The sequence below is a fragment of the Streptomyces sp. NPDC005423 genome (assembly GCF_040606415.1).
GTDB lineage: Bacteria > Actinomycetota > Actinomycetes > Streptomycetales > Streptomycetaceae > Streptomyces.
The window spans coordinates 112,572-169,891 of the sequence record NZ_JBEXET010000007.1; the positions used below are offsets into that span (position 1 = coordinate 112,572).

Here is a 57,320-nt window from a genome sequence, read left to right on the forward strand (position 1 = left end):
CGTTCGCGCGACGCGCCCGCGCTGCGGGTGCCGCCCGAGCGGACATGGTGCTCATGAAGGGCAGCGGCCACGCGATGCTCCGGCACGGCGCCGCCTGGCACCACCTCACGGGAACCACGGTCGCCGATCTCCTCGCTACGTCCACGCAGTCCGCGACGCCGCCCGAAACCCCCCGCGCTCCCGGCGCCGAGGCGAGCTAAAGGGGCCGCTGCCCAGCCCCGGCATCCCCGTTCGCCACCCCGTTGGACAGGACGGCCCGCGTCACCGGCATCGCCCTGGATGCCGGCTCCTGCTGCGCCCGCTCCGGTCCCGACTTGGGTTGCGACTGCGACTGCGCCTGCGACTGCGCCTGCGACTGAGGCCAGTACGGAGCCGTCCGACCCCAGTCCATAGCGTGCCGCAACTGCCGCAGCACCCCCTCCGCCGCCGCCCGCACCTCGGCGGGTACGTCTCCCCGCTCGGCGGTCAACTGACGGAATATCGGCTCGTCCTGAAACATGGTCCCCCCTCTGCCGCCCGCACCGGGTCGGGTGGCAGCGCATCCTACGGGCCCCACCGAGGCGACCCGAACGCTGTCCAGAACGTGAGCACTTGAGAACACTTAGGACCGATCTGAGCCATCTGATTTCCCCCCACCACCGTAGGCAAGGGCTTTCTCCGCCGGCATGAAGCGGAAGGCTTTCGTTCCATGCCGGCGACGACCTGGGGCGGTGTGGGTGGTGCACCAGGAGGGCCTGCCTTCATGCCCATGAACGTCGTACGGGTGATGCACGTAGTCCTCTGGTAAGGCAGGGCGCACAGACACCACCGAGCACGGCAGTCACCGCGCTGAGGTGCGCGCCAGCAGGTAACTTTCTGGAGGTCAGGGAATTGAGCCAGCGACGACTTCACCGAGGGGCCGGCCTCGCCATCGGCGCGGCCGTGGCCGCGGTAGCGGCAGCCGCCGTCGTGTTGCCGAACGCCCACACCAACTCGAACGCCGGGGGATCGCCGGATGCCCAGCAGTTCGTCTTCTTCGCAGCCGCAGAAGCGGCCGGCCCGGGAATCGTTGACCCGGGCAATGGTGGCGGACTCATCAGTGGCTAGCCTCGCGCTTCATGCAGCGTGCTGTCCCTCAATGCTCAGGCAAGCAGGAAGTGCCTCCAGCGGTTGACCCGCTCGAAGGGCCGCCAAGATCATCACGCCGTCATTGAGTGATCACTGACGAAACGGTTGCTTCCGGCGGCATTCGCCTGCACACACGCGAAGACCCCGTCCCCAGCTGACGCGCTGATGGCGGGGTCTTTAGGCACCTCGGACAAGGCGCCCCCGGCACCGACTGCTGAAGAAGCCCACTGCTCGGCGCTGCTGCACAGGACGCGCCCGGGTGAGACCCCCTGCCCGCAGCCCGCAGCCCGCAGCCCGCAGCCCGCAGCCCGCGGCCCGCAGCACAGGCACCTCGCATCGCGTCCGGGGCCTCGTCAGCGCTGGCCCTTCTCACCGCAAACGAATAGCCGATCTCCGCAATGTCCGTCACGAATCCGCCAAGACGGTCCCGGAGTTCAAAGCGCTGACCACTTCCTCGGTCAGAGGACGTGAAGAGAAGACGCGACGAACAGCTTCCAGGTCGACCGGGACCAGGACGCCCCGGGTCTGTTCAGTGCTTCGGCGCGGCAGGATGCACGCCTGGGCGCACGCCCCTGGGCGGCGGTATGCCCGGAGCATGACGGAACATCGCGTATCCAAGTGATCTGTCCGATGCCCGCTGGGAGTTGATCGAGCTGGTGCTGTCCGCCCGGCGCTTCGAACACCGCGGCCGGGCCCTGGACTTCGGCCCACCACCCCGGCATGACCTGCGCGAGATCATGAACGCGATCCTGTACGTGGGCCGCACCGGCGTGCAGTGGGCCTACCTCCCGCACGCCTTCCCACCGCATCAGAGCGTCTACGGCTACTGCGCCAAGTGGCAGAAGGACGGTGTCTTCGCCCACCTCCACGGCCTCCTGCGAGAGCTGGTCCGCCTGCAGGAGTGGACCGCAGCTAGCGCAGTTCCTGTCCCGCCGCCCAGCCCGGAGCGTCGAGGTTGATGGGCGAGTCGCCGACGAATTGGGCGAGCTGCGTTTCCAGCTCGGCGAGTTCGGCGGCGCCCAGACGCACTTCCCAGCGGGCCCGCACCTCGTCGAAGATCGCCGTGCCCTCGGTGATCAGCCCGATCCCGTGATCGGTGATCCGGATGTTCTTGCGGCGGCTGTCGGCGGGGTCGGTCTCGGTGGTGACGTACCCGCGTGCGACGAGCGCGGCGATCGTCTTCGCCGCGGCCTGCTTGGTGATGGCGAGTCTGCGGGCCAAGTCCGAGGCGCTGTCGGCGCCGGCTCGGATGGCCCGGATCGCGTACTCGTGCGACGGCCGGGCGTCGGGGTATCCCCGGGTCGCCAGCTCCCGGACCACTTCGTCCACCAGATTGCGATAGCTGCCCAGGAGCAGCAGGGCGAGATCGGCGCCGGATCGTGAGGACATGACCACAGTCTAGATCTTCCCCTGACCTGGACAACCAGGTTGACCAACAGTACAGTCAACCTGATTGTCTATCTTGGGAGTCATCGCATGACCAGCTCTTTCGTGACCGCCTCGCCCGCCGTGGCGGGCGTCACGCACCACACCGCCGAGGTCAACGGCACCACGTTGCACTACGTCTCGGCGGGCGACACCGGCTCCCCGATCCTGTTGGTGCACGGGTGGCCGGAGTCCTGGTGGGCCTTCCACGACGTCATCCCGCTGCTCGCCGCCACCCACCGGGTGTTCGCTGTCGACCTGCGCGGCTTCGGCGACTCCGGCATCGCCGACGGTGACCACGACTTGGCCACCATGGCGGAGGACCTGCACCGGCTGGTCGCCCACCTCGGCGTCGGGCCCGTGCACGTGACCTGCCAGGACATCAGCGGCGGGCCGGTCTTCGCGTTCGCGGCCACGCACCCCGGCGACGTCCTCAGCTTCACAGGCGCCGAGACCACCCTTCCGGGGTACGGCTGGGAGATGCTGGCCGACGTGAGGAACGGCGGCTCCTGGCACGTGGGATTCCTGGCCGCCCCGGGAATTCCGGAGCTGTTCCTGGCCGGCCGCGAGCGAGTGATGCTCGACTGGGCCGTCTCGGTGATGACGATGGTGCCGGGCGGGGTCACCGAGGCCGACCTCGACGAGTTCGCCCGCACCTACGCGCGGCCGGGCGGCTGGCGCGGCACCGAGGGGCTCTACCGTTCAGCCCTGACCGGCGGCGACCGGATGCGGGCACTGGCCGAGTCGCGGCCGCTGACCGTTCCCGTGCTCGCCGTCGACGGCATCAACGCCCCCTTCACCGAGCGGACGATGCGTCAGGTCGCCGGCGACGTCACCGCGGTCACGATCCCGGACGTCGGGCATTTCGTCGCGCAGGAGGCGCCCGCCGCCTTCGCCACCGCGGTCGGCGACTTCGTCGACCGCGTCGACCGGAGCCGCTGAACGGCCGAGTCCCTGCACCGCCACCCTCCGTGCCCTCTCCGGCCTGCCGCTGACGCGGCCTCGAGCCGGGGCAGCGCCGTTGGGCTCTTGCGCGGTGGTGGACCGACGCGTCCTCGTGAACGCCGTGCAGGGGTGCCAGTTGCTCACCGCGGTCTCCTACGTCGGTTCGTGGGACCGCAACCGGGGGCGACGCCTGGCGGCCTTCTACGCGGTCCTGTACTACGCGGGGCTCCCACCTGAAGGAGTTCGGGACCGCCAAGGAAGGGCGGGTGTTCGGCAACGAGCCCGGGGGGCGACGTACTGGCGCGTGTGGGAGGAAGCGCGGGCGTTAGCCCTCCCACCGGAGCGCGTCGATTCGCCGTTGGCCGGACGGCCCTACGACCTGAGTCACGCGTGCATCACGCGATGGCTCAACGCGGTGGTCCCGATTGCTGAATTGGCCCGGTGTGTCGGTAATTCGCCGGAGGCGATCCACCGCCGGTACCACGGCTGCATCGACGGACACGAGGAAGCGGCCAACGAGAAGATCGCAAAGGCATTGGAGGAAGAGGGCGACGCAGGCTGAGGGGCGTATCGCGTGTATCGCTGATGGTGCGTGAACAGTGAGAGACAACGAGAGAGAGCGGGAGTCAGTGAGACTGACTCCCGCTCTCTCCTTTCGGCATCCGCCCAGCTCAGCGCTTGATTCAGCCTGGCTGTGTGGCGAGTGCCCCCGGCAGGATTCGAACCTGCGCACACGGCTCCGGAGGCCGTTGCTCTATCCCCTGAGCTACGGGGGCGTGTCTCGCGTGGTGCGCGGCGACGGGTAGAACACTACCAGTAGCTTCGGGGTGGTCAGGAACGGGTTTTGGGGGGTCGGGCGGGGGGTCGTTCGCTCGCACGGGGTGGAAGTGGGGAAAACCCGGACGCGGTGGCCGGTCCCGACCTACTCTCGAGTTGTGCCAGGCGCGTCGGGCCGGGTGCTTGTTGTGGACGACAACAAGGTCATCCGGCAGCTGATCAGGGTCAATCTCGAGCTGGAGGGCATCGAGGTCGTGACCGCCGCTGACGGTGCCGAGTGTCTGGATATCGTTCATCAGGTGCGGCCCGACGTGGTCACCCTCGACGTGGTCATGCCTCGGCTCGACGGGCTGCGGACCGCCGCTCTGCTCCGGGCCGATCCCCGTACTCGTGATGTTCCCGTCGCCATCGTCAGCGCCTGCACCCAGTTCGAGGTCGAGAACGGACTCGACGTCGGCGTCGACGCCTTTCTCGCCAAGCCCTTCGAACCCACTGAACTCGTCGCGCTCGTACAGCAGTTGATCGAGCGTGGGCAGCGCGGGCGTGAACCGGGGAGCGCGGTGTCTTTCGGGGGCGGTCAGGTCGAGGGGGAGGGTGAGCGGGAGCCTGCCGAGGACCCCGAGCCCGTTGCGGACGTGGAGCACGTGCAGCGGGCCGAGGATGTCGAGCGGGCGGCCGGACGTACGGGGAGCTGAGCCCCAGCGCGGTCGGAGCGGTTTGCTCCGGTTCCGGTCTGCCGTCCTCGGCTCATATCAGCGGTGGAGCAGCCGTGACCCGGTCGAGCAGAGCCCAGTCCGCTCCCTCTCACCCGCACTGCTGTCCACATCCCGGACCCCCGTCAAATCGGCTCGCATACCCACCCCCCTCCTCCCATACCCTGGTCTCGTGACCCCCGTCGAGCTCTCCCGTACCGTGCTGCGCGCGGTGCGTCGTGCTGTCGACGGCGGGGAGCTGGCGGTGGCGGTGCCCGAGCGGGTCCTGGTCGACGTGCCGGGGCCGGGTGGGTGCGGGGACTACGCCACCACCATCGCGCTCCAGCTGGCCCGTCCGGCCGGGATGCCCCCGCGCCGGGTCGCCGAGGTGCTGCGGCCGTATCTCGCCGATGCGCGCGGTGTCGCCGGTGTCGAGATCACCGGGCCCGGGTTCCTCAACATCAGCCTCGACGCCGGTCTGCGCGGTACCGCCTCCGCCGCGCTCGTCGAGGAGATCCTGCGCCAGGGACCCCGCTACGGGTTCGCCCCCCGGCCCCTCGGGCAGACCACCGCCTCGGCCCCCACCGGCCAAGCCGGCACCCCTACCCCCACCCCCCGGCCGATCCACCTCCGCGCCCCCCACGACCTCCGCGCTCTCGTCGTCACGGATGTCATCGCGCGCCTCCTCCGTTCTCAGGGCGCCCTCGTCCGTACCGGTTGCGTCGCCCGGCCGGAGCCGGAGTGGGTCGACGTTCTCGGGGTCGGCGTCGACGCGTACGGCACCGTGGACGACCCCGCCCCGCTCGATGTCGACGTGCGGCCCGTGCCGGCGGCCGAGGCCCGTGACGTACTCGCCCTCGGTCGTGACGCCGGCCGCTGGGCGCTTCTGTGCTCCGCCCCGCACGACCGGCCGCACGTCACCGCCGAGCTCCTCGTCCAGCGGGAGTCCAACCCGCTCTTCCGGGTCCGTTACGCCCACGCCCGCACCCGCGCCGCCCTGCGCAACGCCTCCGACCTCGGTTTCACCCCCGAACCCGGCGACGTGGAGAACGTAGAGGACGGGCACCCAGCACAAGCGGCACGCCCGGTGCACCCCGCACCCGTAGAACATGCCCTTCTCGTCCTTCTCGGCGAGCATCCCCGGGTTCTCGCCCGGGCCGCGGGTCGGCGGGCTCCTGATCGGCTGGTGCGTCAGCTTGTCGCCGTCGCCGATGTGACGCTTCCGGTGCTCTCCTCGGTGCTGCCGCTCGGCGGGGAGAAACCCTCGGCCGCCCACCGTGCCCGGCTGGCGCTTGCCGAAGCCGCCGGGGCGGTGCTCGCCGGTGGCCTGGCCCTGCTCGGCATCGACGCGCCCGAATGTCTCTGAGCGCCGTTCAAAAAAGAAGAGACAAGAAAAGTCAAGAAGAGCCAAGAGTTAAGAAGAGATAGGCGATATGAGTCGTTCCGCACACCCCGCCGGGCCCCGTCACGCCGATGTGCTGGCCGAGGGGCACTACTCCGCGCCGCCCGCCGACCTCAACGCGCTCGACCCCAAGGTCTGGGCGCAGACCGTCGGCCGGGACGGTGACGGGGTCGCCACCGTCGGCGGGATCGATGTGAAGACCCTCGCCGAGGAGTTCGGCACGCCCGCCTACGTGCTCGACGAGACCGACTTCCGGGCGCGGGCGGCGGCGTGGCGTACCGCGTTCGGGGAGGACGCCGACGTGTTCTACGCCGGCAAGGCGTTCCTGTCCCGGGCCGTCGTGCGGTGGCTGGACGAGGAGGGGCTCAACCTCGACGTGTGTTCCGGCGGGGAGCTGGCCACCGCGCTCTCGGCCGGTATGCCCGCCGACCGCATCGCGCTGCACGGCAACAACAAGTCCACGCAGGAGATCGAGCGGGCGGTGCGCGCCGGGGTCGGGCGGATCGTGCTCGACTCCTTCCAGGAGATCGTGCGGGTCGCGCACATCGCGCACTCCCTGGGGAAGCGGCAGCGGGTGCAGATCCGGGTCACGGTCGGGGTCGAGGCGCACACGCACGAGTTCATCGCCACCGCCCACGAGGACCAGAAGTTCGGGATTCCGCTCGCCGGGGGGCAGGCCGCCGAGGCGGTGCGGCGGGCGTTGCAGCTCGACGGGCTGGAGCTGATCGGGATCCACTCGCACATCGGGTCGCAGATCTTCGACATGTCCGGCTTCGAGGTCGCCGCCCACCGGGTCGTCGGGCTGCTCAAGGACATCCGGGACGAGCACGGTGTCGAGCTGCCCGAGATCGACCTGGGCGGCGGCCTCGGCATCGCGTACACCAGCGACGACGACCCGCGCGAGCCGCACGACATCGCCAAGGCGCTCACCGAGATCGTCACCCGTGAGTGCGACGCCGCCCGGCTGCGGACCCCGCGGATCTCCGTCGAGCCCGGACGCGCCATCGTCGGGCCGACCGCGTTCACGCTCTACGAGGTCGGCACGGTCAAGGTCCTCGACGGGCTGCGGACGTACGTCTCCGTGGACGGCGGCATGTCCGACAACATCCGGACCGCGCTCTACGACGCCGAGTACAGCGTGGCGCTGGTGTCGCGGAGTTCGGACGCCGAGCCCATGCTCGTGCGGGTGGTGGGCAAGCACTGCGAGAGCGGGGACATCGTGGTCAAGGACGCGTTCCTGCCGGCTGACCTGGCGCCGGGTGACCTGATCGCCGTGCCCGCGACGGGTGCCTACTGCCGTTCGATGGCCAGCAACTACAACCATGTGCTCCGGCCGCCGGTCGTCGCCGTGCGGGACGGCGAGGCCCGGGTGATCGTCCGCCGGGAGACGGAGGAGGACCTGCTGCTCCTCGACGTGGGCTGACCCGCCCCTGCCCGGGTCGTCCCGGCGCGGGGTGCGAGGTGCAAGGCGCACGACGCAGGAGCGCGCGGCGGAAGATCCGCGGAAGATCTTCCGTCGTGCGGGCCCGTCGAAATGAAATAGATGTCTCACGATCCGGACGATGGGCAGAAACTCCCGTCCGGTGAGTGAGACTGGACCCACCGTTGACGGTATGAGGAAACGAGGTCGGATGATGCGTACGCGTCCGCTGAAGGTGGCGCTGCTGGGCTGTGGAGTGGTCGGCTCAGAGGTCACGCGCATCATGACGACGCACGCCGACGACCTCGCCGCCCGCATCGGCGCCCCGATCGAGCTGGCGGGCATCGCCGTCCGGCGGCCGTCCAAGGTCCGGGAGGGCATCGACCCCGCCCTCATCACCACCGACGCCACCGCGCTCGTCAAGCGCGGCGACATCGACGTGGTGGTGGAGGTCATCGGCGGGATCGAGCCCGCGCGCTCCCTCATCACCACCGCCTTCGAGCACGGCGCGTCCGTCGTCTCCGCCAACAAGGCGCTGCTCGCCCAGGACGGCGCCGCCCTGCACGCCGCCGCCGAACAGCACGGCAGGGACCTTTACTACGAGGCCGCCGTCGCCGGTGCCATCCCGCTGATCCGGCCGCTGCGCGAGTCGCTCGCCGGTGACAAGGTCAACCGGGTGCTGGGCATCGTCAACGGGACGACCAACTTCATCCTCGACAAGATGGACTCCACGGGCGCCGGCTACCAGGAGGCCCTCGACGAGGCCACCGCCCTCGGGTACGCGGAAGCCGACCCGACCGCCGACGTCGAGGGCTTCGACGCCGCCGCCAAGGCCGCGATCCTCGCCGGCATCGCCTTCCACACGCGCGTGCGCCTCGACGACGTCTACCGCGAGGGCATGACCGAGGTCACCGCCGCCGACTTCGCCTCGGCGAGGAACATGGGCTGCACCATCAAACTGCTCGCCATCTGCGAGCGGGCCAGGGACGGCGCGTCCGTCACCGCGCGCGTGCACCCCGCCATGATCCCGCTGGTCCACCCGCTGGCCTCCGTGCGCGGCGCCTACAACGCCGTGTTCGTCGAGTCGGACGCCTCCGGGCAGCTGATGTTCTACGGCCCCGGCGCCGGCGGCGCGCCCACCGCCTCCGCCGTGCTCGGCGACCTCGTCGCGGTGTGCCGCAACCGGCTCAACGGAACGACCGGGCCCGGCGAGTCGGCGTACGCGGCGCTGCCCGTGTCGTCGATGGGCGAGGTCGTCACGCGCTATCACATCAGTCTCGACGTCGCCGACAAACCGGGTGTTCTGGCCCAGGTCGCCACCGTGTTCGCCGAGCACGGGGTGTCGATCGATACGGTTCGACAGCAGGGCAAGGACGGCGAGGCATCCCTTGTCGTCGTCACGCACCGCGCCTCCGACGCCGCCCTCACCGGCACCGTCGAGGCGTTGCGCAAGCTCGACACCGTGCGGGGTGTCGCCAGCATCATGCGGGTTGAAGGAGAGTAACCAGCAATGACCCACCAGTGGCGCGGAATCATCGAGGAGTACCGGGACAGGCTGCCGGTATCCGCCAGCACGCCGGTCGTCTCCCTCCGCGAGGGCGGTACGCCCCTCGTGCCCGCGCGGGTGCTCTCCGAGCGCACCGGCTGCGAGGTCCACCTCAAGGTGGAGGGCGCCAACCCCACCGGGTCCTTCAAGGACCGCGGTATGACCATGGCCATCACGCGGGCCAAGGAGGAGGGCGCGCAGGCCGTCATCTGCGCCTCCACCGGCAACACCTCCGCGTCCGCCGCCGCCTACGCCGTACGCGCCGGGATGGTCTGCGCGGTCCTCGTGCCGCGCGGCAAGATCGCGATCGGCAAGATGGGCCAGGCCCTCGTGCACGGCGCGAGGATCCTCCAGGTCGACGGCAACTTCGACGACTGCCTCACCCTCGCGCGCGATCTCTCCGACAACTACCCTGTGGCGCTGGTCAATTCGGTCAACCCGGTGCGCATCGAGGGCCAGAAGACGGCCGCCTTCGAGATCGTCGACATGCTCGGCGACGCGCCCGACATCCACGTCCTGCCGGTCGGCAACGCGGGCAACATCACGGCGTACTGGAAGGGCTACACCGAGTACGCCGCCGACGGGATCGCCGCCCGGACCCCGCGCATGTGGGGCTTCCAGGCCTCCGGCTCCGCGCCGATCGTGCGCGGCGAGATCGTCAAGGACCCCTCGACGATCGCCACCGCGATCCGTATCGGCAACCCCGCGTCCTGGCAGTACGCGCTGGCCGCGCGGGACGAGTCCGGCGGGTTCATCGACGAGGTGACGGACCGTGAGATCCTGCGCGCCTACCGGCTGTTGGCCGCTCAGGAGGGTGTCTTCGTCGAGCCCGCGTCGGCCGCCTCTGTAGCCGGTCTGCTCAAGGCGGCCGAGCTGGGCAAGGTCGACCCGGGCCAGACCATCGTCTGCACGGTGACCGGAAACGGTCTCAAGGACCCCGACTGGGCCGTCGCCGGAGCGCCGCAGCCGGTCACCGTCCCGGTCGACGCGACGGCCGCCGCCGAACGTCTCGGCCTGGCATAAGCCGACTCCGGCGGGGATTCCCCGCCGGGGGTGCACAGGGGGCTTACGACACGCATCGTGCGCCTCCTGTGCGCCCTATGTCGCCACGGAACCTTCCTTCGATAGGCTGTACCGAACCCGCCCGCCGCATATGCCCATGCGCATGGCCGGGCGCCGCGTCGTCTCCGCGGCCCTAGGGTCCTCAGACACCTATCGAACATCTTCGACAGTCCCGCAGCTCAAGGAGAGTCATCGAGCGATGGCCGGTCCAGCCTTCCGCGCCGCCGCCGTACGGGTGCGCACCCCCGCTACCAGCGCCAACCTCGGCCCCGGCTTCGACGCCTTCGGCCTCTCGCTGGGGCTCTACGACGACGTGGTCGTCCGGGTGGCCGACTCGGGGCTGCACATCGACATCGCCGGAGAGGGCGGCGAGACCCTCCCGCGCGACGAGAGCCACCTGCTCGTACGGGCCCTGCGCACCGCCTTCGACCTGCTGGGCGGTCAGCCGCGCGGCCTGGAGATCGTCTGCGCCAACCGCATTCCGCACGGCCGCGGCCTCGGCTCCTCGTCCGCCGCGATCTGCGCCGGGATCGTCGCCGCGCGCGCCGTGACCATAGGCGGCGACTCCCGGCTCGACGACACCGCGCTGCTGGAGCTGGCCACCGAGATCGAGGGCCACCCCGACAACGTGGCGGCCTGTCTGCTGGGCGGCTTCACACTCTCCTGGCTGGAGAACGGCGCCGCGCGGGCGATCAGGATGGAGCCCGCCGCTTCGGTCGTCCCGGTGGTCTTCGTGCCCGGGAAACCGGTACTCACCGAGACCGCGCGCGGACTGCTCCCGCGCTCCGTGCCGCACGTCGACGCCGCCGCCAACGCGGGCCGTGCCGCACTCCTCGTCGAGGCTCTCACCCGCCGCCCCGAGCTGCTGCTGCCGGCCACCGAGGACCGCCTCCACCAGGAGTACCGCGCCCCCGCCATGCCGGAGAGCGCGGCGCTCGTGGACCGGCTGAGGGCGGACGGAGTTCCGGCCGTGATCTCCGGCGCGGGACCGACCGTACTGGCGCTGGCCGATGCCGACAGCGCCGACAAGGTGGCTCATCTGGCAGGTCAGGGCTGGGCCGCCAACCGGCTGGACCTGGACGCCAAGGGGGCGAGCGTGCTGCCGCTGGCGCACTCACGTGACACCTAAAAGCGTCCGGTTGCCGGATTTCGAGAGGGGGAATGTTTGTTGGATCCGGTAGTGTTAATCTCAAGTCTGCACCCGACCCCACCACGGCGAGGTGCTTGTTGTCCCCGTCCGGGACACACATTCTTCCGGGAGCCTCCCAAGCCGCACTGTGTTCCGTTCGTCGTACGCGGGCAGTACGCCGTACGCGGGCACTGAGCGGTTCGCCGGGCACGCTCCGGAACAGGCGCGACCAAGCCACATGACACGGACAGCGCGTGTCATCGCCTCGGGAAGCGTCGTCACCAGAAATCTCTTCCGCCGCTTCGGCGGACCACCGCCCCGGCACGGTTCGCACAGCAAGAACCGAAGCCGGACAGCACAACCGGTCGCCGTGCCAGACAGGCCGACGTCCGCTCCAGGGAAGGACCCTTCGTGAGCGACACCACCGATCTGATGGGCGCGCGTGTCGAGGAGACCGCTGCCGCGCCCGCCACGGACGCCTCCGCGCCTGCCACCGGTGCAGGCTCCCGGCGGCGCCGCGGTACCGGCCTCGACGGCATGGTGCTGGCCGAGCTCCAGCAGGTCGCATCCGGCCTCGGGATCAGGGGCACCGCGCGGATGCGCAAGAGCCAGCTGATCGAGGTCATCAAGGAGGCGCAGGCCGGGAGTTCCTCCCAGGCCGCTCCGGCCAAGGCCGAGACCGCCGCCGTCGGCGAGACCAAGCCCAGGCGTCGCGCCACCTCCAAGACCCGTACGGGCGACGAGACGGCCGCCCCCGCCGAGCAGAAGGCGGAGAAGGTCGCCGCCGAGAAGGCCGTGGTCCAGCAGATCGAGATTCCCGGCCAGCCCGCCGGGGGGCCGTCGCGTGCGAGCGCGGCCGAGCGTGGCGGAGAGGCCGAGCACGGGGCGGACGACGCCCCGTCGGAGCGCCGTCGGCGCCGTGCCACGGCCGAGGCCGGCAGCCCCGAGACCGTGACCGCCGAGGCGAAGGGCGAGGCCAGGTCCGAGACGTCCGCGCAGGCGCAGTCCGACGGGGACGGCGAGGGCCGTCAGGGCCGCCGTGACCGCCGGGACCGCGACCGGGGCGGCCGTGACCGTGACCGCGGTGACCGTCGCAAGGGTGACGAGCAGCAGCAGGGCGGCCAGCAGCAGCGCGGCGGCGGCCAGCAGGGCCAGAGCGGCCAGAGTGGTCAGGCGCAGGGCGGTCAGCAGCAGAGCGGTGGCCGTCAGGACCGCCAGGACCGCCCTGACCGTCAGGAACGTCAGGACCGTCAGGACCGTCAGCAGCGGGACAACGGCCCGCAGGACGACGACGACTTCGATGGCGGGCGGCGCGGGCGCCGTGGCCGTTACCGCGACCGTCGGGGCCGTCGCGGCCGTGACGAATTCACCGCGAACGAGCCGCAGTTGGCCGACGACGACGTCCTGATCCCGGTCGCGGGCATCCTCGACATCCTCGACAACTACGCGTTCATCCGTACGTCCGGCTACCTGCCCGGTCCGAACGACGTCTACGTCTCGCTCGCCCAGGTCCGCAAGAACGGCCTGCGCAAGGGCGACCACGTCACCGGAGCGGTCCGTCAGCCCAAGGACGGCGAGCGCCGCGAGAAGTTCAACGCGCTGGTCCGGCTGGACTCCGCCAACGGCATGGCGGCCGAATCCGGGCGCGGGCGCCCGGAGTTCAACAAGCTCACCCCGCTCTACCCGCAGGACCGGCTCCGCCTGGAGACCGACCCGGGCGTCCTCACCACCCGCATCATCGACCTCGTCGCGCCGATCGGTAAGGGCCAGCGCGGTCTGATCGTGGCCCCGCCGAAGACCGGCAAGACCATGATCATGCAGGCGATCGCCAACGCGATCACGCACAACAACCCCGAGTGCCACCTGATGGTCGTCCTGGTCGACGAGCGTCCGGAAGAGGTCACCGACATGCAGCGCTCGGTCAAGGGCGAGGTCATCTCCTCGACCTTCGACCGTCCGGCCGAGGACCACACCACCGTCGCCGAGCTCGCCATCGAGCGCGCCAAGCGGCTGGTGGAGCTCGGGCACGACGTCGTCGTCCTGCTCGACTCGATCACCCGGCTGGGCCGTGCGTACAACCTGGCGGCCCCGGCCTCCGGCCGCATCCTGTCCGGTGGTGTCGACTCGACCGCCCTGTACCCGCCGAAGCGCTTCTTCGGTGCGGCCCGCAACATCGAGGACGGCGGCTCGCTGACCATCCTCGCCACCGCCCTGGTGGACACCGGGTCCCGCATGGACGAGGTCATCTTCGAGGAGTTCAAGGGCACCGGCAACGCCGAGCTCAAGCTCGACCGCAAGCTCGCCGACAAGCGCATCTTCCCGGCGGTGGACGTGGACGCGTCCGGTACCCGTAAGGAAGAGATCCTGCTCGGCAGCGACGAGCTGGCCATCACCTGGAAGCTGCGCCGGGTGCTGCACGCGCTCGACCAGCAGCAGGCGATCGAGCTGCTGCTCGACAAAATGCGGCAGACGAAGTCGAACGCCGAGTTCCTGCTCCAGATCCAGAAGACGACCCCGACGCCCGGCAACGGCAACGACTGAGGTCAACCAGCACGCAGGGCCGCTCCCGGTGACGGGGGCGGCCCTGCGCGTTGTCGGCGGCAGGCTGTACGATCGCGCACTTCGGATCTCTTTTCGATTCCGAGTGGGACCTTCGGATCCCGAACTTCCTATCCCGAGGGGGGACTTGAGCGGGTACAGCCATGCCCGGGGGCGGTCGTCACAGACGCCGGATACGTTTCGCCCTGCCCGTCGCGGCCGCCGGGGTGGTCGCGGCCGTCACCGCCGCGCTGCTGTCGAGCTCCGCCGGCGCGGCCACCGCGCTGCCGACGCCGACCGTCAGGCCGGCCGTCGCCACCACCTCGCTGGCCACGCTGGAGAAGCGGGTCGCGGGCGCCCTGGCCGGTGACGACACCGCCGGGCAGAGCAGCAAGAAGTCGTCCCTGAGCGCGAGCACCGCCGGCGCCTCGGTCGACCCGAAGATCATCGGTGGCACTACGACCACCATCAGCACCGCGCCCTGGATGGCGCGGCGCAGCTCTGGTACTACGACGACAAGGGCACCGCCTCCACCGCCGACGACCTCGGCTTCTTCTGCGGCGGCTCGGTCATCTCGCCCACGAAGATCCTGACGGCCTCGCACTGCGTCAAGGGCTACGACTGGAGCGAGTACGGCGCGGTCGTCACCGGCACCGCGCAGCTGCCGACCAGCGACGCCGACGACAACACCGACCTGCACGGCGGTACCGCCACCGCGGTGCTGCGCCAGTGGAACCACCCGTCGTACAGCTCGGTCACCATCAACAACGACATCGCGGTGCTCACCCTGGCGGCCCCCGTCAAGGCCACCCCGATCCGTATGACGACGTCGACCGACACCGCGTCGTACACGGGCACCGCCGCGGCGGGCGCCAAGGTCTACGGCTGGGGCCGCACCAGCTCCACCTCGCAGGACATCTCCCAGACGCTGAAGACGGCCACCCTGCCGATCCAGTCGGACACCACCTGCGCCGGCGCCTACGGCAGCGACTTCGTCAAGGGACACATGGTCTGCGCGGGCAAGCCCGCCACCGGCAGCGACACCGGCACCACCACCGCCTGCAACGGCGACTCCGGTGGCCCCCTGGTCGTCGGCGGCCGGATCGTGGGCGTGGTGTCCTGGGGTGTGCTGGACTGCGTCGAGAAGGGCGCCTACAGCGTCTTCACCAAGGTCAGCACCTACGTCGGTGCCGCCTATCCGCAGATCGAGGACACCAACCTCGGCTACACCGACGGCAAGGCCGACCTGTGGGTGCGCAACGCGTCCACCAAGACCGGCTACGAGAAGGACTCCAAGGGCACCTCGTTCGGCGCCCGTCAGTCCTGGGGCGACTGGAACGGCGTCAACGTCGTCCTGCAGACCGACCTCAACCGGGACGGCATCCAGGACCTCGTCGTCCGCGACAGCACCAGCGGTGACATGTACTGGATGCACTACGTGATCGCCTCCGGCTCCTGGTCGCAGACGAAGATTCTCAGCGACTGGAAGTCCCGTACCCGGGTCGTCGTCCCCGGTGACGTGACCGGCGACTACCTGCCCGACCTGCTGTCGGTCGACTCCGGCGGCACGCTGTGGATCTACCCCGGCAAGGGCAACGGCACCTTCGCGGCCCGGGTGAAGGTCGGCACGGGCTGGAACCAGTACAACTCCCTTCGCGGACATGGGGACTTCACCGGTGACGGCAAGGCGGACCTGCTCGCGCGCAAGAGCGACGGCACGGTCTACCTCTACAAGGGCACCGGCAAGTCCGGCTCGGGTGTCTTCTCCGCGCGGGTCAAGGTGCGCACCTGGAGCAGCTCCACCTACAACGCCTTCGACGCCGTCGGGGACGTCACCGGGGACGGCAAGGCCGACTTCCTGGCCCGCACACCGTCGGGGACGCTGTACCTGTACAAGGGCACCGGCAAGGCGACCAGCGAGATCTTCGCCACAAGGATCTCGGTCGCGACCGACGCCAAGCAGTACGACATCTTCGGCTGAACCAGCAGGTGAGCGGGTTCGCTCTTGCTGAGCCCGTGACGCAGCGTGCCCATCGCCGTACGCGATGGGCACGCTGCGTTGTGCAACCCTTTCCCCGGTTTCCCCGTCTGACGTGGCGGAGTGACGATGGTGCGGTACCGGCCGTCGGCCCGACCGAGGCCTGACCCCGGAAGCAAGGGGTAACCGACCGGGACGAGATTCGAGGAGCACATGTCCGCCGAGAGCACGCCGGAGCCCGGCATACCGGGCAAGGACGGCACCAGTGCCGCGCGCCACCGCGCCCCGGGCACGGAGAAGACGCGCGGCCCGCGCCGCAAGGGGCTGCTGATCGCCGCCTGGACCGCGGCGGGCATCGTCCTGCTCGGCGGCACGGGCGCCGGCTACCTGTACTTCAAGCTCAACGGCAACATCAAGAGCGTCGACATCAACCAGGCGCTCGGCAGCGACCGCCCGGTCAAGGTCGACAACGGCTCCGAGAACATCCTGGTCCTGGGCTCCGACAGCCGCTCCGGCACCAACAAGAAGCTCGGCGGCGGCACCGACGACGGCAGCGCCCGCTCCGACACCGCGATGATCGTGCACGTCTACCAGGGCCACAAGAGAGCGAGCGTGGTCTCCATCCCGCGCGACACCCTCGTCGACCGCCCCCGGTGCACCGACACCAAGGGCGTCACCCATGACGCCGCGACCGGCGTGATGTTCAACGAGTCGTACTCCACCGGCGGCGCCGCCTGCACGGTGAAGACCGTCGAGTCCGTCACCGGGCTGCGCATGGACCACTACCTCGAAGTCGACTTCGCCGGCTTCGAGAAGCTCATCGACGACCTCGGCGGCGTCCCGGTCACCACGACCAAGGCCATCAAGGACCCGCAGAGCCACCTCGACCTCAAGGCCGGCACGCACACCCTCGGCGGCCGACAGGCCCTCGGCCTGGTCCGCACCCGGCACGGCGTCGGCGACGGCTCCGACCTCGGCCGCATCCAGCTCCAGCAGGCGTTCATCAAGGCCCTGGTCAACCAGGTCAAGCATCTCGGCGTCCTGACCAGCCCGACCCGGCTCTACGACCTCGCCGACACCGCCACCAAGGCCGTCACCACCGACTCCGACCTCGGCACGGTGAACTCCCTCACGTCCTTCGCCGACGGCCTCAAGGGCATCAGCTCCTCGCACATGGCCATGGTGACGATGCCGGTCGAGTACGACCCGGCCGACCCCAACCGCGTCATCGTCGAGAAGACCAAGGCACGGCAGGTCTGGAACGCCCTGAAGAACGACCGCGCGATCCCCGCGTCGGCGACGAAGGGCACGGCGACCGGCGAGGCCAGGGGCGTCATCACCTCCTCGTGAACGTGCCCGGGGAATAGAACGCGGGCGGACCCCGTTTTGGGGGATGGCGCCAGTGCTGGCAAACTGGTCCATCGGTCCCGGTTCACGCCCCCGCATCCCGCGGCGGCGACCCGGCACCCTCCCGAAACTAGGAGACACCTTGAAGCGCGACACCCACCCCGAGTACGTCGAGACGCAGGTCAGCTGCACCTGTGGCGCGTCGTTCACCACCCGCTCCACGATCACCAGCGGCGCGATCCGTGCCGACGTCTGCTCCGAGTGCCACCCGTTCTACACGGGTAAGCAGAAGATCCTCGACACCGGTGGCCGCGTGGCCCGCTTCGAGGCCCGCTTCGGCAAGGCTGCCGCCGGCTCCAAGAAGTAGCGAGCCCCCTTTCGCCGGTCCACGGCCGCGCCCCTTCCCGGGGGCGGCCGGGACCGGCGTTTTTGGTCGCCCGCCTTCCCTTCGTCACGCATTTCAGGAGCCCAAGATGTTCGAGGCCGTCGAGGAACTCATCGGCGAGCACGCCGATCTGGAGAAGAGGCTCGCCGACCCGTCGGTCCACTCCGACCAGGCCAACGCGCGCAAGCTGAACAAGCGCTACGCCGAGCTCACGCCGATCGTCGCCACGTACCGCTCCTGGAAGCAGACCGGCGACGACGTCGAGACCGCGCGCGAACTCGGCGCCACGGACCCGGAGTTCGCCGCCGAGGTCAAGGAGCTGGAGAAGCACCGCGAGGAGCTCACCGAGAAGCTGCGCCTCCTTCTCGTCCCGCGCGACCCCAGCGACGACAAGGACGTCATCCTGGAGATCAAGGCGGGCGCCGGCGGCGACGAGTCCGCCCTCTTCGCCGGTGACCTGCTGCGCATGTACCTGCGCTACGCCGAGCGGGTCGGCTGGAAGACCGAGATCATCGACGCCACCGAGTCCGAGCTGGGCGGCTACAAGGACGTCCAGGTCGCCGTGAAGACCAAGGGCGGCCAGGGCGCCACCGAGCCCGGCCAGGGCGTGTGGGCCCGGCTCAAGTACGAGGGCGGGGTGCACCGCGTGCAGCGGGTGCCCGCCACCGAGTCCCAGGGCCGTATCCACACCTCGGCGGCGGGCGTGCTGGTCACCCCGGAGGCCGAGGAGGTCGACGTGGAGGTCAACCCCAACGACCTCCGCATCGACGTCTACCGCTCCTCGGGACCCGGCGGCCAGTCCGTCAACACGACCGACTCCGCGGTGCGCATCACGCACATTCCCACCGGAGTCGTCGCTTCCTGCCAGAACGAGAAGAGCCAGCTGCAGAACAAGGAGCAGGCACTGCGTATCCTGCGCTCCAGGCTGCTCGCCGCGGCACAGGAGGAGGCGGAGAAGAACGCCGCCGACGTCCGCCGCAGCCAGGTCCGCACCGTCGACCGCTCCGAGAAGATCCGTACGTACAACTTCGCGGAGAACCGCATCTCGGACCACCGCGTCGGCTTCAAGGCGTACAACTTGGACCAGGTGCTGGACGGCGACCTCGACGCGATGATCCAGGCCTGTGTCGACGCGGACTCGGCCGCCAAGCTGGCGGCCGCGTAATCCCCGTACGCCCCGTACGACCTACCGGAGGACCAGCGTGAACCTGCTGCTCGCGGAGGTGGCCCAGGCCACCCAGCGGCTGGCCGACGCCGGCGTGCCCTCGCCGCGCAACGACGCGGAGGAGCTCGCCGCGTACGTGCACGGTGTGAAGCGGGGCGAGCTGCACTCCGTGAAGGACGTGGACTTCGACGCCCGCTACTGGGAGGTCATCGCGCGCCGCGAACAGCGCGAACCCCTCCAGCACATCACCGGCCGGGCCTTCTTCCGGTATCTGGAACTCCAGGTCGGGCCGGGGGTGTTCGTGCCGCGCCCGGAGACCGAGTCGGTCGTCGGCTGGGCCATAGACGCCGTGCGCGCCATGGACGTCGTGGAGCCGCTCATCGTGGACCTGTGCACCGGCTCCGGCGCCATCGCGCTCGCCCTCGCCCAGGAGGTGCCGCGCTCGCGCGTGCACGCCGTGGAGCTCTCCGAGGACGCCCTCCGGTGGACCCGCAAGAACATGGAGGGCTCCAGGGTCGACCTGCGCCAGGGCGACGCCCTGGACGCCTTCCCCGACCTCGACGGCCAGGTCGACCTGGTCGTCTCCAACCCGCCGTACATCCCGCTGACCGAGTGGGAGTACGTCGCCCCCGAGGCCCGCGACTACGACCCCGAACTCGCCCTGTTCTCCGGCGAGGACGGCCTCTCCCTCATCCGCGGCCTGGAGCGCACCGCGCACCGGCTGCTGCGCCCCGGCGGCGTCGTCGTCGTCGAGCACGCCGACACCCAGGGCGGCCAGGTGCCGTGGATCTTCACCGAGGAGCGGGGCTGGGCCGACGCGGCCGACCACCCCGACCTCAACAACCGGCCGCGCTTCGCGACCGCCCGCAGGGCTCTGCCGTGAGCACGCCCCGCACTCCATGCCCGCAGTACGTGTACGAGGAGGCCCGCTAGACATGGCACGGCGATACGACACCAACGACGCGACCGACCGCACGACCGGTCTGCGCGAGGCAGCGTCCGCCGTCCGCCGGGGCGAACTGGTGGTGCTGCCGACCGACACCGTCTACGGCATCGGCGCGGACGCGTTCTCCTCGGAGGCTGTCGCCGACCTGCTCGACGCCAAGGGGCGGGGCCGCAACATGCCCACCCCCGTGCTCATCGGCTCCCCGAACACCCTGCACGGCCTCGTCACGGACTTCTCCGAGCTGGCCTGGGAACTCGTCGACGCGTTCTGGCCGGGCGCCCTCACGCTCGTCGCCAAGCACCAGCCGTCCCTCCAGTGGGACCTCGGCGACACCCGGGGCACCGTCGCCGTACGCATGCCGCTGCACCCGGTCGCCATCGAACTGCTCACCGAGGTCGGCCCGATGGCCGTGTCGTCGGCGAACCTGACCGGACACCCCGCGCCGGAGGACTGCGACGCGGCGCAGCAGATGCTGGGCGACTCCGTCTCCGTCTACCTCGACGGCGGCCCGACCCCCGGCAACGTGCCGTCCTCCATCGTCGACGTCACCGGTGACGTGCCCCTGCTGCTGCGCCAGGGCGCGATCTCCGCCGAGGAGCTGCGGAAGGTCGTACCCGACCTCGAGGTGGCGAATTGACAGCCCCTGACGCGGGGCGTGGCATAGGCAACGGGGAAGTCACGGGAACCTTCGGGCTCCCTCTGGACAGCTTCCGCATCCTCCACGTCAGCACCGGCAACGTGTGCCGCTCGCCGATCACCGAGCGGCTGACCCGGCATGCCCTCGCGGACCGGCTCGGCGACCCGCTGTGGGGCGGCCTGATCGTGGAGAGCGCCGGTACCTGGGGGCACGAGGGCGCGCCCATGGAGGCCAACGCGGAGACCGTCCTGACCGACTTCGGCGCGGACCCCTCCGGCTTCACCGGGCGCGAGCTGCTGGACGAGCACGTCATCCGCGCCGACCTGGTGCTGACCGCGACGCGCGACCACCGGGCCCAGGTCATCTCGATGGGCCACTCGGCGGGCCTGCGCACCTTCACGCTGAAGGAGTTCACCCGCCTGGTGAAGGCGATCGACACCGCGACCCTGCCGCCCCTGGAGGACGGCATGGTGCCCCGCGCCCGCGCCCTGGTCCGCGCGGCGGCGGCCCTGCGCGGCTGGCTCCTCGCCCCCACCGCGGAGGCCGACGAGGTCTTCGATCCCTACGGTGCCCCGTTGCCGTTCTTCCGTTCCATCGGGGACGAGATACATCAGGCGCTGGATCCGGTGGTGACGGCGCTGACAGGGGTGCCCGCGAAGACCTGACCGGGTCGGGCGGGCGGGGGCGGCCCGGTAGCCGAGCGTGCCGTCGGGGCCGGGCCTACATTGGACGTGTCACCGTCGATGCCACGGAGTCCGTCATGTCGGTCGCGCACAGTCTTGAGACCGGCGTCCTGCGCCGGCAGGATCCGGAGCTGGCCGAGATCCTGACGGGGGAGCTGGAGCGGCAGTCGACGACGCTTCAGCTGATCGCCGCCGAGAACTTCACCTCGCCCGCCGTACTGGCCGCGCTCGGCTCGCCGCTGGCGAACAAGTACGCCGAGGGCTACCCGGGCGCCCGCCACCACGGCGGCTGCGAACTGGCCGACATGGCCGAGCGCGTCGCCGTGGAGCGGGCGAAGGCGCTCTTCGGTGCCGAGCACGCCAACGTGCAGCCGCACTCCGGCTCCTCGGCGGTGCTCGCCGCCTACGCGGCGCTGCTGCGCCCCGGCGACACCGTGCTCGCCCTCGGCCTCGCGCACGGCGGCCACCTCACCCACGGTTCGCCCGCCAACTTCTCCGGCCGCTGGTTCGACTTCGTCGGCTACGGCCTGGACGCGGAGACCGGGCTCGTCGACCACGACCAGGTGCGCGCGCTGGCCCACAGGCACCGGCCCAAGGCGATCGTCTGCGGCTCCACCGCCTACCCCCGCCACCTCGACCACGCCTTCTTCCGCGAGGTCGCCGACGAGGTGGGCGCGCATCTCATCGCCGACGCCGCCCACCCCATCGGGCTCGTCGCCGGGGGAGCGGCGCCGAACCCGGTGCCGTACGCGGACATCGTCTGCGCCACCACCCACAAGGTGCTGCGCGGGCCGCGCGGCGGGATGATCCTGTGCGGCGGCGAGTTGGCCGAGCGGGTCGACCGGGCGGTGTTCCCCTTCACGCAGGGCGGCGCGCAGATGCACACGGTCGCCGCCAAGGCCGTCGCGTTCGGCGAGGCGGCGACGCCCGCCTTCTCGGTCTACGCCCACCAGGTCGTCGCCAACGCCCGGGTGCTCGCGGCCGGACTGGCCGCCGAGGGGCTCGCCGTCAGCACCGGCGGGACCGACACCCACCTCATCACCGCCGACCCCGCCCCCCTCGGCGTCGACGAACGCACCGCCCGGGGCCGGCTGGCCGCCGCCGGGCTGGTGCTGGACTGCTGCGCCCTGCCCGGTGGCGAGGCGCGCGGACTGCGGCTGGGCACGGCCGCGGTGACCACGCAGGGGATGGGGGAGCGCGAGATGGCCTGGATCGCCGGACTTCTCGGTGCCGTACTGCGCGAGGAGGCCGGGGGAAGGGCGGCGCGTGACCGGGTGCGCGAGCTGACCGGTAGATTTCTTCCGTATCCCGGCTGAGAAGGGGTAGCCGCACCGTCGTAGCGTGATACCGCCTTGCGACGGGGTGAGACCTCGTGCACAGCCACCCGTGCAACCATCTTCGCTACCCGGAAGTCCCCAACCATATGCGTCCGTCGCTAGGGTGTGGGGCTGAGATGGCCAGCGAGACCTGTGGGGAAGCCTGTGCGTGAATACCTGCTGACGCTCTGCATCACGGCCGCGGTGACGTACCTGCTGACCGGGCCGGTGCGGAAGTTCGCGATCGTGGCCGGGGCGATGCCGGAGATCCGGGCCCGTGACGTGCACCGGGAGCCCACTCCGCGGCTCGGCGGGATCGCCATGTTCTTCGGGCTCTGCGCCGGTCTGCTGGTCGCCGACCATCTGACCAACCTCAACGAGGTCTTCGCCAAGTCCAACGAACCGCGCGCCCTGCTCTCCGGCGCCGCCCTGATCTGGCTGATCGGTGTCCTGGACGACAAGTTCGAGATCGACGCCCTGATCAAGCTGGGCGGCCAGATGATCGCCGCCGGCGTGATGGTGATGCAGGGTCTGACGATCCTGTGGCTGCCCATCCCGGGCATCGGCAACGTGGCGCTGACCCAGTGGCAGGGCACCCTGCTGACGGTCGCTCTGGTCGTCATCACGATCAACGCGGTCAACTTCGTCGACGGCCTCGACGGGCTGGCCTCGGGCATGGTGTGCATCGCGGCCGCCGCGTTCTTCCTGTACGCCTACCGGATCTGGTACTCGTACGGCATCGAGGCCGCCGCCCCCGCCACCCTGTTCGCGGCGATCCTGATGGGCATGTGCCTGGGCTTCCTGCCGCACAACATGCACCCCGCGCGGATCTTCATGGGCGACTCCGGCTCGATGCTCATCGGTCTGGTGCTGGCCGCGGGCGCGATCTCGATCACGGGACAGGTCGACCCGGACGCGCTGAAGCTGTTCGCCGGTTCGGAGAAGGCGGCCGTGCACCAGACGGTGCCGGTCTACATCCCGCTGCTGCTGCCGCTGACGATCATCGCGATCCCGGCCGCCGACCTGGTGCTGGCGATCGTGCGCCGCACCTGGCGCGGCCAGTCGCCGTTCGCCGCCGACCGCGGCCATCTGCACCACCGGCTCCTGGAGATCGGCCACTCGCACAGCAGGGCGGTGCTGATCATGTACTTCTGGTCGGCGCTGATCGCGTTCGGGGCGCTCTCCTACTCGGTCAACTCGGCGTCCATGTGGATCGTCCTCGGCATCGTCATCCTCAGCGCGATCGGTCTGGGGCTGCTGCTGCTGCCGCGCTTCGCGCCCCGGACCCCGCGCTGGGCCGAGCAGTTCGTGCCGCCGCGCTATCGCCGTCGTGGTGCGGTGGTCGAGCCGCCGGCGGAGCCGGCCGCCGCGGAGGCGGAACCCCGTACCCCGATTGGGGCCGGAGTGGCGGGAGTCAACGGTGCGACGGCCATCGGCGCGCGTTCGCGGCTGCTGGACCGTGGCCAGGCCGAGTCGTCGCGCTGACGGCAAGGTAAGAATCTGACTAAAGCGTTGCCATCTCGTGGGAGTACGAAACAGCCCAATACCAGACAAGTCGGCCGTGTTCCTGCACAGACGGGCAGCTTCACTCTCATGTGTGACGGCGAGCACACCATCTAGGTAAAGACCGCATCAAATAGTTTGTGATACGGTTCACGAGAACCCGGGACAGAGCCGAAGGACCGTAGTGCGAGGGTCCATTGGCGTGAGGGTCTCTCTCTTCCCGGGACTACGCTCGTCCATGACGACACGCCCCCCTTAGCAAGCGGAGTTGCCGCCATGCCGTCCAATGACGCCCGGATTCTCCTTCAGACCGCTGTGCCCACAGCTGCCGCCGGCGCGATTGCCGCCGTTGTCAGCGGTGTGGTCGCCGGTGGCGAGGGAGCCCTGGGAGCCGTCGTGGGCACGGTGGTGGTGATCCTCTTCATGGGAATCGGGCTCTACGTTCTGCAGCGCACCGCGAAATCACTGCCGCACCTTTTCCAGGCGATGGGCCTGATGCTCTTCGCCGCGCAGATTCTCCTGCTGTTCATCTTCATGGCCGCGTTCAAGCACACGACGTTGTTCAACCCCAAGGCTTTCGCGTTCACCCTGCTCGGCTGCACCATCGTCTGGACGGTCGCGCAGACTTGGGCGCATATGAAGGCGAAAATCCTTTACGTCGAGCCCGAAAAAGCGGGGCACTCGTCGTGAGGGGTAGGGCCGGGATAAGCGACGGTAAGAGACCCTGCTATCGTCCGGTGCCAACTGCGGCATCGCGGGCGCGGGCATCTGAGCTGACGCCTGCTCGATCGCGAGGCTTGATGCCCCACAGCCGCCCCCACATCCGTAATACCAGTCCAGTGCCGAACCGCGGCTGCGCGCCGCGCCGACACAACGAGGTTGCCGTACCTATGCGCCACGCTGAAGGAGCCCGCGGTGAGTGCTGACCCGACGCAGGTGCTCGCCTTCGAGACCGACTGCCACATTTTCGACGGCTGTGGCTTCCCGGCTCCCGGCCTGCACTCGTTCCTGTTCAAGCCCCTCTTCGGGGACGGCGACAGCAACGTGTACTTCAACAAGACGATGCTGTTGGCGCTTCTCGGTTCGATCATCATCGTCGGCTTCTTCTGGGCCGCCTTCCGCAAGCCGAAGGTCGTCCCGGGCAAGCTGCAGATGGTCGCCGAGGCCGGCTACGACTTCGTCCGTCGTGGCGTCGTCTACGAGACGATCGGCAAGAAGGAGGGCGAGAAGTACGTCCCGCTCGTCGTCTCGCTGTTCTTCTTCGTCTGGATGATGAACCTCTGGTCGATCATTCCGCTCGCCCAGTTCCCGGTCACGTCGATCATCTCGTACCCGCTGGTGCTCGCCCTGATCGTCTATGTCCTGTGGGTCTCGCTGACCTTCAAGCGGCACGGCTTCGTGGGCTTCTTCAAGAACGTCACCGGCTACGACAAGTCGCTCGGCGCGGTGCTGCCGCTCGCCATGGTCATCGAGTTCTTCTCGAACCTGCTCGTCCGGCCGTTCACGCACGCGGTACGACTCTTCGCGAACATGTTCGCGGGCCACACGCTGCTGCTGCTGTTCACCATCGCCAGCTGGTACCTGCTCAACGGCATCGGCATCGCGTACGCGGGCGTCTCGTTCATCATGACCCTCGTCATGACCGCGTTCGAACTCTTCATCCAGGCCTTGCAGGCATACGTCTTCGTCCTGCTGACCTGCACCTACATCCAGGGCGCGCTCGCCGAGCAGCACTGAGCGAAGCGTTCTGTAAGACCCCTTGAGCGTCCGGCGGCCAACCCCCGCCGGTCCGTACAGAGAAGGAAGAATCAGCATGGCTGCCATTGAGACCCTCGCCGCCGTCTCCGGCTCCCTCGGCTCGATCGGCTACGGCCTCGCCGCCATCGGTCCCGGCGTCGGCGTCGGCATCATCTTCGGTAACGGCACCCAGGCCCTCGCCCGCCAGCCCGAGGCCGCCGGCCTGATCCGTGCCAACCAGATTCTCGGTTTCGCGTTCTGTGAGGCGCTCGCCCTCATCGGTCTCGTCATGCCGTTCGTCTACGGCAAGTGATCTGCGGATCCACGACAGCCCACTAGACGAAAGGCACTGACATGAGCCAGCTGCTCATTCTGGCGGCCGAGCAGGAGAACCCGCTCGTCCCGCCGATCCCTGAGCTTGTCATCGGCCTGATCGCCTTCGTCATCGTCTTCGGCTTCCTCGCCAAGAAGCTCCTCCCGAACATCAACAAGGTTCTGGAGGAGCGCCGCGAGGCCATCGAGGGCGGTATCGAGAAGGCCGAGGCCGCCCAGACCGAGGCGCAGAGCGTGCTTGAGCAGTACAAGGCTCAGCTCGCCGAGGCCCGGCACGAGGCCGCGCGACTGCGCCAGGAGGCGCAGGAGCAGGGCGCCACGCTCATCGCCGAGATGCGCGCGGAAGGCCAGCGGCAGCGTGAGGAAATCATCGCCGCCGGTCACACGCAGATCGAGGCCGACCGCAAGGCCGCCGCTCAGGCGCTGCGCCAGGACGTCGGCCACCTCGCCACCGACCTGGCCGGCAAGCTCGTCGGCGAGTCCCTCGAGGACCACGCCCGGCAGAGCCGTGTGATCGACCGTTTCCTTGATGAGCTTCAGGAGAAGGCCGAGGCGACTCGATGAACGGAGCGAGCCGCGAGGCCCTGGCAGCCGCACGTGAGCGTCTCGACGCGCTGACGGACTCCCCGTCCGTGGACGCGACGCAGCTCGCCGACGAACTGGCCGCCGTCACCGCGCTGCTCGACCGCGAGGTGTCGTTGCGCCGGGTCCTGACCGACCCGGCACAGGACGGCGAGGCCAAGGCCGGACTGGTCCAGCGTCTGCTGGCCGGTCAGGTCGGCGGCCCCGTCGCCGACCTGGTGGCCGGTCTGGTGCGCTCCCGCTGGTCGCAGTCGCGTGACCTGGTGGACGCGCTGGAGGACCTGGCGGCCACCGCCGACCTCAGCGCCGCCCAGCGGGCGAACGTGCTGGACGACGTCGAGGACGAGCTGTTCCGGTTCGGCCGGATCGTCGCCTCGAACACCGGACTGCGCGCCGCGCTGACCGACCGCGCCGCCGGTGCCACCGCCAAGGGCGAGCTGCTGCGCAGCCTGCTCGGCGGTCGTGCCCGGCCGGCCACCGAGCGTCTGGTCACCCGCCTGGTGACCGCGCCCCGGGGACGTAGCCTGGAGGCGGGACTCGACTCCCTGTCCAGGCTCGCCGCGGAGCGCCGCAACCGCCTGGTCGCCACCGTCACCTCGGCGGTCCCGCTGAGCGACCCGCAGAAGCAGCGCCTGGGCGCCGCCCTCGCGAAGCTCTACGGCCGCCCGACGCACCTCAACATCGACGTGGACCCCGCGGTCCTCGGCGGTATCCGGGTGCAGGTCGGCGACGAGGTCATCAACGGCTCCATCGCGGACCGGCTGGAAGACGTCGGCCGCCGCATGGCGAGCTAGCAGCACCGCAAACAAAGACGTAGTAAGGCGGCCCTGGTTGGGCCGTGCAGAGGATTCACCTCTTTCAGGGGGGAGTCCCCCATCCCCCCAAGTGAAACTTCGGGCCCAACAAGGAGAGCAGGGAACCCAGATGGCGGAGCTCACGATCCGGCCGGAGGAGATCCGGGACGCGCTGGAGAACTTCGTCCAGTCGTACAAGCCGGACGCGGCCTCGCGCGAGGAGGTCGGTACGGTCACCGTCGCCGGCGACGGTATCGCCAAGGTCGAGGGTCTGCCCTCGGCCATGGCCAACGAACTGCTGAGGTTCGAGGACGGCACCCTCGGCCTCGCGCTCAACCTGGAGGAGCGCGAGATCGGCGCGGTCATCCTCGGCGAGTTCAGCGGCATCGAGGAGGGCCAGCCGGTGCAGCGCACCGGTGAGGTGCTCTCCGTGGCCGTCGGTGAGGGCTACCTCGGGCGCGTCGTCGACCCGCTCGGCACCCCGATCGACGGCCTCGGCGACATCGCGACCAGCGGTCGCCGCGCGCTCGAACTGCAGGCCCCCACGGTCATGGACCGCAAGTCGGTGCACGAGCCGATGGAGACGGGCTACAAGGCCGTCGACGCCATGACCCCGATCGGCCGCGGCCAGCGTCAGCTGATCATCGGCGACCGCCAGACCGGCAAGACCGCCCTGGCCGTCGACACGATCATCAACCAGCGCGACAACTGGCGCACCGGCGACGTGAACAAGCAGGTCCGCTGCATCTACGTCGCCATCGGTCAGAAGGGCTCCACCATCGCCTCCGTGCGTGGTGCGCTCGAAGAGGCCGGCGCGCTGGAGTACACGACCATCGTCGCCGCCCCGGCGTCCGACCCGGCCGGCTTTAAGTACCTTGCGCCGTACACCGGTTCGGCCATCGGTCAGCAGTGGATGTACGAGGGCAAGCACGTCCTCATCATCTTCGACGACCTCTCGAAGCAGGCCGACGCCTACCGTGCCGTCTCCCTGCTGCTGCGCCGTCCGCCGGGCCGCGAGGCCTACCCGGGTGACGTCTTCTACCTGCACTCCCGTCTGCTGGAGCGCTGCGCGAAGCTCTCCGACGAGATGGGCAAGGGCTCGATGACCGGTCTGCCGATCGTCGAGACGAAGGCCAACGACGTCTCGGCGTTCATCCCGACCAACGTCATCTCCATCACCGACGGCCAGTGCTTCCTGGAGTCGGACCTCTTCAACGCCGGTCAGCGTCCCGCGCTGAACGTGGGTATCTCCGTCTCCCGAGTCGGTGGTTCCGCGCAGCACAAGGCGATGAAGCAGGTCTCCGGCCGTCTCCGTCTGGACCTGGCCCAGTACCGCGAGCTGGAGGCGTTCGCCGCCTTCGGTTCCGACCTGGACGCCGCGTCGAAGGCGCAGCTGGAGCGGGGTTCGCGTCTGGTGGAGCTGCTGAAGCAAGCCCAGTACCAGCCGATGGCCACCGAGGACCAGGTCGTCTCCGTGTGGGCGGCCACCACCGGCAAGATGGACGACGTTCCGGTCGCCGACATCCGCCGCTTCGAGAAGGAGCTGCTGGAGTACCTGCACCGCAAGGAGCAGGGCCTCATGACCTCCATCAAGGAGGGCGGGAAGATGTCGGACGACACCCTCACCGCCGTCGCCGACGGCATCACCGAGTTCAAGAAGCAGTTCGAGACCTCGGACGGCAAGCTGCTCGGCGAGGACGCCCCGGCCACCGCGGCCAAGTGACGTAGGAAGGGACCTGACTCATGGGAGCCCAGCTCCGGGTCTACAAGCGTCGCATCCGATCCGTCACCGCGACCAAGAAGATCACCAAGGCGATGGAGATGATCGCCGCCTCGCGTGTCGTCAAGGCGCAGCGCAAGGTGGCGGCCTCCACGCCGTACGCGACCGAGCTCACCCGCGCGGTCACGGCGGTCGGTACCGGCTCGAACACCAGGCATCCGCTGACCACGCAGGCCGAGACGGTCACCCGGTCCGCGGTGCTGCTCCTGACGAGCGACCGCGGTCTCGCGGGCGCGTTCAACGCCAACGCCATCAAGGCGGCGGAGCAGTTGACCGCCCGCCTGGTGGCCGAGGGCAAGCAGGTCGACACGTACATCGTCGGCCGGCGCGGTGTCGCCCACTACAACTTCCGTGAGAACGCGGTCGTGCAGTCGTGGTCGGGCTTCACCGACGAGCCGACGTACGCGGACGCCAAGAAGGTCGCGGCCCCGCTGATCGAGGCGATCGAGACGGAGACGGCGGACGGCGGCGTGGACGAACTCCACATCGTCTACACCGAGTTCGTGTCGATGATGACGCAGTCGGCGATCAACAGCCGGCTGCTGCCGCTCAGCCTCGAAGAGGTCGCGGAAGAGGCGGCCCCCACGGGCGAGATCCTTCCGCTGTACGACTTCGAGCCGTCGGCGGAGGACGTCCTCGACGCCCTGCTGCCGCGGTACGTGGAGAGCCGGATCTACAACGCGCTGCTCCAGTCGGCCGCTTCGAAGCACGCCGCCACGCGGCGCGCGATGAAGTCGGCCACCGACAACGCCGGTGAGCTGATCGAGACGCTCACCCGGCTTGCCAACGCGGCCCGCCAGGCCGAAATCACCCAGGAAATCAGCGAGATCGTCGGTGGCGCGAGCGCTCTGGCCGACGCGACCGCGGGGAGTGACTACTAATGACCACCACTGTTGAGACCGCGGCGGCCACGGGCCGCGTCGCCCGGGTCATCGGCCCGGTCGTCGACGTGGAGTTCCCCGTCGACGCGATGCCGGAGATCTACAACGCCCTCCACGTCGAGGTCGCCGACCCGGCCAAGGACGGCGAGCGGAAGACGCTGACCCTCGAGGTCGCGCAGCACCTCGGCGACGGCCTGGTCCGCGCCATCTCCATGCAGCCCACCGACGGTCTGGTCCGCCAGGCCGTGGTGACCGACACCGGTACGGGCATCTCCGTCCCGGTCGGTGACTTCACCAAGGGCAAGGTGTTCAACACCCTCGGCGAGGTGCTGAACTCGGACGAGAAGTACGACGGCGAGCGCTGGACCATCCACCGCAAGGCCCCGCGCTTCGACGAGCTCGAGTCGAAGACCGAGATGTTCGAGACCGGCGTCAAGGTCATCGACCTGCTGACCCCGTACGTCAAGGGCGGCAAGATCGGCCTGTTCGGCGGTGCCGGCGTCGGCAAGACGGTGCTCATCCAGGAGATGATCTACCGCGTCGCCAACAACCACGACGGTGTCTCCGTGTTCGCCGGTGTCGGCGAGCGCACCCGTGAGGGCAACGACCTCATCGAGGAGATGTCGGAGTCCGGCGTCATCGACAAGACCGCCCTGGTCTTCGGTCAGATGGACGAGCCCCCGGGCACCCGTCTGCGGGTGGCGCTGGCCGGTCTGACCATGGCGGAGTACTTCCGCGATGTGCAGAAGCAGGACGTGCTGTTCTTCATCGACAACATCTTCCGCTTCACGCAGGCCGGTTCCGAGGTCTCGACGCTGCTCGGCCGGATGCCCTCCGCGGTGGGCTACCAGCCGAACCTGGCCGACGAGATGGGTCTCCTCCAGGAGCGCATCACCTCGACCCGCGGTCACTCGATCACCTCGATGCAGGCGATCTACGTCCCCGCGGACGACCTGACCGACCCGGCCCCGGCCACCACGTTCGCCCACCTCGACGCGACGACGGTTCTCTCCCGTCCGATCTCCGAGAAGGGCATCTACCCGGCCGTGGACCCGCTGGACTCCACGTCCCGCATCCTGGACCCGCGGTACATCGCGGCGGACCACTACTCCACCGCGATGCGCGTCAAGTCGGTTCTGCAGAAGTACAAGGACCTTCAGGACATCATCGCGATCCTCGGTATCGACGAGCTGGGCGAGGAGGACAAGCTCACCGTCCACCGGGCCCGTCGCGTGGAGCGCTTCCTCTCGCAGAACACCCACGTCGCCAAGCAGTTCACCGGCGTCGACGGTTCGGACGTACCGCTGGAGGAGTCGATCACGGCCTTCAACGCGATCATCGACGGTGAGTACGACCACTTCCCGGAGCAGGCGTTCTTCCTGTGCGGTGGCATCGAGGACCTGAAGGCCAACGCCAAGGAGCTGGGCGTCTCCTGAACCCGGAGCGCCGAGTTCGCCCGAGGGGGCGGGCGCGTCCCGCCCCCTCTTCCACGCCTACTAGAATTGACCCCACACCCGGCGCGACCGCCGGGTGGTGACCCGAGGAGAGCCACCCTTGGCTGCTGAGCTGCATGTCGAGCTGGTCGCCGCGGACCGCCAGGTCTGGTCAGGCGAGGCCACCCTGGTCGTCGCGCGCACCACGTCCGGCGACATCGGCGTCATGCCCGGACACCAGCCGCTGCTCGGTGTGCTGGAATCGGGCCCGGTGACCATCCGGTCGAGTGATGGTGGAACGATCGTCGCCGCTGTGCACGGTGGTTTCATCTCGTTCGCGGACAACAAGCTGTCGCTGCTGGCCGAGATCGCCGAGCTGTCGGACGAGATCGATGTCCAGCATGTGGAGCGCGAACTGGAGCGTGCGAAGGCGGAGGGCGACGAGTCCGCCGAGCGTCGCGCGGACGTCCGGCTGCGAACGGTGGGCACGCGCTGACCCAGCGCTGGAAGTGATGACGTGACTCAGCCGCGGCTGGGACCGGAGGAATCCGGACCCAGCCGCGGCTGAGGCGAATGTGGATGTTTTTTCCGTTCCGTTACCTAGGTGGACGAGGAGGTCGGTGTCGATGGTCCTCGCTCTGACTGTGTGCGGAATTGTCGTGGCCCTGGTGGTGCTGGGACTGTTCGTCTTCGGCCTGCGCCGCCGGCTCATCCAGCGTTCGGGCGGCACCTTCGACTGCAGTGTCCGCTGGGACGTGCCGGAGAAACCCGACACCAACGGCAAGGGCTGGAGCTACGGCGTGGCCCGCTACAACGGCGACCGCATCGAGTGGTACCGGGTCTTCTCCTACGCCTACCGGCCGCGCCGTGTCCTGGAGCGCTCGGCGATCGAGGTGGCCGGCCGGCGCCTGCCCGAGGGCGAGGAGGAGCTGGCGCTGCTCTCCGACGCGGTCGTCCTCACCTGTCTGCACCGCGGTATCCGCCTCGAACTGGCCATGAGCGACGACGCGTTGACGGGTTTCCTGGCCTGGCTGGAGGCGGCACCGCCCGGCCAGCGGGTCAACGTGGCCTGAACCTCGGGGCGTACGACACACCGCCGCGGACAGACCCGGAGGTCTGCCCGCGGCGGGGGCGCTGAGCGGTGTGGGGAATCAGCTCAGCCCGCTGTTGATGGCGCCCACCAGCTCTCCGTCACTGGTGTCGCCGCTGAACTCCCAGAAGAACGCGCCGCCCAGGCCCTGGGTCTTGGCCCAGGCCATCTTGGTGCCGATGGTGGCCGGGGTGTCGTAGGACCACCAGTTGGTGCCGCAGTGGGCGTACGCGGTGCCGGCGACGGTGCCGGTGGTGGGGCAGGACGTCTTGAGGACCTTGTAGTCCTCGATGCCCTGTTCGTACTTGCCGGGGGCCGGTCCGGTGGCCGTGCCGCCGGGGGCGTCCTGGGTGACGCCGGTCCAGCCCCGGCCGTAGAAGCCGATGCCGATGAGGAGTTTGCTCGCCGGGACGCCCTTGGACTTGAACTTGGCGATCGCGTCGGCCGTGGTGAAGCCCGGCGTCGGGATGCCGCTGTAGTTGGTGAGCGGGGAGTGCGGGGCGGTCGGGCCGTCCGCGTCGAAGGCGCCGAAGAAGTCGTACGTCATCACGTTGTACCAGTCGACGTACTGGGCCGCGCCCGCGTAGTCGGCGGCGTCGATCTTGCCGCCGGAGGTGCCGTCCGCGGTGGTGGCGGCGGTGATCAGGTTGCCGGTGCCGAACTTGGCGCGCAGCGCCTGCATCAGGTTCTTGTACGCCGCGGCGCCGCTGGTGTCACAGGAGAGACCGCAGGCGTTCGGGTACTCCCAGTCGATGTCGATGCCGTCGAAGACATCGGCCCAGCGGGGGTCCTCGACCAGGTTGTAGCAGGACTGGGCGAACGCGGCCGGGTTGGCCGCCGCCTGGGCGAAGCCGCCGGACCAGGTCCAGCCGCCGAAGGACCAGAGGATCTTGATGTTGGGGTACTTGGCCTTGAGCTCGCGCAGCTGGTTGAAGTTGCCGGCCAGCGGCTGGTCCCAGGTGTCGGCGACGCCGCTGACCGACTGGTCGGCGGTGTACGTCTTCTGGTAGTCGGCGTAGGCGTCCCCGATGGCGCACTGGCCGTTGGTGACGTTGCCGAAGGCGTAGTTGATGTGGGTGATCTTCGCGGCCGAACCGGAGGTCACCAGGTTCTTGACCTGGTAGTTGCGGTCGTAGATGCCCCACTCGGTGAAGTAACCGAGCTTGACCTTGCTCCCGCCGGTCGGGGGCGGGGTGGTGCCGCCGGTGGTGTGTACGGCGACCGCGCCGCTGACCGGGCCGGTCTGGCCCGCGGTGTCCCGGGCCTGGACGGTGTACGAGTAGTCGGTGCCGGCGCTCAGGCCGGTGTCCGTGTAGCTCGTGGCGGTGACCGTCGAGACGACCTTGCCGTCGCGCAGTACGTCGTAGTTCTTGACGCCCTTGTCGTCGGTGGCCGCGCTCCAGCCGAGCTTCACCGAGGTGTCGGTGACGGCGGAGGCGGCGGGGGTGCCCGGTGCGGAGGGAGCCGCGTCGCCGGGGGTGGTGGTGCCGTCACAACTGTCGCCGTTCAGCTTGCAGTTGGACGGCGAGCCGGAGCCCGCGCCGTTGAAGCCGAAGGAGACGGAGGCGCCGGGGGCGATGGAGCCGTTGTAGGACTTGTTCTTGGCGGTCCAGTGGGTACCGGCGGACGTGACGTCCGCGTCCCAGGCCGAGGTGACGGACGTGCCGGAGGGGTAGTCCCACTCGACGGTCCATGAACTGATCGCCGCGGACCCGGTGTTCTTGACGGTCCACTGGCCGCCGAACCCGGTGCCCCAGTCGCTGGTCTTGGCGAAGGTGGCGGTGGCGTTCGTCGCGGCCTGGGCGGGACCCGCCAGCCCGACGAGACCGGCGAGGGGGAGCAGCAGGGTCGCGAACCCGGCGACTGCTCTCTGTCTGAAGCGCATCGTGCGCCTCCTTGGAGTTGAGGGGGCGCGACTGAGCCTTCGCACCCACAGTGCCGCGAGAATAGAAAGGTCTGGACCACAGGTCAATAGGTCTGGACCACTCATCAGCAGTTGTGCCGGATCCTCAACTCCTGTGCGGGAACGGCCCTTTGGACCGGTTCCCGCCCCCTCCCCGGCGCCGCTAGCGCTCGCCGCCGGGCACCCACAACACGTCCCCGGCCTCCTTGTTGGCGCTCCTGGCCAGGATGAACAGCAGGTCCGACAGCCGGTTGAGGTAGGTCGCCGTCAGCGGGTTCATCACCTCGCCGTGCACCTCCAGGGCCGCCCAGGTCCGGCGCTCGGCCCGGCGTACGACCGTGCACGCCTGGTGGAGCAGGGCCGCGCCCGGGGTGCCGCCCGGGAGGATGAAGGACCGCAGTTTCTCCAGCTCCTCGTTGAAGCGGTCGCACTCCGCCTCCAGCCTGTCGACGTAGAACTGCTCGACCCGCAGCGGCGGGTACTCGGGATTCTCGGCGACCGGCGTGCACAGGTCGGCGCCCACGTCGAACAGGTCGTTCTGGACGCGGACGAGGACCTTCACGATCTCCTCGTCCAGGGCGCCGAGCGCGATCGCCGTGCCGATCGCCGCGTTCGCCTCGTTGGCGTCCGCGTAGGCCGAGATCCGCAGATCGGTCTTGGCGACCCGGCTCATGTCGCCGAGGGCTGTCGTGCCCTGGTCGCCGGTCCTGGTGTAGATGCGCGTCAGATTGACCATGCGGCCAGCGTAGTTAGGTCCCGGGGGCGCGGAGAAGGTCCCAACTACGCCGTACGGGCGGTGCGGTGAGCCACGTCGGTGTGATGTCCGTCAGATGAGACGTGACGCGCGTTACTTACCGGTCACACAGCGCCCGGCGAGCGCTAGTGTCCGCCGGGAAGGCATAGGTATACCCGCTTACCCGCTGTAAGCGTTTCAAAGGGGAGTCGCACAGTGCCACGGAAGCTTGCCGTCATCGGCGCCGGGCTCATGGGTTCCGGTATCGCCCAGGTCTCCGCGCAGGCGGGCTGGGACGTCGTGCTGCGCGATGTCACCGACGCGGCCCTGAAGCGCGGTACCGACGGCATCAAGGCCTCCTACGACAAGTTCGTGAGCAAGGGCAAGCTGGAGGCGCACGACGCCGACGCCGCCCTCGCCCGGATCACCGCGACCACCGACCTGGACGCGGTGGCCGACGCGGACATCGTCGTCGAGGCCGTCTTCGAACAACTCGACGTCAAGCACGAGATCTTCCGCGCCCTCGACCTGATCGCGCGTGAGGACGCCGTCCTCGCCTCCAACACCTCCGCCATCCCGATCACCAAGATCGCGGCCGTGACGGGTCGTCCGGAGCGCGTCGTCGGCACGCACTTCTTCTCGCCGGTCCCGATGATGGGCCTGTGCGAGCTGGTGCGCGGCTACAAGACCAGCGACGAAACCCTCGCCACCGCAAGGGAGTTCGCCGAGTCGGTCGGCAAGACCTGCATCGTCGTCAACCGTGACGTGGCCGGCTTCGTGACCACCCGGCTCATCTCGGCGCTCGTCGTCGAGGCCGCCAAGCTCTACGAGTCGGGCGTCGCCACCGCCGAGGACATCGACCTCGCCTGCAAACTGGGCTTCGGGCACGCGATGGGCCCGCTGGCCACCGCGGACCTCACCGGCGTCGACATCCTGCTGCACGCCACGGGCAACATCTACACCGAGTCGCAGGACGAGAAGTTCGCGCCACCGGAGCTGATGCGCCGGATGGTTGACGCCGGTGACATCGGACGCAAGAGCGGGCAGGGCTTCTACAAGCACTGAAACCGCACACATCCCTGATCCATCACACCCAGGGGTGAATTCGGTATCGGTTCGCTCACAGACGGCAACCTCTGACCGCTCCACGCGGTCAGTTGGTTCATTACGCAGTTCGCACCACCCACTTTGCACACGGTGCCCGCGTTGCACCACGGAAAGCGCGGAGCGCGAGACCCACTCACCGGGAGCGCATATGCACATCAGGGGCGACCACGTCGAGCTGGTCGTCGGGGGCCGCCTCGACGTCCGCAGCGCGGCGGACGCCCGTACGGTCCTGCACTCGGCCGTCGACGACGGAGTCGGCGATCTGGTGCTCGACCTGTCCGAGCTGGACTCCTGGGACGCCACCGGACTCGGGGTGATCATGGGGGCCCACCGGCGGGCCGGCCGCAACGGCCGCCGCCTGGTGCTGCGTCGCGTACCACCGCAGATGCAGCGTCTGCTGGTGGCCACCCGGCTGCACCGGATCCTGACCATCGAGGGCGGCGTGGGCGCGGAGTCGCTGCCCCGCATCTGACACCCGCCGACCGCGCGCGCCCGCTCCCGCGACGGAGCACACCCCGCGCGCGGCGGCGGGCGCGAAACGTACGACGCGCTCGATCCTCACGCAACTGTGACGTCTCGGACGGCACCGCACCCCGGCCTGTCGTAGATACTGTGCAAAGGTTTAAGGTTCGGTCGCCCGCTGCCTGCAAACCCTTTCGAGCGGGCCCGGACCAGAAGCGACAGCGCGGTGTGCAGCAAGGCCGGGAGGGGGCCCGGGTCCCGTCGCAGGACCGGACCCGCACACGACGCTTTTGGGGGCTTGGACCTATGGACCCGATCAACCGGGGACCCGAGGAGTACGACCAGGACGGCGACGGCCCTGCGTCGCGTCAGCGCTCGCCCCGGGAATCCCTCACCGCCGACTTCGGCCAGCACACCCCGGCGGTCGTCCGTACCGCGCGGCTGGTCAGCGGCGACTTCCTGCTCACCGTCAACCCGGTCGACGGCAGCGAGGTGGAGGTCTGCCCGCCCGCCGAACGGCCCGGCCGGCCCGCCAGGCGCACCGCCGCCGAGCGCGCCGAGTCCGACCGCGCGGCCAGGCCGCCCCTGCCGCCCGGCCTCACCCGCCGCGAACTGCCGCTGCTGGAGCGCCAGGAGGACCGTGAGCACCTGGTCCGGCTGATCGCCCGCGGCCGTTCCGTCCGGCTGACCGGTCCCGCCGGCTCCGGCCGTACCAGCCTCCTCGACCTCGTCGCGGGGGACTGCGCGGACCTCGCCCCCGACGGCGTGATCCGCCTCACCGGCTACCACCGCTCGGCCGCCGACCTCCGCCACGAGCTCTTCCACGCGGTGTACGAGGCGCCCGCGTACCGGCCCGAAGAGGACGAACTGCGCGCCCTGGTACGGGAGATCGGGGCGGTCGTCGTCATCGACGACATCGAGTTCGGCGGTGCCGCGCTCGACGAACTGCTCGACGCGACACCCGAGTGCGCCTTCCTCATCGGCGCCACCCCGGACGTGCCCGCCCCCTCCGCGGACTCGGCCGTGGAGGAGATCCTCCTCACCGGTCTCGACCGCGCGGGCGGTGTGGAGGTCCTGGAGCGCGCCGTCGGCCGCGTGCTGAGCGAGGAGGAGTCCAACTGGGCCGGCGACCTCTGGTTCGAGTCCGAGGGCCTGCCGCTGCGCTTCGTCCAGGCGGGTGCTCTGCTCAAGCAGCGCGACATCCTGCGGGCCGGCACCAGCGCCGTCGAGGAGTTCGGCGTCTTCCAGGACGCCCTGCCCGTCGACGCCGCCGCGGACACCCCGATCGAGGCCGACGAGGGCGACGCCATCCCGCTGCCCTCGCTCGGCGAGGCCGCCGCGCCCGCCCCGCTGCTCGCCTCCCGGCTCAGCGCCTCGGCCCGTGCCACCCTGCGGTTCGCCGTGGCGCTCGGCGGTGAGGTGCCGCACCAGGCGCACCTGCCGGCGCTCATCGGCGACACCCACGCGGACGCCGCCCTCGGCGAACTCGCCGGCTGCGGACTGGTCTCGCCGGTCGGTTCCCGCTACCGGCTCGCGACCGGCGTACAGGCGCAGTTGGAGGCCGCCGGCTACGGCGACGACGTCGAGGCCGGCGTCCTCGCCGCCGCCCGGCACTACGCCTGGTGGTCCGGGCACCCCTCCGTCACCCCCGAGCGGGTCTGCGCCGAGGCGGACGCCCTGCTCGCCGCCCTCGCCGCCCTCGTCCCGGTGACCGTGCCCCCCGAGGACGACGAGGACGAGGAGAGTCTCGTCCTCGAACTGGCCCGCACCGCCGGGCCGGCCTTCGCCGCCGGGCTGCACTGGAGCGCCTGGGAGCGTGCCCTGCGGCACGGCGCCGAGGCCGCGCAGCTCGCCGGAGTGGTGTCACAACAGGCCTATTTTCACCACGAGTTGGGCGTTCTCGCGCTGCTCGGCGGCCAACTGGACCGGGCCCGCGCGGAACTGGAGTCCTCCATCGGCCTGCGCGGCGCGCTCGCCGACAAGCGCGGCACCGTGGCCGGCCGCCGCGCCCTCGCCCTGGTCGCCGACCGCTCCGGCACGGTGGCCGCCCTCGACGTGTTCGCCGGCCTCGGCCCGGAGGCGGGGGAGGAGATACCGGACGCCCGTCACGAGGAGTCCGCGTCGCCGTCGGGTGGCGTCCCGGCGGCCTTCCCGGCGCTCCTGCCGCCGTCCGACACCTACACGTTCGCCTCTCCGCCGCCCCCGTCCGCGCACCGGGCGAAGGGCGGCGGGCTGCGCGGCTACGCCCGGCGCAACCTCGTCGCGGCCGGCGCGGGCGCGCTGCTCGCCGCAGTGCTCGGTACGGTCGTGACGCTGGGCGCCACCTCCAACAACGACGCCAACAACCCCTCCGACCGGGTCGGCGTCAACCCGTCCGCGAGCGAGGGCGGCGGCGGCGACAGTCTGGGCGCCGCCAAGCCGAAGAAGGGCAGCACCGCCGGTACCGGCACGGCCACCAGCCGGCCCACCGACCCGGGCCCCGACGGCACCTACGGCACGTCGGACGACCCGGCTCCGACGGCAAGCGGGGAGCCGTCGGACAGCCCGAGCGGGACCCGCTCGCCCAGCGGCGGCGCTTCGCCGAGTACCTCGCCTTCCCGGTCCCCCTCGTCCTCGGGCAGGCCCTCGCACACCCCGAGCCCGTCGCACTCGCCGAGCGGTTCACCGTCGCAGTCGGCCTCACCGTCCGACTCTCCGAGCCCGACCCCCTCGGCCACCCCGTCCACCACCGACACCGCCAGTGGCTCGGCGCCGACCAACACGCCGGTGCAGAGCAGCAGTTCGGCCACCGCTCCGGAGAGCGCCGGCACCGGCTCGCCGTCCGTCCTGGGCCCGGTGATCTGAACTCCCGCGCGGTGCCGCGCAGTCGAGAGGGCCGGGTCCGTCGGAACGGGCCCGGCCCTCGTCGTCGTAGAAGTGCGTGTGTGACCGTGCCGTGCGGGGCACGGGCTGCGGGTCAGAACAGGCGCAGCTTGTCGTCCTCGATGCCGCGCAGGGCGTTGTAGTCCAGGACCGTGCAGCCGATGCCGCGGTCGGTGGCGAGGACGCGGGCCTGGGGCTTGATCTCCTGGGCGGCGAAGACACCGCGGACCGGGGCGAGATGGGGGTCGCGGTTCAACAGCTCCAGATAGCGCGTGAGTTGCTCCACGCCGTCGATCTCGCCGCGCCGCTTGATCTCGACCGCGACGGTGCGGCCCTCGGCGTCCCGGCAGAGGATGTCGACCGGGCCGATCGCCGTCATGTACTCGCGGCGGATGAGCGTGTAGCCCTCGCCGAGCGTCTCGATGCGGTCCGCGAGCAGCTCCTGGAGGTGCGCTTCCACGCCGTCCTTGATCAGGCCGGGATCGACGCCGAGTTCGTGCGAGGAGTCGTGGAGAATTTCCTCCATCGTGATGATCAGCTTCTCGGCCGCCTTGTTGACGACGGTCCAGACGCCCTCGTCCGCGCCCGACCCCTCCTTCAGCGCGCAGGGGGGCGACATCCAGTTCAGGGGCTTGTAGGCCCGGTCGTCCGCGTGGATCGAGACGCTGCCGTCCGCCTTGACCAGAATGAGACGGGGGGCGGAGGGCAGGTGGGCGGTGAGCCGGCCCGCGTAGTCCACGGAACACCGGGCAATGACGAGACGCATGGTCGGCAACGCTACTCGACGGGCGTGGGTGCACGCGATTCGCCCTGGAAGAAGCACGTTCATTCTTGGCCGATAGTGGGCCTACCGAGTCTTCCGCATGTGCCCATTCTCCTGGTGCCGCCACCTTCCGCTGCATACCGTGTAAACGGGAGGTCGCGAGACGTGTACGCAGCGTGTCCGATGGTGCGGTCTCCCTCAACTGTCCGCCAGCCCCCGCTCGTTGGGGGTGCGAGAGGAGAACTCATGTCGCTCGACGTCTCACCGGCCCTACTGGAGAAGGCCGAGCGAGGCGAGGTCGACGAAGCCCAATTCGTCGACTGCGTCCGGACCTCCCTGCCCTACGCGTGGGAGATGATCAGCTCCCTGGTGGCCCAGCTGAAGGTCGACGGCGGTGCGTTCGCCGACAACCAGACGCCTCCGCCGGACGAGCAGGCACGCGGTCAGTTGCTGCGTGCGCTCGCGAGCGACGCGATACGAGGCGCGCTGCAACGGCACTTCGGTGTCCGGCTGGCCTTCCAGAACTGCCACCGGGTCGCGGTGTTCCCGCTGGATGCCTCGGTCGACGAGACGCTGGCCCGTTTCACCTCGGTGCGCAGTCAACTGCTGAACCAGTCCCCGGAGTTCAGGGACTGCTGAGGCGGTGAAGCAGTTCTGCTTGCCGCTCCGTACGCGGGAGGTGCGATTCGTACCGGGGCGGCAAGCTCCTGGGCCCGGCGGCCCGGGTCAGCGAAGCTGCGGGAGCACCTCGGCACCGAGCCGCCGTACGTTCTCCTCGGTCGCCGCGAGGTCGCCCGAACCCTCCACGAGCAGGGCGAAGCGGGTGACCCCGGTCCGCTCGGAGGTCGCCGCCAGCCGGTCCGCGCACAGCCGCGGGGTGCCCACCGGGTGCAGCCCGCAGAGCAGTTCGGTGTACGCCACCGGGTCCCGCATCCGCCGGGGGCGGCCGTCCACGGTCACATGGGCGTCGAGACCCTGTCTGAGCCAGCCCGGCATCGCCTTCACCAGCGTCTCCACCGCGTCGGCCCGCCGGTCGGCGAGCTGGCAGACCCCGGCCGACACATGGTCCACGCCGTCGATCTCCGCCGCGGACCGCCCGGCCGCCCGCGCGCACTGCCGCCACAGGGCGACCATCTCGGCCTTCTCCTCGTCCCCGGCGTGCATGCCGAGCAGCATCGGCAGCCCGCGCTCGGCCGCGAGGCGGACACTCCCCGGGGAGGTGCACGCGACGACGACCTCGGGCCCCGGCGCGTCCGACAGCGCCTCCGACGGCCGCGGTACGACGGCCACCTCGCGGAACGGGAAGCGGCCCCCCTCGCCCGCCACCGACGGCTCGCGCAGCCAGCGCAGCAGCAGATCGAGTGATTCCGGGAACCCCTTCTCGTACGCGGCCAGACCCGCGCCGAACACCTCCAGGTCCACCCAGGGGCCGCCGCGTCCCACGCCGAGGGAGAAGCGCCCGCCGCTCGTCACATGCAGCAGCGCGGCCTGCTCGCCGAGCGCGACCGGGTGCACGGTGGGCAGCACGCTGACCGCCGTACCGACCCGGAGGCGCCGGGTGCGGCCCAGCAGCAGCGCGGCGAGGGTGATCGCCGACGGGCAGGTCCCGTACGGCACGAAGTGGTGCTCGCCCAGCCAGACCGCGTCGAGACCGGCCTCCTCGGCGACCTCCGCCGAGCGGACCGCGCGGTGCAGCGCCTCCCCCTGGCCCTGCCCAGGGAACTGGGCGGCCAACACAAAACTTCCCACACGCATGGCATTTCCTGCTTCCTCGGCTCCGACGCGGAGCTCCCCCACAGGGCATAACCGTGCGACACGTGCCCAGGACACGGCCTGGCGGAGAGATTTGCGGATTGTCTGCAGAATGGTGGCTTCAGGGGGGACTTGGGGCGTTGGCGCCCTACGCGTACCCCTCTCCGCGCAACGTACGCTGGACGCGGCCCCCGCCCTCCGTACAGCCCCCGTGAGGTGTTCTGTGTCCCCGCGTCGCAACCGACCCAAGGACTCCGGCGCCTCCGGCCGGAGCGCCGAGGAGGACAGGTCGGGCCGTTACGGCGGCTGGCAGTCGACGGAGCACTGGCGGGGCGACGAATGGAACGTGCGCCACGTCGCCGGGGCCAGTGCGGCGGGCAAGACCTACCGGTGCCCGGGCTGCGACCAGCTCATCCCCTCCGCCGTACCGCATGTCGTGGCGTGGCCCGAGCACTCGGGCGTCGACGAGCGCCGGCACTGGCACAAGGCGTGCTGGAACGCGAAGGACCGCCGCACCACCCGGGTGCAGCGGTCCAGGAACGCGCCGAGGTTCTGACGCGGGCAACCGGGCCGGCCACGAGGCTCCCGGCCGCGCGGTTCAGACGTCCCGGCGCTCCAGCAGCGCGCACGCGCCGGCGAACGCCGCGGCCGTCACGCCGAGGATGATCCACAGCGGGTCCCAGCCGCTCGGGCCGGAGTCGGTCAGGGAGTTGGAGTAGAAGACGCTCAGCTGGTTGGGGATCGAGTACTCGAACAGCGCCTGGCGCACGCTCTCCAGCGACTGCGAGAACATGAACAGGGCGATGACCAGCGGGGCCAGCACCGCGCCGATCATGAGGGTGATCGCGCCCGCCGAGTGCCGGATGACCGAGCCGATGACCAGCGAGAGCAGACCGAGCAGCGCGATGTAGAGGGAGACGCCGACGGTCCCCTTCAGCCACTCGGTGCCTGACGGGTGGCGGGCACCGTTGCTCTGGAGCATCGAGACGTCCGCCAGCGCCACCAGCGTCACCGACACCAGCGTGCTGACGAAGGCGACGGCGAAGAACACGATCGCCTTCGCCGCGAGCACCCGCACCCGGGAGGGGCAGGCGGTCATCGTGGTCCGGATCATGCCGGTGCCGTACTCGGAGGCGGTGGTCAGCACACCGAGCGTGATGATGCACATGCTGCCGAGCAGCAGCCCGAAGAAGCCGAAGGACAGCGCGCTCTCGCCGGACAGTTCCGAGGAGGAGTCGCTGACCACCGCGGCGGCCAGCAGCCCGATGCCGAGCACGAGCACGACGAAGACACCGAGCGTCCACAGCGTCGAGCGCACCGACTTGATCTTCGTCCACTCGGAGGCGAGGGCGTGCCCGAGGTGGGTGCGCACGACCGGGATCGGTGAGGTGTAGCCGCCGTACGAAGGACCGGCCGTGGGCCGCCGGTCCGGCGCGGCCTGCGGCATCTGGGGCTGGGGCGTGCTCATCGGGAGTCCTCGGACTTGGTCGGGTCGGGGTCGGGGCTCGCGGCGGCGTCCGCCACCGGAGCGGGCGCCGGTGCCGCGGGCGCCGGGCCGGCCTTCGTGAGCGCCGGCGGGGGTGCCTGGACGGGCTGCGCGGGCGGCTGCGGTGACGGGGGCGCGTACGGGCCCGGCAGGGCCGCGCCGGGCACCACGGGAGCGCTGTACGGGTTCGGGCCGACCGCGCCCGGAGCGCCGTACGGGTTCGGCGCGCCGTAGGGGTTCGCCGCCTGGCCGCCCGGGGCGAACGGCTGGTCGCCCTGCTGGGGCGGCGGCGGGGCGTACCAGCCCGGCTGGCCCTGGCCCGGTACCGGCATCGGCGGCTGGGCGCCCGGCGGCAACGGCTGCATCAGACCGGCCTTCTGGTCGATCGTCGAGCGGTAGTCGACGGCGCCCTGCGTCATCCGCATGTACGCCTCCTCCAGCGAGGCCTGGTGCGGCGACAGCTCCCACAGCCGTACGTCCGTGTCGTGCGCGATGTCGCTGATCCGGGGCAGCGCCAGGCCCGTCACCCGCAGCGCGCCGTCCTGCTCGGGCAGCACGTGGCCGCCGGCCTCGGTCAGCGCGGACGAGAGCTTCTCGCGCAGCTGCGGCTCGGTCTCCGGCGTACGGACGCGGGCGAAGTCGGCGGAGTTGGCGGAGATGAAGTCCCGCACGCTCATGTCCGACAGCAGCTGTCCGCGCCCGATCACGATGAGGTGGTCGGCGGTCACCGCCATCTCACTCATCAGGTGCGAGGAGACGAAGACGGTACGGCCCTCCGCCGCGAGCGCCTTCATCAGGTTGCGCACCCACAGGATGCCCTCGGGGTCGAGCCCGTTGACCGGCTCGTCGAAGAGCAGGACCTGCGGGTCGCCGAGCAGCGCCGCCGCGATGCCGAGCCGCTGGCCCATGCCGAGCGAGAAGCCCTTGGACCGCTTGCGGGCCACGTCCTGGAGCCCGACCACGCCGAGGACCTCGTCGACCCGCCGCGCCGGGATGCCGGAGAGCTGGGCCAGGCTCAGCAGGTGGTTGCGGGCGTGCCGGCCCCCGTGCACGGCCTTCGCGTCGAGCAACGCGCCGACCTGACGCGGCGCGTTCGGCAGCTTGCGGTAGGGGAAGCCGCCGATCGTCACCTGCCCCGAGGTGGGGTTGTCCAGACCGAGGATCATCCTCATCGTCGTCGACTTGCCCGAGCCGTTGGGCCCGAGGAAGCCGGTGACGGCACCCGGCCGCACCTGGAAGGAGAGGTTGTACACAGCGGTCTTGTCGCCGTAGCGCTTCGTCAGGCCGACTGCCTCGATCATGCTGCGCACCCATCGCAAAATTCAGACAGCGGGGCACACGCCCCCGTAAGGGTTAGGAGGATATCGGGGCGCTGACGGTTCCGCTCAAGAGAAAGTAAAGTTACGCGTCCCGCCGCCTCAGCAGAACGTACCCGCCGATCACCGCCGCGGCCACCCACAGGGCCATGATCCCCAGTCCGCCCCAGGGGCCGTACGGGGTGGAGTCGTCGACCGGGGTGACCACCCGCATGATCTTGCTGCCGGCCTGGTCGGGCAGGTAGCGGCCGACCTTCTTGGTCGCCGGGACATTGCCCAGGATGTTGGAGATCAGGAAGAAGAACGGCATCAGGATGCCGAGCGAGAGCATCGGCGAGCGCAGCATCACCGCCACGCCCATCGAGAAGAGCGCGATGAGCATCATGTACAGGCCACCCCCGAAGACCGCGCGCAGCACGCCGGGGTCGCCGATCGACGCGCTGTGGGAGCCGAGCATGGCCTGCCCGAGGAAGAACGTGGCGAAGCTGGTGACCAGACCGACGACGAGCGCCAGCGCGGTCGCCACCGCGAGCTTGCCGGTGAGGAAGGTGGCGCGCTGCGGGACGGCCGCCCGCGAGGTACGGATCATGCCGGTGCTGTACTCGTTCGACACGACCAGCACCCCGAAGACGATCATCGCGAGCTGCCCGAGCCCCATCCCGGCGAAGCTGATGAACGTCGGGTCGAAGGAGAGCCGGTCCCTGTCGCTCATGGTGTCGAAGTCGCGCGCCGACAGCGCCGAGATCAGGATGCCGAGGGCGAGGGTGACCACCACGGCGAGGGAGAGCGTCCAGACCGTGGACGCGACGGAACGGATCTTCGTCCACTCGGAACGGATGACCTGGGTCGCCGCCATGCTCAGCCCTTCTTCCAGCCGTCGCCCCAGCCCCGCTCGGCCGGTGCCGGCGCGGAGTCGGGTGGACCGGGACGCTCGTCGCTGTGCGCGTGGTACTCGACCGACTCGGCGGTCAGCTGCATGAACGCCTCCTCCAGGGAGGCCTGTTGGGGGCTCAGCTCGTGCAGTACGAGGTGGTGCCGCGCGGCCAGTTCCCCGATGTCCTCCGACCGCGAACCGTCCACCTCCAGCGTGCCGTTGCCCGCCTCGACCACGGTGATCCCGGCCCGGTGCAGGACGTCGAGCAGCCGCTCGCGCTGCGGGGAGCGGAGGCGGACGTAGGAGCGCGAGTTCTGCCGGATGAAGTCGGCCATGGAGGTGTCGGCGAGCAGCCGGCCCTGTCCGATGACCACCAGGTGGTCGGCGGTCAGCGCCATCTCGCTCATCAGGTGCGAGGAGACGAAGACCGTACGGCCCTGCGCCGCGAGCGACTTCATCAGGTTGCGGATCCAGTGGATGCCCTCGGGGTCGAGCCCGTTGACCGGCTCGTCGAACATCAGGATCCGCGGATCGCCGAGCAGCGCGCCGGCGATGCCCAGCCGCTGGCCCATGCCGAGCGAGAAGCCCTTCGCCTTCTTGCGGGCGACCGCCGTGAGACCGACCGTGTCCAGCACCTCGTGCACCCGGCGCCTGGGGATGCCGTTGCTCTGCGCCAGGCACAGCAGGTGGTTGAAAGCGCTGCGCCCGCCGTGCACGGCCTTGGCGTCGAGCAGCGCGCCGATGTACTTCAGTGGGTCCTTGAGCCGGTCGTAGTGCCGGCCGTCGATCCTGACGTCACCGGCGGTCGGGTGGTCGAGGCCGAGCATCATCCGCATGGTGGTGGACTTCCCGGCGCCGTTGGGACCGAGGAAGCCCGTGACGATCCCCGGTCCGACGGCGAAGGTCAGGTCGTCGACCGCCACCTTCCCGCCGTACCGCTTGGTGAGTCCCTCCACCTCGATCATGCGGCCACGCTAAGCCTGGTCGCCGGGCGGTGCCACCGGGTCCGGGTGTCCCGCGGAAGGCGCCGCGGTGACGACGAAGGCCCGCAGCCCCCGGCAGGGGGCACGGGCCTTCGTCGTAGGGGACGGTTACCGGGACTGCTGGGCCGGAACGCCCCGCGTGATCGGCTCGTCCTCGACCGGCGAACTCGCGGCGGCCACCGCGGCTCCGGTGAGCGTGGCGAGCATCTCGCGCACATTCGTCAGCTGCGCGTTGATCGAGTCGCGGCGGTTGGTGAGGGCGGCCAGCTCGCGCTCGGACTCCGAACGGATCCGGTCGGCCTTCGCGTTCGCGTCGGCCACGATGTCCTCGGCCTGACGCTGGGCGGTCTCCACCGTCTGGCGGGCGCGGCGCTCCGCGTCCGTGCGCAGCTTCTCGGCCTCCAGGCGGAGCTGCTCCGCGCGGTGCTCGATCTCCGCGAGACGCTTCTCGGCCTTCTGCTGACGCGACGCAAGGTCGCGCTCGGACTGCTCGCGGCGCTTGGCGAGGTTCGTCTCGAAGTCGGCGGCGGCCTGCGCGGCCTTGGCACGGGTCTCCTCGAAGAGGGCGTCCGCCTCCTCACGCTTCGACTGCGCGTCCTTCTGCGCGTCCTGGCGCAGCTGCGAGGCGTCGCTCTTGGCCTTCTCGACGATCCGGACACCCTCGTCCTCCGCCTTGGCCTTGCGGTCCGAAGCGAACGACTCCGCGTCGTTACGCACCTGCTGGGCGGCCGACTCGGCGAGCTCGCGGTGCTGCTCGGACGCGCGGCGGGCCTCCTCGCGCAGGTCCTTGGCCTCCTCCTCGGCGAGGCGGAGGATCTTCTCGACACGCGCGCCGAGTCCGGCGTACGACGGCTCGGCGTCGCTTACCTGGGCCTGGGCGTTCTGCGTTTCGAGGTGGAGCTCCTCGATGCGCTTTTCAAGAGCGGTGATGCGGGCCAGAGCGCTGTCACGGTCGGAGACGAGCTTCGAGATGCGTTCGTCCACCTGAGCGCGGTCGTACCCACGCCGCACAAGCTCGAAGCCGTAGGGGGAAGTGTCGCTCATGGGGTTCCTGTCGAATGAGACCGGTGAGGTGATAGGGGGAATCCTAGGGGCCGAAGCGGTGTGTCATCGAGCGGATACGTGTTTGATCTGGAGAATCACACCCCTTTTGAGTGGCTGACCGTCGGAGAGCTTGCCAGGGACCGGGTCAAAGGCCCCAGAAGCCAACGAAGTTCGCCGACACCCCTTACCCCTCCGGCGACTTGCCACCCGATCGGGGGGCTCCCACGGCGGCGGCCGTCTTGACCCCGCCGTCCTTGCCCGCCGTCGGGGCCTCGAACGACTCCAAGGCCTCCAGGACGTCCTGGACACGGGAGATCTCGGCGTTGATGTCCTCGCGCCGGCGCACCAGTACCTCGAGTTCGCGCCTGCCCTCTTCGACCGTGTGCCGTGCCTCGCGGATCGCCTCGGCCTTCAGCTCCTCGGCCTCCCGGATCAGCGAGGCCTTCTTCTGCTCGGCCTCCTTGAGCAGCCCCTCGGCCTTCTTCACCGCGGCGATCCGCACCTTGCCCGCCTCGGAGTTGGCCTCCGACACCAGATCCTTCGCCTTCGCCTGGGCCTTGCCGAGCTGCTCCTCGGCGGCCCGGATGAGCGCGTCACAGCGGTCGCCGGTCGACTTCATCGTCTCGGTGGACTCACGGCGGGCCCGCTCGTGGAGCTCCTCGATCTCGCTGGTGATGCGGTCGCGCAGCTCCTCGGCCCGCTCCCTGATCGCGGTGGCGTCCCGGCGCGCGCCGACGAGCAGCTCGTCGGCGTCCGTACGGGCCTTCTCCACACGGGAGTTGCCCTCGACCGTCGACTGCGACACCAGCCGGTCGGCCTCGCGGCGGGCCGCCCCGACCATGGAGTCGGCCCTCGACTCGGCGTCCGCGGTGGTCTGTTGGGCCTGCTGCTGGGCTTCGGCCAGCAGCTTGTCCGCCTCGGCGGCGGTCTCCGTGATGAGCGTGTCGACCTGCTCGGCCGCCTCCGAACGCCGCTTGTTGGCCTCCTTGCGGGCCTCGTCCAGTGTCCGCTCGGCCTCCTCGCGCGCGGCCGTGGTGACCCGCTCGGCCTCCGCCGCCGCCTCGGCCCGCAGTCGCGCGGACTCGCCGCGGCTGCGCTCCGCGTGCTGCTGCGCGGAGCCGACCGTCTCGGCGGCCTCGGCGCGCAGCCGCTCCGCGTCGCCGGTCGCGTCGGCGATGAGGCGCTCGGCCTTGGCGATCGCCTCGGTCCGCACCCGCTCGGCCTCCGCGGCCGTCTCCCGCTGGAGCCGCTCCGCCTCGGACGCCGCCTCGGTGATGAGGGTGTCCGCCTGGGTGGCCGCGTCGGAGCGGATCCGGTTGGCGTCCTCGCGGGCGTCGGCCCGGGCACGGGAGGCGTCCTGGTCGGCCTGCGCGATCGTGTCCGACGCTTCCGTACGCGCCCGCTGGGCATGCTCGGACGCCTCCGAACGCATCCGCTCGGACTCGGCGATCGCCTCCGAAACGGTGCGCTCCGCAAGGGCCTTGGCGGCGTCCGTCTCCTCGCTCGCCATCCGCCGGACGCGGTTGGCGTCCTCGGTGGCCCGCTCCCGCTCGCTGTAGGCGTCGGCGCGGACCCGGTCCGCCTCCTCCTGCGCCTCGCGCCGGGTACGGTCCGCCGCGTGCTCGGCCGCGCTGCGCAGCCCCTGGATCTCGTCCTGGGCCTGCTCGTGCAGCCCGGCGACGGAGTCCCGCACCTGCTGGGCGTGGAGCTCGGCGCCCGACACCATCTCGGTGGCGCGCCGGTCGGCCTCCTCCACCAGCCGGACGGCCTCGGCCTGCGCCTCCTCCACCCGGTTGCGCGCGGACGCCAGCAGCTCCTCGCTCTGCTCGCGGGCCCGCTCCCGCTCCTGGCCGGCCTCCTGGCGGGCGTCGCCGAGCAGTTCCTCGGCCTCACGGCGTCGCCGTACGGCCTCCTCCTGGGCGGCGGCCAGCGTCTCCGACGCCTCCGCCGCGAGCCGCTCGGCGGCGGCCTGCGCCTCGGCGCGGACCCGGTCGGCGGTGTCCTGCGCCTCGTTCTTCAGCCGCTCGGCCTCGGCGGCGGCCTCCGACCGCAGTCGTACGGCGATGGTCTCGCCCTCCGCGCGGGAGGCGGACGCGTCGGCCGCCGCCTCGTCGCGCAGCCGCAGGGCCTCGGCCTCGGCCTGCGCCTGGAGCGTGCGGATCCGCTCGGCGGCCTCGGCGCGCAGCCGCTCGGCCTCGTCGGACGCCTCGCGGCGGATCCGGGAGGCCTCCTCCCGGGCGTCGGTCAGGGCCTGTTCGGCGGTGGCGATCCGCTGCTCGGCCTCCGTGTGCAGCCGCGTCAGCTCCTCGGCGGCCTCCACGCGGCGTGCCTCTATGGCCCGCTCGGTCTCCTCGCGCAGGTCGCGCGCGGCACGCTCGGCCTCCTCGCGGATGCCGTCGGACTGCTCGACGGCCTCCGCGCGCTGCCGCTCGGCCTCCTTGCGGGTGCGGTCGAGCGTCTCCTCGGCCTGCCGGCGCAGCGCCGTCGCGCGCTCGATCGCCTCCGTACGGACCTTCTCGCTGTCCGTCGTGGCGGCCTGGCGCAGCTCGTCCGCGTCGGCGCGGGCCTTCGACAGCAGCTCCTCGGCGGTCTTGGCCGCCTCCTCGATCTGCTGGACGGCCTCGCGCCGCGCCTCGGCGCGGATCCGCTCGCCCTCGGCGACCGCGTCGGCGCGCAGCTGCTCGGCGTCGCCGCGCAGCCGGCGCGCCTCCTCCTGGAGCTCGACCGTCTTGGCCCGGTAGTCCTTGGTGTCGTCCTTCGCCGCGCCCTTGAGCTGCTCGGCGATGTCGTGCGCCTCGGCGCGCAGCCGGTCGGCCTCGGCCTCCGCCTCGGAGCGGATCCGTTCGGCCTCCTCGGCCGCCGCCTTGGTGGTGTTCTTGGCCTCCTGGGAGGCCCGGTCGAGGACCTCCTCGGCGGTCTTGGCGGCCTTGCCGAGCTGGGAGGCGGTCTCCTCGGCGGTGAGCGTCCGGGCCCGCTCGTCGGCCTCGGCGATGATCTTCTCGGCCTCGGCGCGGGCGTCGGCGACGGCCTGTTCGGCTTCCGCCTTGGTGACCTCGGCCTCCTTGGTCGCCTCGCTGACCAGCCGGGCGACCTGCTCCTTGGCCGTACGGGTGCGCTGCTCGTTGGCGGACTCGGCGCCGGAGAGCGCCTTGGCGGCGGCCTCCTTCGCCTCGGCGACCAGCTTCTCGGCCTCGGCGCGCGCCTCGCGCAGCGAGGTCTCGGCCTCCGCCATGCGCTGCTCGGCGGTCCGGCTCAGCTCGGTGGCCTGCCGGCGGGCGGCGTCCGACTCGTTCACCGTGGAGCTGCGCAGCTGCTCGGCGTGGTCGGTGGCCTCCTGGGCCTGGGTGGAGGCGGCGTTCAGCAGTCGCTCGGCGTCCGAGCGGGCGCGGCGCAGCAGCTGTTCGGCCTCGGCGCGGGCCGCCTCGGCGTCGCTCTGGAGGCGCTGGCGGGCCTCGGTGGCGATCCGCTCGGCCTCGGCCCGGGCGGCGGCGAGCGCCTGCTCGGCCTCGGCCCGGGACTCCTCCACCAGCCGGCGGGCCTGTGACTCGGAGCGGGCGCGCAGCTGTTCGGCCCAGGCCACGTTCTCGTTGACGTGCGACTCGACGGTCTGCCGGCGTTCGGCCAGCTCCTGGTCGAGCTGCTGGCGCCGGGTCACGGCCTCCGTGTGCAGCTCCGCCTGGAGGCGCGCGGCCTGTTCGGCGTGCTCCTGGAGGATGCGCTGGGTCTGCGCGCGGACCTGGCTCAGCTCCCGCTCGGCGTCCTGGCGCAACTGGTCGGCCTGCATCTGCGCGTTGCGCAGCATCTGTTCGGCCTGGTAGCCGATGTCGCCGCCGTCGTAGGCCGGTCGGGACATGAGGGTGCGGCGCGCCTCGTGCAGCTTGGCGCGCAGCACCTCGACCTGGTAGCCGAGGTCCTCGGCGTGCTGAATCGCCTTTTCCCGCTCGGTCTTCAGCCGCTCCATCTCGGCCTCGAACCGAGAGAGGTGGTCGACGTCAGCCGCCGGCTCTCGCTCCTGGCGTTCGTAGCCCCGCACTGCGCGGTCCCATCCGTCCCCTGGTCGCGGTGGTCTCCAACGAGCCCCGTCCGTTCGCGGACCGGGCCCCCGGGGAATGGTGTCAGATCTACGGCGGAGCATGGGCTGCTGCCCCGACGCTCGCCCCCCGAAACCCGGACCCCGGCGTGGTCCCGCTCACAGAGCAGGACCCGGCCGCCCCGGACTTCGGGAGCGACCGCCCCCAACCCTACCGGCCCATATGTACGAGGGTCAGTGCTCAGGTGACTCAACAGGCGCCGAAGTGACCAGTTCTGTCAGTACGCCATGGCAATCCTTTGGATGCAGGAACGTGATCCGGGACCCCATGGAGCCGCGTCGGGGCTGCTCGTAGAGAACGCGTACGCCCTTGTCGCGGATGGCGGCGGACTCCTCGTCCACGTCCGCCGTGCCGAAGGCGATGTGGTGGACGCCCTCCCCGTTCTTCGCCAGCCACTTGCCCACCGCGGAATCCTCGCGGGTGGGTTCCAGCAGCTGGAGGTAGGAGGCGCCGCCGTCGTCCGTGTTGTTGATCTTCAACATGGCCTCGCGCACGCCCTGTTCCTCGTTGACCTCGGAGTGGAACACCTCGAAGCCGTACGTGGCCCGGTAGAACTCGACGGTCGCGTCGAGGTCGTGACAGGCGATCCCGATGTGGTCGATTCGCGTCAGCATGTATGTAGTGCACTGCTCCCGAGGTGGTTACGCAACGTGCGCGCGATCACACCGACGGCCCGGTGACGGGGTGGTCTACCGCTCAGTACATTTCGAGTAAACCCTCGTTCACTCCTCGGCTGAACAGCCGGAAGGGGATCGCACCTCATGACTGGAACGAACAGCACGACCTCCGTGATCGTCGCGGGTGCCCGCACCCCGATGGGGCGGTTGCTAGGGTCCCTCAAGTCATTCTCAGGGGCCGACCTCGGCGGTTTCGCGATCAAGGCCGCCCTCGACCGTGCGGGCATCGGCGGCGACCAGGTGCAGTACGTGATCATGGGCCAGGTGCTCCAGGCCGGGACAGGGCAGATCCCGGCACGCCAGGCCGCGGTCAAGGCCGGGATCCCGATGAGCGTCCCGGCGCTGACCATCAACAAGGTGTGTCTGTCGGGACTCGACGCCATCGCGCTCGCCGACCAACTGATCCGCGCCGGTGAGTTCGACGTGGTCGTCGCCGGTGGCCAGGAGTCCATGACCAACGCGCCCCACCTGCTGCCGAAGTCCCGGGAGGGCTTCAAGTACGGGGCGGTGGAGATGCTCGACGCGATGGCGTACGACGGGCTGACCGACTCCTTCGAGAACATCGCGATGGGGGAGTCCACCGAGCGGCACAACACGCGCCTGGGCATCGGGCGCCCCGAGCAGGACGAGATCGCCGCCCTCTCCCACCAGCGGGCCGCGGCGGCCCAGAAGAACGGCGTCTTCGAGGCCGAGATCACCCCGGTGGAGATCCCGCAGCGCAAGGGCGAGACGGTCGTCTTCAGCAAGGACGAGGGCATCCGTGCGGAGACCACGGCCGAGTCGCTGGGCAGGCTGCGCCCGGCCTTCACCAAGGACGGCACGATCACCGCGGGCTCCTCCTCGCAGATCTCCGACGGCGCCGCCGCCGTGGTGGTGATGAGCAAGGCCAAGGCGCAGGAGCTGGGCCTGGAGTGGCTCGCCGAGATCGGCGCCCACGGCAATGTGGCGGGTCCGGACAACTCCCTCCAGTCGCAGCCGTCCAACGCGATCCTGCACGCCCTGAAGAAGGAGGGCCTGGACATCGGCGACCTGGACCTCGTCGAGATCAACGAGGCGTTCGCCGCCGTCGCCGTGCAGTCGATGAAGGACCTCGGCGTCTCCACGGAGAAGGTGAACGTCAACGGCGGGGCCATCGCCCTGGGTCACCCGATCGGCATGTCGGGCGCCCGTCTCGTGCTGCATCTGGCGCTGGAGCTCAAGCGGCGCGGCGGCGGGGTCGGCGCGGCGGCGCTGTGCGGTGGCGGCGGCCAGGGTGACGCGCTGATCGTGCGGGTACCCAAGGCCTGAGCCGGAGCGGATACGGCCGTGCCCGGTCGTCACCCGGTCATGTGCGGTCGTAGCCGGTCATGACCGGTCACGATCGGTCGCACCCCGGACGTACGTCGTGAGGAGTGGAGCTGTGATGCAGGACGTCGCCTCGCTGGTGGCCCAGGCCAGGGAAGGCCGGCCGCGGGCCGTGGCCCGGCTGATCTCCCTGGTGGAGGGGGCGTCCCCGCAGCTGCGGGAGGTCATGGCGGCGCTCGCCCCGCTGACCGGCGGGGCCTATGTCGTCGGCCTCACCGGCTCGCCCGGAGTCGGCAAGTCGACTTCCACGTCGGCGCTGGTCACGGCGTACCGCAGGCAGGGCAGGCGGGTCGGCGTCCTGGCCGTCGACCCTTCCTCACCGTTCTCCGGCGGCGCCCTGCTCGGCGACCGGGTACGGATGTCGGAGCACTCCTCCGACCCGGGCGTCTACATCCGGTCCATGGCCACCCGGGGCCACCTCGGCGGCCTCGCCTGGTCCGCCCCGCAGGCGATCCGGGTGCTCGACGCCGCCGGCTGCGAGGTGATCCTCGTGGAGACGGTCGGCGTCGGACAGTCGGAGGTCGAGATCGCCTCGCAGGCCGACACCAGCGTGGTGCTGCTCGCCCCCGGGATGGGCGACGGCATCCAGGCGGCGAAGGCCGGAATCCTGGAGATCGGCGACGTGTACGTCGTCAACAAGGCCGACCGGGACGGCGCCGACGCGACCGCGCGCGAGCTGAACCACATGCTCGCCCTCGGCGAGTCACGCGGACCCGGCGACTGGCGGCCGCCGATCGTCAAGACGGTCGCCGCCCGCGCCGAGGGCATCGACGAGCTGGTGGAGGCGCTGGAGAAGCACCGGGCGTGGATGGAGGAGCGGGGCGTCCTCGCCGAGCGCCGCCGCTCACGCGCCGCGCGCGAGGTGGAGACCATCGCCGTCACCGCCCTGCGGGAGCGCATCGGCGACCTGCACGGCGACCGCCGGCTCAGCGCGCTGGCCGAACGGATCGTCTCCGGCGACCTCGACCCGTACCGGGCGGCGGACGAACTGGTGGCGGCGGTGACGGAGAGCTGACCGACGGCGGCGCGGCGCCGCCGACTGGTCACAGCACTAGGCTGACCCGGATGTTCCTCCTTCTGGCGTAGGGCACGGCCCCGCCCGCGACCGCCCACAGCGGCCGTCGCGGCGCGCCGGTGTCCCCGCCTCCCGCCTCCCGCCGAGGAACTCCTTCATGTCAGCGCCCTCTCCGGCGTGCCCTCCGCACGCCCCGCGGCCCTCGTACGCCGCCGTCCTGCGCGTCCCGCACGCGCGCCGCACCTTCGCCGCCGCACTCACAGGCCGGCTCTCCTACGGCACGGTCTCCCCGGCCGTGCTGCTCACGGTGGCGCGCGCCACCGGGTCCTACGCCGTCGCCGGCACCGTCATGGCCCTGTTCGGCGCCGCCACCGTCCTGCTGCTGCCCCTGCGGGCCGCCCTGGTCGACCGGTACGGTCCGCGCCGGACCCTGCTGCCCATGGCCACCCTCTACGGCGTTCTGCTGTGCCTCCTCGCGGCGGTGGCCGGGCGGCCCGGGGCCCCGGTGGTGGTACTCGGCGCGGTGGCCGCGCTCACCGGGGCGTGCGCGCCTCCACTGGGCTCCGCCATGCGCTCCGTATGGGCCCAACTCGTCCCCGACCGCGACCTGTTGCGGCGCGCGTACAGCCTCGACGGGGTGGCGGAGGAACTCCTGTACGTCATCGGCCCGTTGGCGGTCGGCGCGGTGCTGATCACGGCGGGGACGTGCGCCTTCGTCACCTCAACGCCGTTGGCCGGAGCGCACGTTGTCGCCGGGGGACGGGCGACCGCAGGGGCCGGGGCGCGCCGCGGGTTGCGGGTGCCGGTCGCCGTGGCCGCCGTCACCGGCTTCGCGCTGGGCGCCGTTTCGCTGCTGGTGACGGCGTTCGCCGCGCAGCGCGGTCACGGCGACGGGGCGGTGCCCTACGTGCTCGCCGCCCTCTCGGTGGGCAGCGCGGTGGGCGGTCTGCTGAACGGCGCGCTGAACTGGCGTACGCCCGCGCGGAACCGTCTCTCGCTGTCGGCGCTGGGCCTCGGGGCGAGCCTGGCCGCGGCCGGGCTCGCCCAGGGCCTGTGGACGCTCACCGCGGCGCTGGCGGGCACCGGCCTCTTCGTGGCGCCGGCCCTGACGACGGCGTACCTCGTCGCGGACGAGGCGGCGGCGCCGGGCGCGCGGACCCGGGCGGGCGCGTGGGTCAACATGGCCGTGAACGCGGGCAGTTCGACCGGCGCGCTGACGGCCGGGCTGCTGGTCGGGCGGCTGCCGCCGGGCCTGTGCTTCGCGCTCTCGGGGGCGGTCGCGGCCGCCACCGGAGTGGCCTCGACGATCCGGTGCCGGCCCGCGCGCGGGCGGCGGGAGCCCGACCCCCAGCGGCCGGAGCCCGACCCCCAGCGGCGGGAGCCCGACCCTCAGCGGCCGGAGCCGGGCCACCCCCAGCTGCCGGAAACCGGCTCCCCGCTGCCGGGGCCGGGCCACAACTCCGCCCGCCGTCCGGCCCGTTGAGGCCGCCCGGGGCTACGGGCGGCCCCGCTGCCCGCGCAGGTGCTCCGAGATCGGCTTGAGCGCCTTGTCCAGTTCGGCGAGGGCCTCGGGAGAGACCAGGTCGATGAAGTGGCGGCGGACGGAGGCCACATGGTGCGGGGCGACCTTCCGCATCGTCTCCAGCCCGTGGTCGGTGAGGACCGCGTACAGGCCCCGGCGGTCGGACTCGCAGTTCTCGCGGCGCACCAGGTCGGCGTTCTCCATGCGGGTGACCTGGTGCGAGAGGCGGCTCTTGGACTGGAGGGTGGCCGCCGCGAGGTCGCTCATCCGCATCCGTACGTCCTCCGACTCGGAGAGGTTCACCAGGATCTCGTAGTCGTTCATCGTCAGGCCGAACGGCTGCAGGTCCTTCTCCAGCTGGTATGTCAGCAGCCTGTTGACCTCCAGGTGGGTGCGCCAGGCACACTGCTCCGCGTCGGTCAGCCAGCGCGTGGCCGTATCGGTCTCCATGAATCAAGTCTACCTAAAATGTTGAAAGGCGAACTAGTGAGGGTGGCGTGACGGCGCGCACATGTTCGACGTCACACTCCGCAGACTACCGCTCACAGCCCGAAGCGACGTTGGAGGTCTCCCAGCTGTCCGGGAAGGCGCGGTGCGCCCGGAGGCTGTGCGGGGGCTGTGGGCGCGCCGCCGCCACCGGGTACCCCGGGCTCGTGCGGAACCACCCCGGTGGCCTGCTCGGCCATGAGCGCCTCGGAGGACTGGAGCAGCACCGTGCCGGCCCCCACGAACTCGAACTGGTGCTCCTCGCCG

General features: G+C 70.6%; 49 protein-coding genes, 1 tRNA gene and 2 pseudogenes (2 of these 52 cut by a window edge). 37 read left to right on the top strand and 15 right to left on the bottom strand.

The window, feature by feature from the left end; all coding sequences use genetic code 11:
• Positions 1-200, top strand: partial view of an alpha/beta fold hydrolase gene (locus ABZT12_RS11550; RefSeq protein WP_356381152.1) — the final stretch only. It extends 568 nt beyond the left edge of the window; 200 of the gene's 768 nt are visible here — the last part of the coding sequence; its start codon lies off the left edge, out of view; its stop codon occupies positions 198-200.
• Positions 201-1,712: 1,512 nt separating this feature from the next.
• Positions 1,713-2,009, top strand: a pseudogene (locus ABZT12_RS11555) (transposase); the annotation flags it as partial.
• 10 nt (positions 2,010-2,019) lie between these two features.
• On the opposite strand, the gene ABZT12_RS11560 reads toward ABZT12_RS11555, so the two are convergent.
• Positions 2,020-2,496 carry a MarR family winged helix-turn-helix transcriptional regulator gene (locus ABZT12_RS11560; RefSeq protein WP_356381155.1) on the bottom strand — a complete coding sequence of 159 codons (477 nt, stop codon included), beginning with the start codon at positions 2,494-2,496 and terminating at the stop codon, positions 2,020-2,022.
• Positions 2,497-2,583: 87 nt separating this feature from the next.
• Here ABZT12_RS11560 and ABZT12_RS11565 point away from each other — a divergent pair, with 87 nt between their 5' ends.
• Positions 2,584-3,474 carry an alpha/beta hydrolase gene (locus tag ABZT12_RS11565; protein ID WP_356381158.1) on the top strand — a complete coding sequence of 297 codons (891 nt, stop codon included), beginning with the start codon at positions 2,584-2,586 and terminating at the stop codon, positions 3,472-3,474.
• Between the two features lie 707 nt (positions 3,475-4,181).
• On the opposite strand, the gene ABZT12_RS11570 is transcribed toward ABZT12_RS11565, so the two are convergent.
• Positions 4,182-4,253: transfer RNA gene (locus ABZT12_RS11570), tRNA-Arg, on the bottom strand.
• 111 nt (positions 4,254-4,364) lie between these two features.
• Here ABZT12_RS11570 and ABZT12_RS11575 point away from each other — a divergent pair.
• The 26 genes and pseudogenes from ABZT12_RS11575 (at position 4,365) to ABZT12_RS11700 (ending at position 32,616) form a co-directional block, all read left to right on the top strand.
• On the top strand, positions 4,365-4,949 hold the full coding sequence (locus tag ABZT12_RS11575) for a response regulator (RefSeq protein ID WP_356381384.1): 585 nt from the start codon (positions 4,365-4,367) through the stop codon (positions 4,947-4,949).
• Between the two features lie 190 nt (positions 4,950-5,139).
• Entirely contained in the window at positions 5,140-6,312 is a 1,173-nt protein-coding gene (nrtL, locus tag ABZT12_RS11580; RefSeq protein ID WP_356381161.1) for an ArgS-related anticodon-binding protein NrtL, read from the top strand.
• A 67-nt stretch (positions 6,313-6,379) separates the two neighbouring features.
• Positions 6,380-7,771, top strand: a complete 1,392-nt coding sequence (gene lysA, locus ABZT12_RS11585; protein WP_356381163.1) for a diaminopimelate decarboxylase — start codon at positions 6,380-6,382, stop codon at positions 7,769-7,771.
• 208 nt (positions 7,772-7,979) lie between these two features.
• Complete coding sequence (locus ABZT12_RS11590) at positions 7,980-9,272, top strand: homoserine dehydrogenase (RefSeq protein WP_356381387.1); 1,293 nt, start codon at positions 7,980-7,982, stop codon at positions 9,270-9,272.
• A 6-nt stretch (positions 9,273-9,278) separates the two neighbouring features.
• Positions 9,279-10,337, top strand: coding sequence for a threonine synthase (gene thrC / locus ABZT12_RS11595; protein ID WP_356381166.1), 1,059 nt, complete (start codon positions 9,279-9,281; stop codon positions 10,335-10,337).
• A 238-nt stretch (positions 10,338-10,575) separates the two neighbouring features.
• Positions 10,576-11,505 (top strand): homoserine kinase, encoded by a 930-nt coding sequence (gene thrB / locus ABZT12_RS11600; RefSeq protein WP_356381169.1) that lies wholly within the window; start codon positions 10,576-10,578, stop codon positions 11,503-11,505.
• 411 nt (positions 11,506-11,916) lie between these two features.
• The gene (gene rho, locus ABZT12_RS11605; protein ID WP_356381172.1) at positions 11,917-14,046 is read left to right on the top strand and encodes a transcription termination factor Rho; all 2,130 of its coding nucleotides are present in this window, start codon (positions 11,917-11,919) and stop codon (positions 14,044-14,046) included.
• Positions 14,047-14,207: 161 nt separating this feature from the next.
• Positions 14,208-16,024: pseudogene (locus ABZT12_RS11610) on the top strand (trypsin-like serine protease).
• Between the two features lie 210 nt (positions 16,025-16,234).
• A complete protein-coding gene (locus ABZT12_RS11615) occupies positions 16,235-17,371 on the top strand; it encodes an LCP family protein (RefSeq protein WP_356381175.1) in 1,137 nt (378 codons plus the stop codon).
• 139 nt (positions 17,372-17,510) lie between these two features.
• Positions 17,511-17,735: a 50S ribosomal protein L31 gene (gene rpmE, locus ABZT12_RS11620; RefSeq protein WP_356381178.1), complete on the top strand. Its 225-nt coding sequence runs from the start codon at positions 17,511-17,513 to the stop codon at positions 17,733-17,735.
• A gap of 106 nt (positions 17,736-17,841) precedes the next feature.
• Entirely contained in the window at positions 17,842-18,918 is a 1,077-nt protein-coding gene (gene prfA, locus ABZT12_RS11625) for a peptide chain release factor 1 (protein WP_356381181.1), read from the top strand.
• A 37-nt stretch (positions 18,919-18,955) separates the two neighbouring features.
• Complete coding sequence (gene prmC, locus ABZT12_RS11630; protein WP_356381184.1) at positions 18,956-19,801, top strand: peptide chain release factor N(5)-glutamine methyltransferase; 846 nt, start codon at positions 18,956-18,958, stop codon at positions 19,799-19,801.
• Between the two features lie 52 nt (positions 19,802-19,853).
• Entirely contained in the window at positions 19,854-20,501 is a 648-nt protein-coding gene (locus tag ABZT12_RS11635) for an L-threonylcarbamoyladenylate synthase (RefSeq protein ID WP_356381187.1), read from the top strand.
• Positions 20,498-21,166, top strand: coding sequence for a protein-tyrosine-phosphatase (locus tag ABZT12_RS11640; protein ID WP_356381190.1), 669 nt, complete (start codon positions 20,498-20,500; stop codon positions 21,164-21,166). The genes ABZT12_RS11635 and ABZT12_RS11640 overlap by 4 nt, the downstream gene beginning before the upstream one ends.
• Positions 21,167-21,261: 95 nt before the next feature.
• Positions 21,262-22,500: a serine hydroxymethyltransferase gene (glyA, locus tag ABZT12_RS11645; protein WP_356381193.1), complete on the top strand. Its 1,239-nt coding sequence runs from the start codon at positions 21,262-21,264 to the stop codon at positions 22,498-22,500.
• 165 nt (positions 22,501-22,665) lie between these two features.
• Positions 22,666-23,985, top strand: a complete 1,320-nt coding sequence (locus tag ABZT12_RS11650) for an MraY family glycosyltransferase (RefSeq protein WP_356381196.1) — start codon at positions 22,666-22,668, stop codon at positions 23,983-23,985.
• Between the two features lie 294 nt (positions 23,986-24,279).
• Positions 24,280-24,693 carry a hypothetical protein gene (locus tag ABZT12_RS11655; RefSeq protein ID WP_356381199.1) on the top strand — a complete coding sequence of 138 codons (414 nt, stop codon included), beginning with the start codon at positions 24,280-24,282 and terminating at the stop codon, positions 24,691-24,693.
• A 225-nt stretch (positions 24,694-24,918) separates the two neighbouring features.
• Positions 24,919-25,740, top strand: coding sequence for a F0F1 ATP synthase subunit A (gene atpB, locus ABZT12_RS11660; protein ID WP_356381202.1), 822 nt, complete (start codon positions 24,919-24,921; stop codon positions 25,738-25,740).
• Positions 25,741-25,816: 76 nt separating this feature from the next.
• The gene (locus ABZT12_RS11665; protein WP_356381205.1) at positions 25,817-26,053 is read left to right on the top strand and encodes a F0F1 ATP synthase subunit C; all 237 of its coding nucleotides are present in this window, start codon (positions 25,817-25,819) and stop codon (positions 26,051-26,053) included.
• Positions 26,054-26,094: 41 nt separating this feature from the next.
• Complete coding sequence (locus tag ABZT12_RS11670; protein WP_356381208.1) at positions 26,095-26,637, top strand: F0F1 ATP synthase subunit B; 543 nt, start codon at positions 26,095-26,097, stop codon at positions 26,635-26,637.
• Complete coding sequence (locus tag ABZT12_RS11675) at positions 26,634-27,449, top strand: F0F1 ATP synthase subunit delta (protein ID WP_356381211.1); 816 nt, start codon at positions 26,634-26,636, stop codon at positions 27,447-27,449. Before ABZT12_RS11670 ends, ABZT12_RS11675 begins: the two co-directional genes overlap by 4 nt.
• Before the next feature lie 130 nt (positions 27,450-27,579).
• A complete protein-coding gene (gene atpA, locus ABZT12_RS11680; RefSeq protein ID WP_356381213.1) occupies positions 27,580-29,172 on the top strand; it encodes a F0F1 ATP synthase subunit alpha in 1,593 nt (530 codons plus the stop codon).
• 20 nt (positions 29,173-29,192) lie between these two features.
• On the top strand, positions 29,193-30,110 hold the full coding sequence (locus ABZT12_RS11685) for a F0F1 ATP synthase subunit gamma (protein WP_356381216.1): 918 nt from the start codon (positions 29,193-29,195) through the stop codon (positions 30,108-30,110).
• Positions 30,110-31,546 (top strand): F0F1 ATP synthase subunit beta, encoded by a 1,437-nt coding sequence (atpD, locus tag ABZT12_RS11690; RefSeq protein ID WP_356381219.1) that lies wholly within the window; start codon positions 30,110-30,112, stop codon positions 31,544-31,546. Before ABZT12_RS11685 ends, atpD begins: the two co-directional genes overlap by 1 nt.
• Before the next feature lie 118 nt (positions 31,547-31,664).
• Positions 31,665-32,039 (top strand): F0F1 ATP synthase subunit epsilon, encoded by a 375-nt coding sequence (locus tag ABZT12_RS11695; RefSeq protein WP_356381222.1) that lies wholly within the window; start codon positions 31,665-31,667, stop codon positions 32,037-32,039.
• Positions 32,040-32,169: 130 nt separating this feature from the next.
• Positions 32,170-32,616, top strand: coding sequence for a DUF2550 domain-containing protein (locus tag ABZT12_RS11700; RefSeq protein WP_356381225.1), 447 nt, complete (start codon positions 32,170-32,172; stop codon positions 32,614-32,616).
• 78 nt (positions 32,617-32,694) lie between these two features.
• Here the strand turns inward: ABZT12_RS11700 and ABZT12_RS11705 are convergent, their stop codons facing one another.
• Entirely contained in the window at positions 32,695-34,518 is a 1,824-nt protein-coding gene (locus ABZT12_RS11705) for a glycoside hydrolase family 18 chitinase (RefSeq protein WP_356381228.1), read from the bottom strand.
• Between the two features lie 181 nt (positions 34,519-34,699).
• Positions 34,700-35,272: a cob(I)yrinic acid a,c-diamide adenosyltransferase gene (locus ABZT12_RS11710; protein WP_356381231.1), complete on the bottom strand. Its 573-nt coding sequence runs from the start codon at positions 35,270-35,272 to the stop codon at positions 34,700-34,702.
• Between the two features lie 213 nt (positions 35,273-35,485).
• Here ABZT12_RS11710 and ABZT12_RS11715 point away from each other — a divergent pair, with 213 nt between their 5' ends.
• The 3 genes from ABZT12_RS11715 to ABZT12_RS11725 all read left to right on the top strand — a co-directional run bounded on the left by ABZT12_RS11715 (position 35,486) and on the right by ABZT12_RS11725 (position 39,682).
• Positions 35,486-36,334: a 3-hydroxyacyl-CoA dehydrogenase family protein gene (locus tag ABZT12_RS11715; RefSeq protein WP_356381234.1), complete on the top strand. Its 849-nt coding sequence runs from the start codon at positions 35,486-35,488 to the stop codon at positions 36,332-36,334.
• 190 nt (positions 36,335-36,524) lie between these two features.
• A complete protein-coding gene (locus tag ABZT12_RS11720) occupies positions 36,525-36,848 on the top strand; it encodes an STAS domain-containing protein (protein ID WP_356381236.1) in 324 nt (107 codons plus the stop codon).
• Between the two features lie 296 nt (positions 36,849-37,144).
• On the top strand, positions 37,145-39,682 hold the full coding sequence (locus ABZT12_RS11725) for an ATP-binding protein (RefSeq protein ID WP_356381239.1): 2,538 nt from the start codon (positions 37,145-37,147) through the stop codon (positions 39,680-39,682).
• Between the two features lie 112 nt (positions 39,683-39,794).
• Here the strand turns inward: ABZT12_RS11725 and nucS are convergent, their stop codons facing one another.
• Positions 39,795-40,466 carry an endonuclease NucS gene (nucS, locus tag ABZT12_RS11730; RefSeq protein WP_356381242.1) on the bottom strand — a complete coding sequence of 224 codons (672 nt, stop codon included), beginning with the start codon at positions 40,464-40,466 and terminating at the stop codon, positions 39,795-39,797.
• 243 nt (positions 40,467-40,709) lie between these two features.
• Here nucS and ABZT12_RS11735 point away from each other — a divergent pair, with 243 nt between their 5' ends.
• Positions 40,710-41,102: an SCO5389 family protein gene (locus tag ABZT12_RS11735; protein ID WP_356381245.1), complete on the top strand. Its 393-nt coding sequence runs from the start codon at positions 40,710-40,712 to the stop codon at positions 41,100-41,102.
• Between the two features lie 87 nt (positions 41,103-41,189).
• Here ABZT12_RS11735 and ABZT12_RS11740 read toward each other — a convergent pair whose 3' ends face one another.
• Positions 41,190-42,218 carry an LLM class flavin-dependent oxidoreductase gene (locus ABZT12_RS11740; protein WP_356381248.1) on the bottom strand — a complete coding sequence of 343 codons (1,029 nt, stop codon included), beginning with the start codon at positions 42,216-42,218 and terminating at the stop codon, positions 41,190-41,192.
• A gap of 220 nt (positions 42,219-42,438) precedes the next feature.
• On the opposite strand from ABZT12_RS11740, the gene ABZT12_RS11745 reads away from it, so the two are divergent.
• The gene (locus tag ABZT12_RS11745) at positions 42,439-42,771 is read left to right on the top strand and encodes an ATP/GTP-binding protein (RefSeq protein ID WP_356381251.1); all 333 of its coding nucleotides are present in this window, start codon (positions 42,439-42,441) and stop codon (positions 42,769-42,771) included.
• Positions 42,772-42,813: 42 nt separating this feature from the next.
• Here the strand turns inward: ABZT12_RS11745 and ABZT12_RS11750 are convergent, their stop codons facing one another.
• The 7 genes from ABZT12_RS11750 to mce form a co-directional block, all read right to left on the bottom strand.
• Complete coding sequence (locus ABZT12_RS11750; RefSeq protein ID WP_356381254.1) at positions 42,814-43,683, bottom strand: ABC transporter permease; 870 nt, start codon at positions 43,681-43,683, stop codon at positions 42,814-42,816.
• Entirely contained in the window at positions 43,680-45,002 is a 1,323-nt protein-coding gene (locus ABZT12_RS11755) for an ABC transporter ATP-binding protein (RefSeq protein ID WP_356381257.1), read from the bottom strand. Before ABZT12_RS11755 ends, ABZT12_RS11750 begins: the two co-directional genes overlap by 4 nt.
• Positions 45,003-45,102: 100 nt before the next feature.
• Positions 45,103-45,873 carry an ABC transporter permease gene (locus ABZT12_RS11760; protein WP_356381260.1) on the bottom strand — a complete coding sequence of 257 codons (771 nt, stop codon included), beginning with the start codon at positions 45,871-45,873 and terminating at the stop codon, positions 45,103-45,105.
• A 2-nt stretch (positions 45,874-45,875) separates the two neighbouring features.
• Positions 45,876-46,856 carry an ABC transporter ATP-binding protein gene (locus tag ABZT12_RS11765; protein ID WP_356381263.1) on the bottom strand — a complete coding sequence of 327 codons (981 nt, stop codon included), beginning with the start codon at positions 46,854-46,856 and terminating at the stop codon, positions 45,876-45,878.
• Between the two features lie 126 nt (positions 46,857-46,982).
• Positions 46,983-47,918, bottom strand: coding sequence for a cellulose-binding protein (locus ABZT12_RS11770; RefSeq protein WP_356381266.1), 936 nt, complete (start codon positions 47,916-47,918; stop codon positions 46,983-46,985).
• Positions 47,919-48,102: 184 nt separating this feature from the next.
• On the bottom strand, positions 48,103-51,951 hold the full coding sequence (gene scy, locus ABZT12_RS11775) for a polarized growth protein Scy (RefSeq protein WP_356381269.1): 3,849 nt from the start codon (positions 51,949-51,951) through the stop codon (positions 48,103-48,105).
• Positions 51,952-52,182: 231 nt separating this feature from the next.
• Complete coding sequence (gene mce / locus ABZT12_RS11780) at positions 52,183-52,623, bottom strand: methylmalonyl-CoA epimerase (protein WP_356381272.1); 441 nt, start codon at positions 52,621-52,623, stop codon at positions 52,183-52,185.
• 147 nt (positions 52,624-52,770) lie between these two features.
• Between mce and ABZT12_RS11785 the strand changes: the two genes are divergently transcribed.
• The 3 genes from ABZT12_RS11785 to ABZT12_RS11795 all read left to right on the top strand — a co-directional run bounded on the left by ABZT12_RS11785 (position 52,771) and on the right by ABZT12_RS11795 (position 56,528).
• Positions 52,771-53,973 (top strand): acetyl-CoA C-acetyltransferase, encoded by a 1,203-nt coding sequence (locus ABZT12_RS11785; RefSeq protein WP_356381274.1) that lies wholly within the window; start codon positions 52,771-52,773, stop codon positions 53,971-53,973.
• A gap of 115 nt (positions 53,974-54,088) precedes the next feature.
• The gene (gene meaB, locus ABZT12_RS11790; RefSeq protein WP_356381276.1) at positions 54,089-55,045 is read left to right on the top strand and encodes a methylmalonyl Co-A mutase-associated GTPase MeaB; all 957 of its coding nucleotides are present in this window, start codon (positions 54,089-54,091) and stop codon (positions 55,043-55,045) included.
• 157 nt (positions 55,046-55,202) lie between these two features.
• Positions 55,203-56,528: an MFS transporter gene (locus tag ABZT12_RS11795; RefSeq protein WP_356381279.1), complete on the top strand. Its 1,326-nt coding sequence runs from the start codon at positions 55,203-55,205 to the stop codon at positions 56,526-56,528.
• A gap of 12 nt (positions 56,529-56,540) precedes the next feature.
• Here the strand turns inward: ABZT12_RS11795 and ABZT12_RS11800 are convergent, their stop codons facing one another.
• Both ABZT12_RS11800 and ABZT12_RS11805 read right to left on the bottom strand, forming a co-directional pair.
• Positions 56,541-57,017 carry a MarR family transcriptional regulator gene (locus tag ABZT12_RS11800; RefSeq protein ID WP_356381282.1) on the bottom strand — a complete coding sequence of 159 codons (477 nt, stop codon included), beginning with the start codon at positions 57,015-57,017 and terminating at the stop codon, positions 56,541-56,543.
• Positions 57,018-57,109: 92 nt separating this feature from the next.
• Positions 57,110-57,320, bottom strand: partial view of an AIM24 family protein gene (locus ABZT12_RS11805; RefSeq protein ID WP_356381285.1) — the 3' end only. The gene runs 590 nt beyond the window's last position; 211 of the gene's 801 nt are visible here — the last part of the coding sequence; its start codon lies beyond the right edge, outside the window — the gene reads right to left on this strand; it ends in the stop codon at positions 57,110-57,112.

Excerpts from the sequence above, each read along its gene's own strand:
- ABZT12_RS11710 (WP_356381231.1), bottom strand. The coding sequence starts at position 35,272 with ATGGTCAATCTGACGCGCATCTACACCAGGACCGGCGACCAGGGCACG.
- ABZT12_RS11760 (WP_356381260.1), bottom strand. The coding sequence starts at position 45,873 with ATGGCGGCGACCCAGGTCATCCGTTCCGAGTGGACGAAGATCCGTTCC.
- ABZT12_RS11615 (WP_356381175.1), top strand. The coding sequence starts at position 16,235 with ATGTCCGCCGAGAGCACGCCGGAGCCCGGCATACCGGGCAAGGACGGC.
- meaB (WP_356381276.1), top strand. The coding sequence starts at position 54,089 with ATGCAGGACGTCGCCTCGCTGGTGGCCCAGGCCAGGGAAGGCCGGCCG.
- ABZT12_RS11635 (WP_356381187.1), top strand. The coding sequence starts at position 19,854 with ATGGCACGGCGATACGACACCAACGACGCGACCGACCGCACGACCGGT.
- atpD (WP_356381219.1), top strand. The coding sequence starts at position 30,110 with ATGACCACCACTGTTGAGACCGCGGCGGCCACGGGCCGCGTCGCCCGG.
- mce (WP_356381272.1), bottom strand. The coding sequence starts at position 52,623 with ATGCTGACGCGAATCGACCACATCGGGATCGCCTGTCACGACCTCGAC.
- ABZT12_RS11755 (WP_356381257.1), bottom strand. The coding sequence starts at position 45,002 with ATGATCGAGGCAGTCGGCCTGACGAAGCGCTACGGCGACAAGACCGCT.
- ABZT12_RS11735 (WP_356381245.1), top strand. The coding sequence starts at position 40,710 with ATGTCGCTCGACGTCTCACCGGCCCTACTGGAGAAGGCCGAGCGAGGC.
- lysA (WP_356381163.1), top strand. The coding sequence starts at position 6,380 with ATGAGTCGTTCCGCACACCCCGCCGGGCCCCGTCACGCCGATGTGCTG.
- ABZT12_RS11765 (WP_356381263.1), bottom strand. The coding sequence starts at position 46,856 with ATGATCGAGGTGGAGGGACTCACCAAGCGGTACGGCGGGAAGGTGGCG.
- ABZT12_RS11725 (WP_356381239.1), top strand. The coding sequence starts at position 37,145 with ATGGACCCGATCAACCGGGGACCCGAGGAGTACGACCAGGACGGCGAC.
- ABZT12_RS11670 (WP_356381208.1), top strand. The coding sequence starts at position 26,095 with ATGAGCCAGCTGCTCATTCTGGCGGCCGAGCAGGAGAACCCGCTCGTC.
- ABZT12_RS11750 (WP_356381254.1), bottom strand. The coding sequence starts at position 43,683 with ATGAGCACGCCCCAGCCCCAGATGCCGCAGGCCGCGCCGGACCGGCGG.
- ABZT12_RS11770 (WP_356381266.1), bottom strand. The coding sequence starts at position 47,918 with ATGAGCGACACTTCCCCCTACGGCTTCGAGCTTGTGCGGCGTGGGTAC.
- nucS (WP_356381242.1), bottom strand. The coding sequence starts at position 40,466 with ATGCGTCTCGTCATTGCCCGGTGTTCCGTGGACTACGCGGGCCGGCTC.
- ABZT12_RS11590 (WP_356381387.1), top strand. The coding sequence starts at position 7,980 with ATGATGCGTACGCGTCCGCTGAAGGTGGCGCTGCTGGGCTGTGGAGTG.
- glyA (WP_356381193.1), top strand. The coding sequence starts at position 21,262 with ATGTCGGTCGCGCACAGTCTTGAGACCGGCGTCCTGCGCCGGCAGGAT.
- ABZT12_RS11560 (WP_356381155.1), bottom strand. The coding sequence starts at position 2,496 with ATGTCCTCACGATCCGGCGCCGATCTCGCCCTGCTGCTCCTGGGCAGC.
- ABZT12_RS11800 (WP_356381282.1), bottom strand. The coding sequence starts at position 57,017 with ATGGAGACCGATACGGCCACGCGCTGGCTGACCGACGCGGAGCAGTGT.
- ABZT12_RS11685 (WP_356381216.1), top strand. The coding sequence starts at position 29,193 with ATGGGAGCCCAGCTCCGGGTCTACAAGCGTCGCATCCGATCCGTCACC.
- ABZT12_RS11665 (WP_356381205.1), top strand. The coding sequence starts at position 25,817 with ATGGCTGCCATTGAGACCCTCGCCGCCGTCTCCGGCTCCCTCGGCTCG.
- atpA (WP_356381213.1), top strand. The coding sequence starts at position 27,580 with ATGGCGGAGCTCACGATCCGGCCGGAGGAGATCCGGGACGCGCTGGAG.
- ABZT12_RS11785 (WP_356381274.1), top strand. The coding sequence starts at position 52,771 with ATGACTGGAACGAACAGCACGACCTCCGTGATCGTCGCGGGTGCCCGC.
- thrB (WP_356381169.1), top strand. The coding sequence starts at position 10,576 with ATGGCCGGTCCAGCCTTCCGCGCCGCCGCCGTACGGGTGCGCACCCCC.
- ABZT12_RS11740 (WP_356381248.1), bottom strand. The coding sequence starts at position 42,218 with ATGCGTGTGGGAAGTTTTGTGTTGGCCGCCCAGTTCCCTGGGCAGGGC.
- ABZT12_RS11795 (WP_356381279.1), top strand. The coding sequence starts at position 55,203 with ATGTCAGCGCCCTCTCCGGCGTGCCCTCCGCACGCCCCGCGGCCCTCG.
- ABZT12_RS11565 (WP_356381158.1), top strand. The coding sequence starts at position 2,584 with ATGACCAGCTCTTTCGTGACCGCCTCGCCCGCCGTGGCGGGCGTCACG.
- thrC (WP_356381166.1), top strand. The coding sequence starts at position 9,279 with ATGACCCACCAGTGGCGCGGAATCATCGAGGAGTACCGGGACAGGCTG.
- ABZT12_RS11705 (WP_356381228.1), bottom strand. The coding sequence starts at position 34,518 with ATGCGCTTCAGACAGAGAGCAGTCGCCGGGTTCGCGACCCTGCTGCTC.
- prfA (WP_356381181.1), top strand. The coding sequence starts at position 17,842 with ATGTTCGAGGCCGTCGAGGAACTCATCGGCGAGCACGCCGATCTGGAG.
- ABZT12_RS11720 (WP_356381236.1), top strand. The coding sequence starts at position 36,525 with ATGCACATCAGGGGCGACCACGTCGAGCTGGTCGTCGGGGGCCGCCTC.
- ABZT12_RS11655 (WP_356381199.1), top strand. The coding sequence starts at position 24,280 with ATGCCGTCCAATGACGCCCGGATTCTCCTTCAGACCGCTGTGCCCACA.
- ABZT12_RS11675 (WP_356381211.1), top strand. The coding sequence starts at position 26,634 with ATGAACGGAGCGAGCCGCGAGGCCCTGGCAGCCGCACGTGAGCGTCTC.
- ABZT12_RS11700 (WP_356381225.1), top strand. The coding sequence starts at position 32,170 with ATGGTCCTCGCTCTGACTGTGTGCGGAATTGTCGTGGCCCTGGTGGTG.